Annotated in this window: 49 protein-coding genes and 1 pseudogene (1 of these 50 running past the window's edge); 19 read left to right on the forward strand and 31 right to left on the reverse strand. The window is 71.5% G+C overall.

From position 1 onward, the window contains the following. Positions 1-330: 330 nt before the first annotated feature. On the reverse strand, positions 331-1,338 hold the full coding sequence (locus ASC56_RS06105) for a stage II sporulation protein M (protein ID WP_055490199.1): 1,008 nt from the start codon (positions 1,336-1,338) through the stop codon (positions 331-333). Positions 1,339-1,457: 119 nt separating this feature from the next. Between ASC56_RS06105 and ASC56_RS06110 the strand changes: the two genes are divergently transcribed. After that, positions 1,458-2,447, forward strand: coding sequence for an RDD family protein (locus ASC56_RS06110; RefSeq protein ID WP_107309193.1), 990 nt, complete (start codon positions 1,458-1,460; stop codon positions 2,445-2,447). 141 nt (positions 2,448-2,588) lie between these two features. Here the strand turns inward: ASC56_RS06110 and ASC56_RS06115 are convergent, their stop codons facing one another. The 8 genes from ASC56_RS06115 to ASC56_RS06145 form a co-directional block, all read right to left on the reverse strand. Beyond that, positions 2,589-3,203, reverse strand: coding sequence for a hypothetical protein (locus ASC56_RS06115; protein ID WP_055490201.1), 615 nt, complete (start codon positions 3,201-3,203; stop codon positions 2,589-2,591). Between the two features lie 201 nt (positions 3,204-3,404). Further along, complete coding sequence (gene ahcY / locus ASC56_RS06120) at positions 3,405-4,862, reverse strand: adenosylhomocysteinase (protein WP_055490202.1); 1,458 nt, start codon at positions 4,860-4,862, stop codon at positions 3,405-3,407. Positions 4,863-5,182: 320 nt separating this feature from the next. Continuing rightward, positions 5,183-6,160, reverse strand: a complete 978-nt coding sequence (locus tag ASC56_RS06125; protein WP_055490203.1) for a cation diffusion facilitator family transporter — start codon at positions 6,158-6,160, stop codon at positions 5,183-5,185. 164 nt (positions 6,161-6,324) lie between these two features. After that, positions 6,325-7,476, reverse strand: a complete 1,152-nt coding sequence (gene manA / locus ASC56_RS06130; RefSeq protein WP_055490204.1) for a mannose-6-phosphate isomerase, class I — start codon at positions 7,474-7,476, stop codon at positions 6,325-6,327. A 63-nt stretch (positions 7,477-7,539) separates the two neighbouring features. Further along, positions 7,540-8,667 carry an SIS domain-containing protein gene (locus ASC56_RS06135; RefSeq protein WP_055490205.1) on the reverse strand — a complete coding sequence of 376 codons (1,128 nt, stop codon included), beginning with the start codon at positions 8,665-8,667 and terminating at the stop codon, positions 7,540-7,542. 28 nt (positions 8,668-8,695) lie between these two features. After that, a complete protein-coding gene (locus ASC56_RS37605) occupies positions 8,696-8,866 on the reverse strand; it encodes a Trm112 family protein (RefSeq protein ID WP_079102319.1) in 171 nt (56 codons plus the stop codon). Between the two features lie 150 nt (positions 8,867-9,016). Beyond that, complete coding sequence (locus tag ASC56_RS06140; protein ID WP_055490206.1) at positions 9,017-10,381, reverse strand: phosphomannomutase/phosphoglucomutase; 1,365 nt, start codon at positions 10,379-10,381, stop codon at positions 9,017-9,019. A gap of 112 nt (positions 10,382-10,493) precedes the next feature. After that, complete coding sequence (locus tag ASC56_RS06145) at positions 10,494-10,871, reverse strand: DUF3499 domain-containing protein (RefSeq protein WP_055490207.1); 378 nt, start codon at positions 10,869-10,871, stop codon at positions 10,494-10,496. A gap of 390 nt (positions 10,872-11,261) precedes the next feature. Between ASC56_RS06145 and ASC56_RS06150 the strand changes: the two genes are divergently transcribed. Beyond that, the gene (locus tag ASC56_RS06150; protein ID WP_055490208.1) at positions 11,262-11,711 is read left to right on the forward strand and encodes a metallopeptidase family protein; all 450 of its coding nucleotides are present in this window, start codon (positions 11,262-11,264) and stop codon (positions 11,709-11,711) included. Between the two features lie 22 nt (positions 11,712-11,733). Here the strand turns inward: ASC56_RS06150 and ASC56_RS06155 are convergent, their stop codons facing one another. The 3 genes from ASC56_RS06155 to ASC56_RS06165 form a co-directional block, all read right to left on the reverse strand. Beyond that, on the reverse strand, positions 11,734-13,281 hold the full coding sequence (locus ASC56_RS06155; protein WP_055490209.1) for a DUF5719 family protein: 1,548 nt from the start codon (positions 13,279-13,281) through the stop codon (positions 11,734-11,736). Next, positions 13,278-16,934 (reverse strand): glycosyltransferase family 2 protein, encoded by a 3,657-nt coding sequence (locus tag ASC56_RS06160; RefSeq protein ID WP_079102321.1) that lies wholly within the window; start codon positions 16,932-16,934, stop codon positions 13,278-13,280. Before ASC56_RS06160 ends, ASC56_RS06155 begins: the two co-directional genes overlap by 4 nt. 273 nt (positions 16,935-17,207) lie before the next feature. Then, entirely contained in the window at positions 17,208-17,471 is a 264-nt protein-coding gene (locus ASC56_RS06165) for a WhiB family transcriptional regulator (protein ID WP_003975777.1), read from the reverse strand. 703 nt (positions 17,472-18,174) lie between these two features. Between ASC56_RS06165 and ASC56_RS06170 the strand changes: the two genes are divergently transcribed. From ASC56_RS06170 to ASC56_RS06185, 4 genes are all read left to right on the forward strand, one after another. Continuing rightward, complete coding sequence (locus tag ASC56_RS06170) at positions 18,175-18,681, forward strand: cysteine dioxygenase family protein (RefSeq protein WP_055490210.1); 507 nt, start codon at positions 18,175-18,177, stop codon at positions 18,679-18,681. A 123-nt stretch (positions 18,682-18,804) separates the two neighbouring features. Then, positions 18,805-19,764, forward strand: coding sequence for a 2-phospho-L-lactate transferase (gene cofD, locus ASC56_RS06175; RefSeq protein WP_055490211.1), 960 nt, complete (start codon positions 18,805-18,807; stop codon positions 19,762-19,764). 464 nt (positions 19,765-20,228) lie between these two features. Further along, positions 20,229-21,560 (forward strand): coenzyme F420-0:L-glutamate ligase, encoded by a 1,332-nt coding sequence (locus ASC56_RS06180; protein WP_055490617.1) that lies wholly within the window; start codon positions 20,229-20,231, stop codon positions 21,558-21,560. Between the two features lie 124 nt (positions 21,561-21,684). Next, on the forward strand, positions 21,685-22,686 hold the full coding sequence (locus ASC56_RS06185) for a DNA-3-methyladenine glycosylase (protein WP_055490212.1): 1,002 nt from the start codon (positions 21,685-21,687) through the stop codon (positions 22,684-22,686). A gap of 133 nt (positions 22,687-22,819) precedes the next feature. On the opposite strand, the gene ASC56_RS06190 is transcribed toward ASC56_RS06185, so the two are convergent. Both ASC56_RS06190 and ASC56_RS43055 read right to left on the reverse strand, forming a co-directional pair. Then, positions 22,820-23,902 carry an NDP-sugar synthase gene (locus ASC56_RS06190; RefSeq protein WP_055490213.1) on the reverse strand — a complete coding sequence of 361 codons (1,083 nt, stop codon included), beginning with the start codon at positions 23,900-23,902 and terminating at the stop codon, positions 22,820-22,822. A gap of 413 nt (positions 23,903-24,315) precedes the next feature. Then, positions 24,316-24,476: pseudogene (locus ASC56_RS43055) on the reverse strand (N-acetylmuramoyl-L-alanine amidase); the annotation flags it as partial. Positions 24,477-24,513: 37 nt separating this feature from the next. On the opposite strand from ASC56_RS43055, the gene ASC56_RS06195 reads away from it, so the two are divergent. From ASC56_RS06195 to ASC56_RS06210, 4 genes are all read left to right on the forward strand, one after another. Beyond that, positions 24,514-25,269, forward strand: a complete 756-nt coding sequence (locus ASC56_RS06195) for a TIGR03089 family protein (protein WP_055490214.1) — start codon at positions 24,514-24,516, stop codon at positions 25,267-25,269. A gap of 207 nt (positions 25,270-25,476) precedes the next feature. Beyond that, the gene (locus ASC56_RS06200; protein WP_055490215.1) at positions 25,477-26,736 is read left to right on the forward strand and encodes an LCP family protein; all 1,260 of its coding nucleotides are present in this window, start codon (positions 25,477-25,479) and stop codon (positions 26,734-26,736) included. A 239-nt stretch (positions 26,737-26,975) separates the two neighbouring features. Continuing rightward, the gene (locus tag ASC56_RS06205; protein ID WP_055490216.1) at positions 26,976-28,721 is read left to right on the forward strand and encodes an LCP family protein; all 1,746 of its coding nucleotides are present in this window, start codon (positions 26,976-26,978) and stop codon (positions 28,719-28,721) included. A 216-nt stretch (positions 28,722-28,937) separates the two neighbouring features. Then, positions 28,938-30,620 carry an LCP family protein gene (locus ASC56_RS06210; RefSeq protein ID WP_055490217.1) on the forward strand — a complete coding sequence of 561 codons (1,683 nt, stop codon included), beginning with the start codon at positions 28,938-28,940 and terminating at the stop codon, positions 30,618-30,620. A 66-nt stretch (positions 30,621-30,686) separates the two neighbouring features. Here the strand turns inward: ASC56_RS06210 and ASC56_RS06215 are convergent, their stop codons facing one another. After that, positions 30,687-31,715 carry a glycosyltransferase family 2 protein gene (locus ASC56_RS06215; RefSeq protein ID WP_055490218.1) on the reverse strand — a complete coding sequence of 343 codons (1,029 nt, stop codon included), beginning with the start codon at positions 31,713-31,715 and terminating at the stop codon, positions 30,687-30,689. Positions 31,716-31,813: 98 nt separating this feature from the next. On the opposite strand from ASC56_RS06215, the gene ASC56_RS06220 reads away from it, so the two are divergent. Then, positions 31,814-33,322 carry an LCP family protein gene (locus tag ASC56_RS06220; protein ID WP_079102322.1) on the forward strand — a complete coding sequence of 503 codons (1,509 nt, stop codon included), beginning with the start codon at positions 31,814-31,816 and terminating at the stop codon, positions 33,320-33,322. A 107-nt stretch (positions 33,323-33,429) separates the two neighbouring features. On the opposite strand, the gene ASC56_RS06225 is transcribed toward ASC56_RS06220, so the two are convergent. Next, positions 33,430-34,002, reverse strand: coding sequence for an acyl-CoA thioesterase (locus ASC56_RS06225; protein WP_055490619.1), 573 nt, complete (start codon positions 34,000-34,002; stop codon positions 33,430-33,432). Positions 34,003-34,122: 120 nt separating this feature from the next. On the opposite strand from ASC56_RS06225, the gene ASC56_RS06230 reads away from it, so the two are divergent. Further along, positions 34,123-35,403 carry an LCP family protein gene (locus ASC56_RS06230; RefSeq protein ID WP_055490219.1) on the forward strand — a complete coding sequence of 427 codons (1,281 nt, stop codon included), beginning with the start codon at positions 34,123-34,125 and terminating at the stop codon, positions 35,401-35,403. 90 nt (positions 35,404-35,493) lie between these two features. Here ASC56_RS06230 and ASC56_RS06235 read toward each other — a convergent pair whose 3' ends face one another. Continuing rightward, on the reverse strand, positions 35,494-35,859 hold the full coding sequence (locus ASC56_RS06235; RefSeq protein WP_055490220.1) for a VOC family protein: 366 nt from the start codon (positions 35,857-35,859) through the stop codon (positions 35,494-35,496). 131 nt (positions 35,860-35,990) lie between these two features. Here ASC56_RS06235 and ASC56_RS06240 point away from each other — a divergent pair, with 131 nt between their 5' ends. Further along, the gene (locus tag ASC56_RS06240) at positions 35,991-36,491 is read left to right on the forward strand and encodes a CGNR zinc finger domain-containing protein (protein ID WP_055490221.1); all 501 of its coding nucleotides are present in this window, start codon (positions 35,991-35,993) and stop codon (positions 36,489-36,491) included. Between the two features lie 129 nt (positions 36,492-36,620). Here ASC56_RS06240 and ASC56_RS06245 read toward each other — a convergent pair whose 3' ends face one another. Next, complete coding sequence (locus ASC56_RS06245; RefSeq protein WP_055490222.1) at positions 36,621-37,964, reverse strand: UDP-glucose/GDP-mannose dehydrogenase family protein; 1,344 nt, start codon at positions 37,962-37,964, stop codon at positions 36,621-36,623. 178 nt (positions 37,965-38,142) lie between these two features. On the opposite strand from ASC56_RS06245, the gene ASC56_RS06250 reads away from it, so the two are divergent. Then, complete coding sequence (locus tag ASC56_RS06250) at positions 38,143-39,300, forward strand: acyl-CoA dehydrogenase (RefSeq protein WP_055490223.1); 1,158 nt, start codon at positions 38,143-38,145, stop codon at positions 39,298-39,300. A 92-nt stretch (positions 39,301-39,392) separates the two neighbouring features. On the opposite strand, the gene ASC56_RS06255 is transcribed toward ASC56_RS06250, so the two are convergent. From ASC56_RS06255 to ASC56_RS06265, 3 genes are read right to left on the reverse strand one after another with little or no spacing between them, the layout of a single operon-like run. Continuing rightward, positions 39,393-40,571 (reverse strand): dipeptidase, encoded by a 1,179-nt coding sequence (locus tag ASC56_RS06255; RefSeq protein ID WP_055490620.1) that lies wholly within the window; start codon positions 40,569-40,571, stop codon positions 39,393-39,395. A 5-nt stretch (positions 40,572-40,576) separates the two neighbouring features. After that, positions 40,577-41,107, reverse strand: coding sequence for a 5-(carboxyamino)imidazole ribonucleotide mutase (gene purE, locus ASC56_RS06260; protein ID WP_079102323.1), 531 nt, complete (start codon positions 41,105-41,107; stop codon positions 40,577-40,579). Next, complete coding sequence (locus ASC56_RS06265) at positions 41,104-42,243, reverse strand: 5-(carboxyamino)imidazole ribonucleotide synthase (protein WP_055490225.1); 1,140 nt, start codon at positions 42,241-42,243, stop codon at positions 41,104-41,106. Before ASC56_RS06265 ends, purE begins: the two co-directional genes overlap by 4 nt. A gap of 211 nt (positions 42,244-42,454) precedes the next feature. Between ASC56_RS06265 and ASC56_RS06270 the strand changes: the two genes are divergently transcribed. Then, positions 42,455-42,997 (forward strand): GtrA family protein, encoded by a 543-nt coding sequence (locus ASC56_RS06270; protein ID WP_055490621.1) that lies wholly within the window; start codon positions 42,455-42,457, stop codon positions 42,995-42,997. 52 nt (positions 42,998-43,049) lie between these two features. Here the strand turns inward: ASC56_RS06270 and ASC56_RS39450 are convergent, their stop codons facing one another. From ASC56_RS39450 to ASC56_RS06280, 3 genes are all read right to left on the reverse strand, one after another. After that, entirely contained in the window at positions 43,050-43,235 is a 186-nt protein-coding gene (locus ASC56_RS39450) for a hypothetical protein (RefSeq protein ID WP_159039599.1), read from the reverse strand. 141 nt (positions 43,236-43,376) lie between these two features. Beyond that, on the reverse strand, positions 43,377-44,654 hold the full coding sequence (locus ASC56_RS06275) for an ATP-binding protein (RefSeq protein WP_055490226.1): 1,278 nt from the start codon (positions 44,652-44,654) through the stop codon (positions 43,377-43,379). A gap of 207 nt (positions 44,655-44,861) precedes the next feature. Continuing rightward, a complete protein-coding gene (locus ASC56_RS06280; RefSeq protein ID WP_055490227.1) occupies positions 44,862-45,539 on the reverse strand; it encodes a response regulator transcription factor in 678 nt (225 codons plus the stop codon). A 570-nt stretch (positions 45,540-46,109) separates the two neighbouring features. Between ASC56_RS06280 and ASC56_RS06285 the strand changes: the two genes are divergently transcribed. After that, positions 46,110-47,639 carry a peptide MFS transporter gene (locus ASC56_RS06285; RefSeq protein ID WP_055490228.1) on the forward strand — a complete coding sequence of 510 codons (1,530 nt, stop codon included), beginning with the start codon at positions 46,110-46,112 and terminating at the stop codon, positions 47,637-47,639. A 57-nt stretch (positions 47,640-47,696) separates the two neighbouring features. Beyond that, the gene (locus ASC56_RS40505) at positions 47,697-47,852 is read left to right on the forward strand and encodes a hypothetical protein (RefSeq protein WP_159039600.1); all 156 of its coding nucleotides are present in this window, start codon (positions 47,697-47,699) and stop codon (positions 47,850-47,852) included. On the opposite strand, the gene ASC56_RS06290 is transcribed toward ASC56_RS40505, so the two are convergent. From ASC56_RS06290 to ASC56_RS06315, 6 genes are all read right to left on the reverse strand, one after another. Next, positions 47,824-49,152 (reverse strand): hypothetical protein, encoded by a 1,329-nt coding sequence (locus tag ASC56_RS06290; protein WP_055490622.1) that lies wholly within the window; start codon positions 49,150-49,152, stop codon positions 47,824-47,826. The two genes, ASC56_RS40505 and ASC56_RS06290, sit on opposite strands and share 29 nt — an antisense overlap. A 68-nt stretch (positions 49,153-49,220) precedes the next feature. After that, on the reverse strand, positions 49,221-50,315 hold the full coding sequence (locus ASC56_RS06295; RefSeq protein WP_055490229.1) for a hypothetical protein: 1,095 nt from the start codon (positions 50,313-50,315) through the stop codon (positions 49,221-49,223). Further along, a complete protein-coding gene (locus tag ASC56_RS06300; protein ID WP_055490230.1) occupies positions 50,312-51,247 on the reverse strand; it encodes a hypothetical protein in 936 nt (311 codons plus the stop codon). Before ASC56_RS06300 ends, ASC56_RS06295 begins: the two co-directional genes overlap by 4 nt. Positions 51,248-51,289: 42 nt before the next feature. Then, positions 51,290-51,973, reverse strand: coding sequence for an LPXTG cell wall anchor domain-containing protein (locus tag ASC56_RS06305; RefSeq protein ID WP_055490231.1), 684 nt, complete (start codon positions 51,971-51,973; stop codon positions 51,290-51,292). 169 nt (positions 51,974-52,142) lie between these two features. Then, entirely contained in the window at positions 52,143-52,685 is a 543-nt protein-coding gene (locus ASC56_RS06310; RefSeq protein ID WP_055490232.1) for an ATP-binding protein, read from the reverse strand. A 255-nt stretch (positions 52,686-52,940) separates the two neighbouring features. Further along, positions 52,941-53,309, reverse strand: coding sequence for an STAS domain-containing protein (locus ASC56_RS06315; protein ID WP_055490623.1), 369 nt, complete (start codon positions 53,307-53,309; stop codon positions 52,941-52,943). A 248-nt stretch (positions 53,310-53,557) separates the two neighbouring features. Between ASC56_RS06315 and ASC56_RS06320 the strand changes: the two genes are divergently transcribed. Continuing rightward, a complete protein-coding gene (locus ASC56_RS06320; RefSeq protein ID WP_055490624.1) occupies positions 53,558-54,466 on the forward strand; it encodes an RNA polymerase sigma factor SigF in 909 nt (302 codons plus the stop codon). 310 nt (positions 54,467-54,776) lie between these two features. Next, positions 54,777-56,324 carry an RICIN domain-containing protein gene (locus tag ASC56_RS06325; RefSeq protein ID WP_055490233.1) on the forward strand — a complete coding sequence of 516 codons (1,548 nt, stop codon included), beginning with the start codon at positions 54,777-54,779 and terminating at the stop codon, positions 56,322-56,324. A gap of 18 nt (positions 56,325-56,342) precedes the next feature. On the opposite strand, the gene hutI is transcribed toward ASC56_RS06325, so the two are convergent. Continuing rightward, positions 56,343-57,224, reverse strand: the 3' portion of a protein-coding gene (hutI, locus tag ASC56_RS06330; RefSeq protein ID WP_055490234.1) for an imidazolonepropionase. Its footprint extends 294 nt past the window's final position; the window shows 882 of its 1,176 coding nt (coding positions 295-1,176); its start codon lies off the right edge, out of view; it ends in the stop codon at positions 56,343-56,345.

The following is a 57,224-nucleotide window of genomic DNA, read 5'->3' on the forward strand; positions in this document are numbered from 1 at the left end:
GTTTCCGACTCTATCAGACCTTCTCGATCCGATTTCCTCGGTGCTTTCCAGGTTCCCGCTCTCGCGTTTCCCTTTCCGGCGCTCCCGACTTTATCAGAGATTTCAGAGCCGATTGATCGGCGTCGATTTCTCATACATCGGGATGGGCTTCGCGGAATCGATGTTCCGGAAGCAAGCAGATCGCTCAATGTCCCAGGGTGGACACGTCCACCTCCAGGCAACTGTTCGAATCTACCTCCCCACTCGGTCCGTGTCAACAGCTCTCGTGGGGCGAAGAGGAGACTAGCAGGTCAACGCCGCGTGACGCACATCCGGCAGGGCTGCTGGACATCACGCCGCCGTCGGAACCGTCGCGCTGCGCTCATCGGCCTCCACATCACCCGTGTCGCCGGCCCGAGCCGCTCGTCCGCCCAGGACATGGACGTAGGTGAGGAAGGCCAGCTCGGCGACGATCCCGATCGCTATGCGGGCCCAGGTCGGAAGGCCGGACGGCGTCACGAAGCCCTCGATGGCGCCCGAGACGAACAGGACCAGCGCGAGGCCGATCGCCATGCCCAGGGCTGCCCGGCCCTCCTCGGCCAGCGCGGTACGGCGGGAACGGGGCCCCGGGTCGATGAGGGTCCAACCGAGTCGCAGACCCGTCCCGGCGGCCACGAAGACGGCCGTCAGCTCCAGGAGGCCGTGCGGGAGGACCAGGCCCAGGAAGGCGTCGAGCCGGCCGGCCGACGACATCAGGCCGATGCCCACCCCGAGGTTCAGCATGTTCTCGAAGAGGATCCAGAGGACCGGGAGGCCCAGGAAGATGCCGAGGACCAGGCACATCGCGGCGGCCTGGGCGTTGTTCGTCCACACCTGGGCGGCGAAGGCGGCGGCGGGATGGCTTGAGTAGTACGTCTCGTACTCACCGCCGGGCCGCGTCAGGTTGCGTAGCTCGCCTGGGGCCGCGATCGAGGACTGGACCTCCGGATGGGTGCCGATCCACCACCCCAGGAGCGCCGCCACGACCGTGGAGAACAGTGCCGTGGGGATCCACCAGCGACGCGAACGGTAGACCGCGGCGGGGAACCCGTATGCGAGGAAGCGTGTGACATCGCGCCACGAGGCGCGGCGCGTGCCCGTCACGGCGCTGCGCGCGCGTGCCACCAGCTGGCTGAGCCGGCCCGTCAGCTGGGGATCCGGCGCACTGGACTGGATCACCGAGAGGTGGGTGGCGGTGCGCTGGTAGAGGGTGACGAGTTCGTCCGCCTCGGCTCCGGTGAGGCGGCGCCGGCGGCGCAGCAGGGCCTCCAGGCGGTCCCACTCGGCGCGGTGGGTGGACACGAACACGTCGAGGTCCATGGGATGGCTGCTCCTCGTCCTCTCGTACTGCGTGTCAGCTTGTCGTACTGCGGCGCGATGTGCCCTCAGCTTGGCAGACTGTCGTATCCCGGGGGTGGGTCAGGGGAAGGACGGCAGACGTGAGTGAGCTAGTGACGGGTGAGGCGGTGGCGCTCGAGCTGCGCCCCGCGAGGCTGCCGAGCCGGACGCTGGCGGTGTTGCTCGATCTGGCGGTGACCATCGCGGTCTACGTCATCGTGATGATCGCCCTGTTGGCGTCCACATCCGGACTGGACGACGCCGCGCGGGTCGCGGTGTCGATCGCGGCCTTCCTGCTCGTGCTGGTGGGGGGCCCGATCGCGGTGGAGACGCTCAGCCACGGCCGTTCGCTGGGGAAGCTGGCCTGTGGGCTGCGGGTGGTGCGGGACGACGGGGGGCCGATCCGGTTCCGGCACGCGTTGGTCCGGGGCGCGGTCGGTGTGGTGGAGATCCTGATGACGTTCGGGGTCGTGGCGTGCGTCGCCTCCCTGGTGTCGGCGCGCGGCCGACGGCTCGGTGACGTGTTCGCGGGCACGCTGGTCGTACGGGAGCGGGTGCCCGCGGGGCGCGCGGCCTTCGTGCCTCCGCCGCCGCCCTGGCTCGCGGGCCGGTTCTCCGAGTTGGATCTTTCGGCGGTTCCTGACGGGCTGTGGCTCGCGATCCGCCAGTACCTGACGCGCATGCAGCAGCTGGATCCTCAGGTGGGCCGGACGCTGGCGGAACGTCTCGCCGCGGACCTCGCGGCGCGTACGGGGGCGCCGGCGCCGCACGGTGTTCCGCCGGCCGCGTATCTGGCGGCCGTGGTGCAGGAGCGACGGGCCCGTGAGACGCGGCGGGCTTTCGGCGGCGGCGAGGGTGGAGCCGTGGGCGTGAGCCCGGAAGCTCAGTGGATCCCGGCCGGTCCGGCCCCGACGCCCCAGCACGCTCCCGCCCCGTCGGCCGAGGTGGGTCCTTGGTCGGTTCCCGGCCCGGACGCAGCGGGCGAGACGGCCGGGCGGCCCGGTCGGTCGCAGACGTACGGCCGGCCCGAGGCGTCGGTGCCGGACGAGCCGTCGGAGCGGCCGTCCACCGGGTTTGCGCCGCCCGCCTAGCCAGGGCGCTTCTGACGGAGACGGTGCCCGCCCGGCTGACGGGAACCGATGACCGCTGCATCGGTCGGCCTTGGAGCGGTCGGACTCGTGCGACCCCGATGCGGACGCGGTCCGTCTCCGTGCCGGCCTTCGGCCGGGACGTCAGGTGAACACCGACGGCGGCGAATCGAGGTGCTCCAGCTCGATGCCGGGTGCCGCGAGCACCACGTCGCCGGAGATGTGGACGGTGTGCCGCTCCCCCGTGTCCAGGGCCGTGACCTGGTACTCGTCCACGATCAGGGGGGCGTTGTCAGTGGCGTGTGCTTCTCTTGCGATCAGGGCCCAGGACTGGTCCACGGTGCGGGGGGCGAGGACCGGATCGGTGAAGGCGACGAGGCGTACGCGCGTCGCGGAGGACGAGGGGGTGAGGCGCAGGAGACGAGCGGTGGCGACGAGGAACGCCGGGGACGTGCCGGTGAAGGCGTGGGCGCGGACAGTGCCTTCGATGGCATGGGTGCCGGTGGGGTCGGTGCGGACCCAGGTGACGCCGTCGAGGGCGGCCCCCCGTACCTGCCAGCCCCCGGCGTGCAGTTCGAGGCGGATGGGACGGCCGAGGTCGTCGAGGGCGAGGTCGACGGAGCCTGCGTGGTCGCCGGAAGGGGTGGTCAGCTGGGAGACGTAGCGCCAGCCGGAGGGGCCGGGCGCACAGTGGAAGTGTTCTTCGGCGAGGAGAGTGTGGTCGTGCGGGTCGTGAAGCGAATATCGGCCGCGGGGCATGAGGGTCCTGGGTCGTGAGGGCTGGTCGGGCCAGTCTGCCTGGTCCGGCCAAAGGGGCAGGCCCCCGGCACGGGGGTGCGGGGGCCTGCCTCGGGACCTGCTGCCGGGGGCGCGGAGTGCACGGACGTGCTCACACCGTGCGCGTCGGGCTCGCGTACGCCCACAGCCTGTGGCGTACGCGCACCCGGGCGCCGTAGGTGATCAGTAGCGGTAGTGGTCCGACTTGAACGGGCCCTCGACGTCGACGCCGATGTACGCCGCCTGCTCGGGGCGCAGCTTGGTGAGCTTCACGCCGAGCGCGTCCAGGTGGAGGCGGGCGACCTTCTCGTCGAGGTGCTTGGGGAGCGTGTACACGCCGGTGGGGTACTCGTCGGGCTTGGTGAACAGCTCGATCTGGGCCAGCGTCTGGTCCGCGAAGGAGTTGGACATCACGAACGACGGGTGACCGGTGGCGTTGCCCAGGTTCAGCAGGCGGCCCTCGGAGAGGATGATGATCTTCTTGCCGTCGGGGAAGGTCCAGGTGTGGACCTGCGGCTTGACCTCGTCCTTGACGATGCCGGGGATCTTGGCGAGACCGGCCATGTCGATCTCGTTGTCGAAGTGACCGATGTTCCCGACGATCGCCTGGTGCTTCATCTTGGCCATGTCGTCGGCCATGATGATGTCCCGGTTGCCGGTCGTGGTGATGAAGATGTCGGCCTTGTCGACGACCTCGTCGAGGGTCGTGACCTGGTAGCCGTCCATGGCCGCCTGCAGCGCGCAGATCGGGTCGATCTCGGTGACGATCACGCGGGCGCCCTGTCCGCGCAGGGACTCCGCGCAGCCCTTGCCCACGTCGCCGTAGCCGCAGACGACCGCGGTCTTGCCGCCGATGAGGACGTCGGTGGCGCGGTTGATGCCGTCGACCAGGGAGTGGCGGCAGCCGTACTTGTTGTCGAACTTCGACTTGGTGACGGCGTCGTTGACGTTGATCGCCGGGAACAGGAGGGTGCCCTCACGCTGCATCTCGTACAGGCGGTGGACGCCGGTCGTGGTCTCCTCGGTCACGCCGCGGATCTCGGACGCCAGCTGGGTCCACTTCTGGGGGTTCTCGCCCAGGGTGCGGTGGAGCAGTTGGAGGATGACGCGGTGCTCGTCGGACTCGGCGGTGTCCACCGAGGGGACCTTGCCGTCCTTCTCGTACTCGACGCCCTTGTGGACGAGGAGGGTGGCGTCACCGCCGTCGTCCAGGATCATGTTCGGGCCGCCGGTGGGGCTGTCCGGCCAGGTCAGCGCCTGCTCCGTGCACCACCAGTACTCCTCCAGGGTCTCGCCCTTCCAGGCGAAGACGGGGACGCCCTGGGGGTTGTCCGGCGTGCCGTCCGGGCCGACGGCGATGGCGGCCGCCGCGTGGTCCTGGGTGGAGAAGATGTTGCAGGACGCCCAGCGGACCTGCGCGCCCAGGGCCACCAGGGTCTCGATGAGCACGGCGGTCTGGACGGTCATGTGCAGGGAGCCGGTGACACGGGCGCCGGCCAGGGGCTGAGCCTCGGCGTACTCCTCGCGGAGCGCCATCAGACCGGGCATCTCGTGCTCGGCGAGGGTGATCTCCTTGCGGCCGAACTCGGCCAGGGAGAGGTCGGCGACCTTGAAGTCCTGTCGGTTCTCGACAGTCGTCATTACGGGCTGCTCCTCGGGATCGGGTCGAGGTGGGTAGGGCTGGTCTGCGCGGCGGCGGGCACAGGCGTGCCCGAAAGGGGACACAGGCATGCCACCGTGCGCGCAGCGCAGTCCGTCGGAGGCCCTCTCTCCCTCGGTCGGCCCGCACGGGGCCGCCCGACCGCCATCAGCAGCGACGTCTGGCTCCCTCCCAAGCTACACCGGAGGACCCGGCCGTCCCCAGTCCGCCCGCGGACAGATCACGCCGATCACGGGAGACGGCCGGAATTGCACCAGGGCGCCCATGGGCGGGCTGTCGACGCCGCCCTCCGGGGCGGGATTCAGTGACCGGTCGTCCGCGGCGGGCCTCCCGGCGTCGCCTCGGGGTCCGGACCCTTCGCCGCCTCGGCCTCGCTGTAGATGTCCGGTTCCAGGTAGATGACGCGGGCGATCGGGACGGCGGCGCGGATGCGGGCCTCGGCGGCGTTGATCGCGGAGGCGACCTGTGCGGCCGTGTCGTCGTGCCGGACGGCGATCTTGGCGGCGACCAGCAGTTCCTCGGGGCCGAGGTGAAGCGTGCGCATGTGGATGATGCCGGGGACGCTCTCGCCGTCGACGATGGCCGCCTCGATCTTCTTGACCTCCTCGGCGCCCGCGGCCTCACCGAGGAGCAGGGACTTGGTCTCGGCGGCGAGGACGAGCGCGATCAGGACGAGGAGCACACCGATGCAGACGGTGCCGATGCCGTCCCAGACACCGTCTGAGGTGAGGACCGCGAGGCCGACGCCGCCGAGAGCCAGGACCAGACCGATGAGCGCGCCGAAGTCCTCCAGGAGGACGACCGGCAGCTCGGGGGCCTTGGCACGGCGGACGAACTGCGCCCAGGACAGCTTGCCGCGCAGTTGGTTGGACTCCTTGATGGCGGTGCGGAAGGAGAAGCCCTCGGCGACGACCGCGAAGACGAGCACGCCCACCGGCCAGTACCAGTGCTCCAGTTCGTGCGGGTGCCGGATCTTCTCGTAGCCCTCGTAGATGGCGAACATGCCGCCGACCGAGAAGAGGACGATCGAGACGAGGAAGGCGTAGATGAAGCGCTCGCGGCCGTAGCCGAACGGGTGCTGCGGGGTCGCCTGGCGCTGGGACCGCTTGCCGCCGATCAGCAGCAGGAACTGGTTGCCGGAGTCGGCGAGCGAGTGGACGCCCTCGGCGAGCATCGACGACGAGCCGCTGAAGGCGAACGCCACGAACTTCGCCGCCGCGATCGCGAGGTTGGCGCCGAGTGCCGCCACGATCGCCCTGGTGCCGCCTGACGCGCTCATGTGTTCGCGTTGTCCTTTCGTACGCCGTTCCCGGACCCGGTCGTATGCCTTCCGGCGACGGCCGGGCCTTTGCCCGTCCTTTGCCGGTGGGCCATTGTTGCAGCCCGGTCGGACGACGGCGCGGCGGGCCTGGCAGCGGTCCGCCGCGCTCCGGAGGGGCGGGGTCAGGCGGCGACCGTGGCCCGGAAGACCGTGCCGGGGCCGGACACTTCGGCCTTGTCGTCGGCCGGTACGAAGACCGACTCACCGGGGCCGAGCACATGCTCCCCCGCGCGTACGGAACCCGCAGTGCACAGCAGGATCTGCGGGGTCGCGCGCGTGAGGTCCTGCGGGGCGGCGCCCTCCGGGAGGACGTACCGGGACAGGCGGAACTCGTCGATGGGGGTCTCGTAGACCTCCTCGCCGTCGGGCGCGGCCTCCGGGCGCAGGACGCCGGGGTCGCTCGCCTCGAAGCGGACGATGCGCAGCAGTTCGGGCACGTCGACGTGCTTGGGGGTCAGGCCGCAGCGCAGGACGTTGTCGGAGTTGGCCATGATCTCGACGCCGAGGCCGTTCAGATAGGCGTGCGGGACGCCGGCGCCCAGGAAGAGGGCCTCGCCGGGCTGCAGTTGGACGTGGTTGAGCAGCATGGCCGCGATCACGCCCGGGTCGCCGGGGTAGTGGTGGGCGATGTCGGCGTACGGCGCGTAGGAGCCGCCGAGGCGGTCGCAGGCGGCCGCGGCCTCGGTGACCGTGCGGGCCATGCCCTCGGGGTCGGCGGTCAGGACGGCGGTGAGGACCTCGCGCAGGGCGGCCTCTTCGGGGCGGGCGTGCAGCAGGTCGACGTACGGCTTGAGGGAGTCGACGTCGAGACCCGCGAGCAGTTCGGCCGCGGCGTCGGGCGCACGGAAGCCGCACAGGCCGTCGAACTCGGTGAGGGCGCAGATCAGTTCGGGCTTGTGGTTGGCGTCCTTGTAGTTGCGGTGTGGCGCGTCGATCGGGATGCCGCGCTGCTCCTCGTCCTCGTAGCCCTCCTTGGCCTGCTCCAGGTCGGGGTGCACCTGGAGGGAGAGCGGGGCGCCGGCGGCGAGGATCTTCAGCAGGAAGGGCAGCCGGGGCCCGAACCGGGCGACCGTGGCGTCGCCCAGCTCTTGTTCCGGTGCCTCGTCGATCACCTCGTTGAGGGGGCCGCGCGCGGTGCGCGACGGTGCGCCCGGGTGGGCGCCCATCCACATCTCCGCCTGCGGCTCACCGGTCGGTTCCACGCCGAGGAGCTCGGGAATGGCGGTGGTCGAACCCCAGGCATAGGGGCGGATGGTGTTGTCGAGGCGATCCATGGGTGTCTTTTCTCCGTACTTACGCTGCTCGGCGGGCCGCCGAGCAGTAGGCCTGAGCCAAGATCAGGCCCCCGAAGCGAGCGCCACGTAAACAGCGGCGAAATCCGTGATGGCGATCAGTTCCGCGAGGGTCTCCAGTTCGCCGCCGTCCTCCGGTTCGAGTTCGCTGATCGCCGTGTCGTGGCTGAGGGCCAGGTCGCGTGCGGCGGGGGCCGCGCTCAGGCCGCCGATCGGGCGGTCGCGCAGGAGGACCACGCGCGCGTGGAGGGCCTGTGCCTCCTCGACGCGGTCACGGAAGAAGTCGTCGGGGTCGGCTCCGGCGGCGAGTGCGCCGGACAGCAGGACGCTGTGCGAGGCGAGCGCCTCGGGCAACTGCGCGGTGAGCGCTGGGCGTCCGGCCAGCTCGGCGAGCGCGGCGGCGAAACGGCGCCCGGCCGGCGCGGCGGAGACGCCCTCCGTCCAGATCACCGGGAGCGACTCGGCGAGCTCGGCGGCGAGGTTCTTGGCGGGGTTGCTGTAGGTCGCGATCGCCGGCCCGCAGCGCTCGGCGACCTGGTCGAGGCGGTCGGCGACCCTCTCCAGGGCGTCGGGCGGCGCGGAGAGCAGCCCGGTGCGGTCCAGGAGGGCGAGCAGCGGGGTGAGCAGGGCCCACAGGACACCGGGCGCGGCCGCGGTGAGGGGCTCCTCCTGGTCGTACGGGGCGGTGGCCATCGGCACGAACAGGCCGTGCGCGCCGGCCACCGCGTCCGTGACCGGGGAGCGATCGGGGGCCACGGCGACGACGGTGCAGCCGCGGCGGTAGGCCTGGTCCACCAGGAGCGACAGGCCCGGTTCGGTTCCGTCCGGTGTCGCGATCAGCAGCAGGTCGACCGGGCCCGCCCAGCCGGGCAGCTCCCAGCGCAGGGCGCCGGCGGCCGGGGCGACACCGGTCGGGTGGATGCGGGTGACCGGGCAGGCGGCGCCCGCGAGGGTGTCGAGCAGTTCGGCGACGCCCACGGAGGCGGTGCCGGGGCCCGCGATGAGGACGGCGCGCGGGCGGCCGTCGGGCTTCAGGTCGTTGATCCCCGCCTCGGCCGCGTGTCGCACGGCGGTGCGGACCCGGGCGCCTGCCTCGGCGGCGCCCCGCAGCAGTGCGCGACGGTCTGCGCGCGCCAGCCCCTCGGGGTCGTCGAGCAGCGATTCGTCCAGCATGGGCGGCAGCCTCCGATCGCCGGGTCCGTTACGCGGGGCGGCGGGCCTCGTCGACGAGCAGGACCGGGATGCCGTCCCGGACCGGGTAGGCGAGGCCGCAGTCCTGGCCCGTGCAGACCAGCTCGCTCTCCTCCTCCTTGAGCGGGGCGTGGCACGCCGGGCAGGCGAGGATCTCGAGGAGGCCGGCTTCGAGCGGCATGGCGGGTCCCTTCGGAGCGGGTGCGCTTGGCCTGGTCAGAGTACCGCTGCGGTGGGCGGCACGCGGGGGTTGGGCAGGGTCCGGCTCCCCCTCCTCGCCCCGCCCGCGAGCCTCACGGGCTCGCGGGGAGGAGGAGCCGTGCCCGCGCGGTCAGCCGCGGATGATCTCCAGGGCCTCGTCACGGATCTTCGCCATGGTCGCCTCCTCCTTCGCCTCCGCGTTCAGGCGGAGCAGCGGCTCCGTGTTGGAGGGGCGGACGTTGAACCACCAGTCGGCGGACGAGACGGTCAGACCGTCCAGCTCGTCCAGTTCGACACCCTCGCGGCCCTCGTACACCGCCTTGATCGCGGCGAGGCGGCCCTTCTGGTCGTCGACCGTGGAGTTGATCTCGCCGGAGCCCACATAGCGGTCGTACTCGGCGACCAGCTGCGACAGCGGGCCCTCCTGGCCGCCCAGGGCGGCCAGGACGTGGAGCGCGGCCAGCATGCCCGTGTCGGCGTTCCAGAAGTCCTTGAAGTAGTAGTGCGCGGAGTGCTCACCGCCGAAGATCGCGCCGGTACGCGCCATCTCGGCCTTGATGAAGGAGTGGCCCACGCGCGTGCGCGCCGGGGTGCCGCCGTGCTCCCGTACGACCTCGGGCACCGACCACGACGTGATCAGGTTGTGGATGATCGTGCCCTTGCCGCCGTGCTTGGCGAGCTCACGCGCGGCGACCAGCGCCGTGATCGCGGACGGCGAGACCGGGTCGCCGTGCTCGTCGACGACGAAGCAGCGGTCGGCGTCGCCGTCGAAGGCGATGCCGATGTCGGCGCGCTCCTCGCGCACCCGCCTCTGCAGGTCGACGATGTTCTTCGGGTCGAGCGGGTTGGCCTCGTGGTTCGGGAACGTGCCGTCCAGCTCGAAGTACATGGGGACGAGGTCGATCGGCAGCCCGGCGAACACGGTCGGCACCGTGTGCCCGCCCATGCCGTTGCCCGCGTCGACGACGACCTTCAGGGGGCGGATGGAGGTCAGGTCGACGAGGGAGCGCAGGTGCGCGGCGTAGTCGTCCAGCGTGTCCCGCCGTGTGATCGTTCCCGGCGTCGCAACCGGCTCCGGCGCGCCCGAGTCCAGCCACTGCTCGGCCAGCACGCGGATCTCGACGAGACCCGTGTCCTGGCCGACCGGGGCGGCGCCCTTCCGGCACATCTTGATGCCGTTGTACTGCGCCGGGTTGTGCGAGGCGGTGAACATCGCGCCCGGCAGGTCGAACGCGCCCGAGGCGTAGTACAGCTGGTCCGTCGAACACAGGCCGATCTCGGTGACGTCGACGCCGCGTTCGGCGGCGCCGCGTGCGAAGGCACGCGACAGGCCAGGGGACGAGGGCCGCATGTCATGGCCGATCACGATCGCGTCCGCGCCGGTCACCTGTGCGAAGGCCGCACCGAAGAGTTCGGCGAGCGGCTCGTCCCACTGGTCCGGGACCACCCCGCGTACGTCGTACGCCTTCACGATCTGCGACAGATCAGCAGCCACGGCCAACCCTCCTGAGGTCTCAACGAATGACCCCAAACTACCTGCTGGGACTCAGGCCCGGAGGCCGCTCCCGGGGGTCGGCCGGACAGTTCCCACGGAGTTCATACCGGGCTCAGGTGTCCGGCGAGCGCAGCACCCGCAGATGACCGCGGCGGGCGACCTCCATCGGGTCCGCCGTACGAGCGCTGCCGCCGCCCGCCTCCGCCGCCCGCTGCTGGGGGCGGGCCGCCTCGCGCACCGCGTTGGCGAGTGCTTCGAGGTCGTCGCCGCTGGGGCGGGCGGGGGCCGAGCCGTCCAGGAGCCGCACGACCTCCCAGCCGCGCGGCGCGGTCAGGCGCTCGGAGTGCTCGGCGCACAGGTCGTAGCAGTGGGGTTCGGCGTAGGTGGCGAGCGGGCCGAGGACCGCGGTCGAATCCGCGTAGACGTACGTCAGCGTCGCGACGGCGGGTCGGCCGCAAGCGGTGCGCGAACAGCGACGTACAGGGCTCACGACGTTGGACGGTACCGCACTCTTGAGCGGGCCGCGACGACTCTCCCCCAGGTCACTCCACCGTGTCGTGCTGTGAAACGCCCCACAGGCCCCTCCGGGCGCGCCTCACTGACCTGCGGGGACACCCTCTGCGGAAATACCGGGACGCGCTGGAAGCGGTCACCACTCGGTACAAACCTCGTCAAATTTCTCGAGCACGGCGGTCTCGGAGAGATAAGGAATCGAGCCCAAGCTTGGCTGGAATGGTCATCCGGCGACATGCCCTACCGCCTCGGCATACATCCGACCGCTCCTGCGGCGGCGAGCCGGCTGGACATGGCGCGGCGCGGCGGGCGTACGCCCGCGTGGACCGGGGCGCGGGACCCCACCGAGGACTAGGCTTCGTCAGTGATGGACACCCCCGTACCGCCCCGCGCCGCCGCACCCGGGCCCCGCCGCCGTGACCGCCACGGCAGAGGCATGCGCGGCCCCGTCGCACCGCCCCAGGTGCCGCTCGCCGCCAGCCGCGCCGAGGTGTTCGCGGATCTGGTGCAGGACTCCGTGGAGCGTCTGGAGCGGCGCTGGCCGCAGCTCGCCGACATCGATTTCCTGGTGCTCGAGGTGCCGCGTCTCGACGGCCCCGGCGCGACCTGGAGCGACGAGGCGGTACCGCTGGGAGGCACGATCCCGGCCCAGGACGGCCGCCGGGCGCGCGTGGTCGTCTACCGCCGCCCGGTCGAGATCCGCACGAAGGGCCGCGACGAGCGGGCCGCCCTGGTCCATGAGGTGGTCGTGGAGCAGGTGGCGGAACTGCTGGGGCTGACCCCGGAGACGGTGGATCCGCGCTACGGCGAGGACTGACCCCCGAGAGCCCCGGGGGCCATTACTTCTTCAGCAGCACCGAGAGGTCCTGGTTCGCTTCCGGCACCGCCACCGTGCCCCGGTCGTCCGGCAGGGTCTGCACCGTGAACGCCGGTACGCCCTCGGTGGTCGTCTCAAGGGTCCGGGCGGCGTAGACCGGTCCTCCGGAGACGGGCTCCACGGTGAGCGCGTAGGTGCCCTTGAGGCCGCTCGGCACGGGTGCGTCCACGTCCTGTGTCGTACCGCCCTTGAGCGTGTACTCCTTGGTCACCGCCGTGCCGCCCTCGCTGCCTGCGGACGCGGTGACCTTCACCGTGGCCGAGCCGCCGGGGGCGCTCAGCGCCAGCGTGGTGCCCTTGGCGGTGTTGCCGGCGACCGACGCGCGCGTGCCGACCGGCGCGGTGGCCGGAATGAAGGCCGTCTCCTGCTTGTCGCCCTTGCCGCGGACCACCCGCAGGGCGGCGACCACGGGGACCGGGGTGCCGCTGGGCGTCAGCACCAGGGAGCCCGCCTCGCCGCGCGTGACGTCACCGAGGTCGACGGCGGTGGTCATGCCGGACTTCACGTGCAGCGTCTCGTTCCCGGCCGGGGTGATCAGGCCGGAGGGCGAGGAGAGGCGCACCTTCAGGTCGGCGTCGGCGTCACCCGGGACGAAGGCGACCAGGCGGACGTCCGTGGCGTCCTTGGGGATGCCGGGCATCACCAGGGAGCCCGCGGGGTCCGTGGAGGCGGCCAGCCAGTCGCCGCCCAGCTTGTCGTCGAGGGCCTGCACGGCTGCGGCGACCCGTCCGCTGCGGGCGCTGACGTGGACCGTGAGGTCGGCCTCCCGCGCGCTGGTGAGCGTGGACAGCAGGATGGGCTCGCTGGAGTGCGGCTGGACGGTGATGCCCTCGCCGACCGTCGACTTGAGGTTGCCGTCCTTGCCGTACATCTCGATGTCGACGGTCGCTGCGGAGTCGTCCGGGTTGGTCAGGTGCACGTAGTCGGTGCGGGAGCCGGCGGTGCCGGCACCCGGGAACCAGAACTGGGTGTCCGGGGCGGTGCAGTTGGTGCCGAGCAGACCACGGCCGCTGCCCGCGGCGATCTGGGTCGTCTCCTGGACCGTCCAGCCTGGGGCGAACCGGCCCGTGGCGGTGCCGATCAGGGCGGGCAGGTCGGCGCCGGATCCGGCCCCGGTGACCGGCGTGCCGGGCTCCTTGGGCGTCACCGTCGGCGCGTTGGACTGCTTCTTGTCCTTGGTGCCCTTGCCGCTCTTGCCGGAACCGGAACCGGTCGCGGAGCCGGAGCCCGTCTGCGAGCCGTCCGCCGACTGCGCGGACGCGGCGGTCAGTTCGGCCTTGCCGCTGCCGCTCGCGCCCTGCGCGACGGGCGTGAAGGACGTGTACGAGGTCTCGGCGATGTCGGAGGTGCTGGGCTCGGGGCACAGCAGCCGGGTCTGCTCCACGGGCAGCCGGGCCGCCGTCTTCGCGGTGCCGCCGCCGGAGGCGGCCGGGGCGGTGAGCGCCGCGAATCCGGTGACGGCGGCGAGCGCGGTCGCGCCGGCGATCAGGGACAGGGTCGTGCGGTTCACTGCTGGCTCCCGTCGGGGCGCTCACTGTCGGTGCCGTGTGCCGGGTCGTACGGCGTGGCGTAGCCCTGGGTGTACGTCGGGTCGTAGTGCGCCGTGTTCCCGTAGCCGTACGGGTCGTACTGGGCGCCCTGGTAGGGGTCGGCCTGGTAGGGATGCTGCTCGTACGTGCCCGGCGCGTACTGCTGGGCGCCCGGGTACTGCTCGCCGCCGTACGTGCCGTACTCCGTGCTCGCGTAGGCCGCCGTGTCCCACTCGTCGTACGACTGCTGCTGCGGGATCGCGGCGGGGGCGGGGACTTCCTCCGCCGGAAGTGGGGTCTCGGCTTCCTGCCCGGCCTCCTCCGCCTCGGCCTGGGCGCGCAGACGGCGGGCGCGGCGGCCGTCGCCGGTGATGTCCTGCGCGGGCACCGACCGCTGCTCGGGGAGGTCGTCGTCGACGTCCCGGCGGCGGCCGGGCAGGGCGAGCACCACGAGTACCACGGCGAGCGATCCCTGCGCCCACAGCCAGGCGGTGTGGCCCAGCGGTGGGTCGTACGTGACGTCCAACCTGCCGCCGGATGCGGGCAGTTCGAAGCCCTGGGCCCAGCCGTCGACCGTGGTCCGGGTGAGCGGTCGGCCGTCCAGGGTGGCGGTCCAGCCCGCCGCGGCCGTGTCGGCGATCCGCAGCACACGGCCCGCGCCCCCCGAGGGGATGGTGGTGTGGATGTCGACGGGTCCCGCCGCGACGGGCTGCGGTGCGGCCGAGCCGGTGACGATCGCGGCGCGGGAGACCTGCCGGTCCAACCGCCACAGGGCGCTGCCGTCCTGCTGGCTGAGCCGGGTCAGGCCGGGTGTGGCGTCCAGGACGCGGCCGATGTCGCGGGGCGCGCCCTTGCGGACGAGGACGTAGCGTACGGCGAAGCCGCCGAGTTCGTCGGCCTGGTCGGCGCCGGAGCCCGCCACGAGATTGGCGACGACCTTGTCCAGCGTCCTGTTGCCGCCGTCCGCGGCGAGTTCGCCGTCGCCGAGGCGGGCTCCGGAGCCGCGGACCAGGGTGTAGCCCACGCGCGCGGTGGAGTTGCCGTCCAGGACGAGGGTGCGGGCCTGGTCGCTGGTGCCGCCTTCCTCGGCGACGAACGCGGGCACCTGTACCGGGTCGCGGCGCTCCACGGGCCCGTCGGCACCGCGGACCATCCATCCGGCCGCGATGAGCAGCGGTCCGGCCGCGGCGGCGAACGCGATGAGTGCGGCGACCGGCTGGCGCCAGCCGAAGCTCTGCTCGGCCACGCGCGTGTGCGCGCCGTCCGCGCCGATCGCGGCGGCGGCCAGCAGCGCGAGGCCGTAGACGAGGGTCGCGGGTCCGGCCCAGGTGGAGCCGTTGGACAAGGCCGCGAGGACGAGCGCCACCAGGGCGACCGCCCACGCCGTCCAGATGCCCCCCTGGCGCTCGCTGCGCAGCAGGGCGGCCAGCGCGGCGAGGACGACACCGAGGAGCATCAGCCCGCTGACGGTGCCGGGGCCGCCCGGGCTCGCCCCGAGCAGGTCGGAGGCCGAGGCCGCGCTCTTGCCGTAGGCGAGACCCGCCTCCTTGAAGAAGCCGAAGGGCAGTAGTGACAGGGACCAGGGGGCGAGCACCAGCAGCGGCGTGCCGACCTGGACGAGGAAGCGCAGTCCGTAGGCGACGATGTCCGTCCTGCGCACCGCGAGCAACGCCAGGCCGAGGACGACGGCGATGGGCCACACGATCGGTGTGAACGCGGTGGTGATCGTCAGCAGGAGGGCGTACGCCCAGCTCGCGCGCCAGCTGCCGCGGGCGCCGGACGCGTGGGCGAGTCCGCCGGCCGCTATGGCCGCGCGCGCGATGAGCGGCAGCAGGACCGCGAGGACCGCCGTGCCGATGTGGCCGCCGGCGAGGGCGCCGGTGGCGGCGGGCAGGAACGCGTACGCGACGGACGCCCATGCGCGCAGCAGCCGCGACTCGACCAGCGGACGCGAGGCGAAGTACGCGGTGAACCCGGCCAGCGGCACCGAGCAGACGAGCAGCACCGTGACCGCGAGCCCGGTCGAGCCGAACAGGATGCTCGCGAGGAGGGCGACGAGCGCGATGTAGGGCGGCGCGGGCTGCGTGCCGCCCGCGCCCACCGGATGCCAGGCGTCTAGATACCGCGACCACAACTCGGAGGAGTCGGCGGGCGCGGGCAGCAGCGCGCCGCCCGCGAGCGCGCCACCGCCGAGCAGGGCGCGGCAGGCGATGAGCGAGAAGAGCAGGAGGACGACGAAGAGCACCGGTCCGGGCTTGCGGGCGATGCGCTTGAGCCGGGCGAACTGTTCGACCTCCAGGAAGTCGGCGTCGTCGCCGCCGGGTCCGGACTCCACGGCGCCGCCGTGCCGACCCGCCGAGGAGACCTCGGGGTCGGAGCGGCCCACCAGGTTGCTCGCGACCTGTTCGACGGTGGCCCGGATGGTCGCTCCGGGCGGCGGGAACAGCGGGCGCAGCTCGTCCTTGTCGACCTGCGGACGGCCGCGCCTGCGTCGGCCGGCGATGATCCGCTCGGGCCGCAGCAGTGTGCCCAGCAGACCGCGTATCTCGTCGACGGCCTGTCCGGGGACCTTGCCGACGAGATACGCCACCGTGCGCAGCAGGGTGCCGAACACCAGGCGGACCAGGACCCAGGGCAGCTGTGCGGTGGTGGCGTTGACGAGGAGGGTGTAGACGGCGCCCGCCTTGTCGACCTTGTGCGGGGAGGCCGCGGTGCGGCCCACGCAGTCGACGCTGCGGCGCTCGCGGGAGGCCGCCTCGGCGTGTCGTACGACCGCTTCGGGGGCGACGAGGACGCGGTGTCCCGCGGCCTGGGCACGCCAGCACAGATCGACGTCGTCACGCATCAGGGGCAGGTGCCGGTCGAACCCGCCCAGCTGCTCGAAGACATCGCGGCGGATCAGCATGCCTGCCGTGGACACGGACAGCACCGGGCGGACGTGGTCGTGCTGGCCCTGGTCCTGTTCGCGGCGGTCCAGGCCGGTCCAGCGGCGGCCGGAGTTGGCGATGGTCACGCCGACCTCCAGAAGCTGCCTGCGGTCGTACCAGCCGCGGAGCTTGGGGCCGACGACCGCGATCTCGCGGCCCAGTTCGTGTTCGTTCTCCACGACGCGCAGCAGCTGGGCGAGGGCGTCCGGTTCGGGGGCGCAGTCGTCGTGCAGGAGCCACAGCCACTGCACCGGCTCGCCGTACGGCAGCTCCGGCAGGTCGTACGCGTCGTCGCGCCAGGTGCGGGTGACGGGGTCCCAGCCGCTCGGGCGCTTGAGATAGGGCAGGTCGTCCGGGGTCAGCACGGCCGCGCCGCGGTCGGCCTCCTCCACGGCCTGGCCGAAACCGGTGCGCCGCGCGAGGTGCAGGACACGGTCGGCACCGAGGGCCTCGCTGAGCAGCTGCGCGGATTCGTCCGCGCTGCCGGTGTCGGCCGCCACGGCGTTCTGCACGGGACGCTCCTGGCCGAGCAGCCCGGCGAGCGCGTCGGGCAGCCAGCGGGCGCCGTCGTGGGCCACGAGCACCGCGGTGACCACGTGACGCGGAAACTCGGGCGGGCGGGCCGGGTCGAACGGCGCGGGGCGGGTCGGGTCGAACGGCGTCGCGCCGGCGCCGTGTTGGACCGCTGAATGACTGTGCACGGACATCGAGGTACGGGCCCCGGTTCGATGGACTGCGGTGGACGCCTGTGCCCCGAGGGGGCAGCGGAGCGTCTCGGACGGAGGCCCACACTAACGGGTGGACAAGATCACGGCCCGCCGCCTGTGGACAACCCACCCGCGCCGGGCCGTTCGTTACGTAGGGATGTGCGCCTTTTCGTCGTTCGCCGGACAGGCCGGCCGCCACGCACGCGTGCGACTGCTTTGCAACGTCCTGGAAGACTCTTTCGCCCTGGGGGACACTCTTCGAACAGCGGGCTCTCAGACGGCGGCCTTCTTGAGGCGGCGGCGCTCACGCTCGGACAGACCGCCCCAGATGCCGAACCGCTCGTCGTTGGCGAGCGCGTATTCGAGGCACTCCGAGCGGACCTCACAGGCGAGGCAGACCTTCTTGGCCTCGCGGGTGGAGCCGCCCTTCTCGGGAAAGAAGGACTCGGGGTCGGTCTGGGCGCACAGCGCGCGCTCCTGCCAGCCGAGTTCCTCGTCCGCGTCGTCGACCAGCAGTTGCTGCACCAGCTCGGTCATGTGCGCCCCTCGTCAGTCTTTCGCGTCCCCGTGATGTAGCCGTTACCGATTTCGGCTGAACGACACGAGTGAAATTACAAGTGTGCCGATCCGGGCCAGTCAAGCCGAGATCTGCTATTGAGCCCCTTATTCACTCTGCGGAACCAAGGCTATGCGGAAAGTGTTCAAATCGGCATAAACCCTGACACTCAGATGGGGTCCCAACAGGCGCCCGACCCTTCACAGGGGAGGACGCCCAGACGTTCGGTCTCGTTCCGACGCGACCGGCGAAGCGAACCGGATCACAGTCGGATCACGAGATCGCAACGGCGTTCGCGGGCCCGGTGGTGCGCTCCATGTGTCCCCGACTCCCGGTGAACAAACCTTTCATCTGTCAGATCAACCGGATGAGGTGAAACACCGCTCACATCCCGGATCTCAAGTTGACAGCGAAGGTATGAACCGATGTGCTAGTGGGCATGCTCGCGAACTTGGCACTCACCCCGACCCGCCCCGCCGGGTCCCACGGTGCTGCCCGCGCTCGCTGTAGCTGTTGCTGTTCCGGCTGTTGAGCCTGCCCCAGCGCTCCGGCCGCTTCTGAGTCCACGCGACTCGGCTGTTGCTCCTGTGCCCGTACCCGGGCGACCGCCACGCCCGTGACCCGGGCGGACGACACGCGACACCCAGCCACCCCCCACTCTCCCGCCGAGGAACCACCGCACCCATGAACAGCGACAGCGACCTCCAGATCGCCGGCGACATCCTCGAAGTACCGCACCTGCTCCAGCCGCCGCGCGAGCACCCGGCCACCGTGGCCGAGTTCGCCGGGCTCGCCCGTTCCATCGCCGCCGACCGCGCCCGGTGGGCGCGTCTCGTGCGGTACGACGCGACCTCCCGCTGGTACCACCGGCTGCTCACCGGCCCCGGCTACGAGGTGTGGCTGCTGTCCTGGGTGCCCGGGCAGGGCAGCGGGCTGCACGACCACGGGCGCTCGTCCGGCGTACTGACCGTCTTGCAGGGCGCACTGACCGAGCGCACGGAGCGCGCCACCCGCGCGCTGGGAGCGGGAACGCAACGGGTGTTCGCGCCGGGATATGTGCACGAAGTGGTGAACGACGCCCTGGAGCCGGCAGTGAGCCTGCACGTCTACTTCCCGGGGCTGACCGCGATGCCCATGCACGCCAGGGCGTGCGCAGCGGAGCACGGAACGGTGGACACCGTCACCGCCTGACGTCCCGGGCACATGGGTGACCCGCATCGGCGAGGTCCCGGCCCGCACGCGCCGCCCACGCGGGGCGGCGGGCCGCCCCGACCCGCACTCGCGTTGTCGTACCCGCCTGCAAGACTGGCCCTCATGCGCATTGTGGTTCTGGCAGGCGGCATCGGCGGTGCCCGGTTTCTGAGTGGACTGAAGCGGGCCGTGCCCGACGCTGACATCACGGTCATCGGCAACACCGGGGACGACATCCACCTCTTCGGGCTGAAGGTCTGTCCGGACCTCGACACGGTGATGTACACGCTCGGCGGCGGCATCAACGAGGAACAGGGCTGGGGCCGGGCCGACGAGACCTTCCATCTCAAGGAGGAGCTCACGGCGTACGGCGTCGGGCCGGACTGGTTCGGGCTCGGCGACCGCGACTTCGCCACGCACATCGTGCGGACGCAGATGCTGGGCGCGGGCTATCCGCTCAGTGCGGTCACCGAGGCGCTGTGCGACCGCTGGAAGCCGGGGGTCAGGCTCATCCCCATGTCGGACGACCGGATCGAGACGCATGTCGCCGTGGAGCTGGAGGGCGAGCGCAAGGCGATCCACTTCCAGGAGTACTGGGTGCGGCTGCGGGCATCGGTCCCGGCGGAGGCGGTCGTGCCCGTCGGAGCCGAGCAGGCGAAGCCGGCGCCGGGCGTCCTGGAGGCCATCGCCGAGGCGGACGTCGTGCTCTTCCCGCCGTCCAACCCGGTGGTGTCCGTGGGCACGATCCTCGCCGTGCCGGGCATCCGCGAGGCCATCGCGGACGCCGGGGTGCCGGTGGTGGGCCTCTCCCCCATCGTGGGTGACGCGCCCGTACGCGGGATGGCCGACAAGGTGCTCGCGGCGGTGGGTGTGGAGTCCACGGCCGCGGCGGTCGCCGAGCACTACGGCTCGGGGCTGCTGGACGGCTGGCTCGTCGACACCGCAGACACGGCGGCCGTGGAGCGCGTCGAGGCCGCGGGCATCCGCTGCCGCGCGGTGCCGCTGATGATGACGGATCCGGAGGCGACGGCTCAGATGGCCCGCGAGGCGCTGGCGCTGGCGGAGGAGGTGCGGGCGTCGTGAGCGGACTTCGCCCGGAGGAAGGCCCGGCGGCCGACGCCGGGCGCGGCACGTCCCACGAGCGGGCGCCGGAGCCGGATGGGGCGGCAGGAAGGCCCGGTGACCGGCTCCCGGCCGACCACCGCCTCCCGACCGGCGACCGGCTCCCGACCGACCACCGCATCCCGACCGGTGACCGGCTCCCGACCGACCACCGCATCCCGACCGGTGACCGGCTCCCGACCGACCACCGCCTTCCGGCCGGTGACCGACTCCCGGCCGACCACGGACACCCGGCCGGTGACCGACCCCCGACCGACCACCGCATCCCGACCGACCACCGACCCCCGACCGGTGACCGACTCTCGACCGACCACCGCGTCCCGACTGGTGACCGCCACCCAACCGACCACCAACCCCCGAACGGTGACCGACTCCCGACCGACCAGCGGCTGTCCACCGACCGCCGGCTCCCTGCCGACCGTGCGATGGCCGGGTACGAGCGCGCGGATGCTCCCCTTACGCCTGCCGGCTACCGGGTCTGGGCCCTGCCCGGCCTTCCCGAGGTGCGCGAGGGCGACGATCTCGCCAAGCTGATCGCCGCCTGCGAGCCCGGGCTCATCGACGGGGACGTGCTGCTCGTCACCTCGAAGATCGTGTCCAAGGCCGAGGGGCGGCTGGTCCCGGCGGACGACCGGGAGACCGCCATCGACGCCGAGACCGTGCGGGTCGTCGCCCGGCGCGGACCGCTCAGGATCGTCGAGAACCGGCACGGGCTCGTCATGGCCGCCGCCGGGGTCGACGCCTCCAACACCCCCGCGGGGACCGTGCTGTTGCTGCCCGAGGACCCCGACGCCTCCGCGCGGGCCGTCCGGCACGGGCTGCGGGACGCGCTCGGCGTCGACGTCGGTGTGATCATCACGGACACGTTCGGGCGGCCGTGGCGCACCGGTCTCACCGACGTCGCGATCGGAGCCGCGGGCGTGCGCGTCCTCGACGACCTGCGCGGCGGCACGGACGCGCACGGCAACCCGCTCAGCGCGACGGTCGTCGCCACCGCCGACGAACTGGCCGCGGCGGGCGACCTGGTCAAGGGCAAGGCCGCCGGGCTGCCCGTCGCCGTCGTACGCGGGCTGCCGCACGTGGTGGCCGGGGACGACGGCGAGGGGGCGCGGGCCATGGTCCGCGGCGCCCGCGACGACATGTTCCGGCTCGGCACCTCCGAGGCGGTACGGGAGGCGGTGACCCAGCGCCGTACGGTACGGGTGTTCACCGACGAACCGGTCGACCCCGGCGCCGTACGCCGCGCGGTGGCCGCCGCGGTGACCGCGCCCGCGCCGCACCACACGACGCCGTGGCGGTTCGTGCTCCTGGAGTCCGAGGAGTCGAGGACCCGGCTGCTGGACGCGATGCGCGACGCCTGGGTCGCCGATCTGCGGCGGGACGGCAAGACCGAGGAGTCGATCGCGAAACGGGTCCGGCGCGGGGACGTGCTGCGCAACGCGCCCTGCCTCGTCGTGCCCTGCATGGTCATGGACGGGTCCCATACATACGGTGACGCGAGGCGGGACGCGGCGGAGCGGGAGATGTTCGTGGTCGCCACCGGGGCCGGCGTGCAGAACCTCCTCGTCGCGCTGGCCGGGGAGCGGCTGGGCTCGGCGTGGGTGTCATCGACGATGTTCTGCCGGGACGTCGTGCGCGAGGTGCTGGGGCTGCCGGGGAACTGGGAGCCGATGGGGGCGGTGGCCGTGGGGCATCCGGCCGAGGAGCCCGGGCCCCGGCCCGGGCGGGACGCGGAGGCCTTCATCGAAGTGCGGTGAGCGCCCTGGACGCCGGGGCGCCGTGCCCCGGCCCCGGTGCCCTCCGTGTGCGGACCGTCGCCCCCGCGCGGCGCCCCGCCCTCTACTCTCGTAGGACATCCCCGACATCATCAGGACCTCATCCGTGGCCGGACGCTTCCCTCCCCGCCCCACCACCACGACCTTGCGCGGTGGGGATGTCGTCGTGCCCGCAGGTGTCCCCCGGCAGGCCGCGGCACCCGGACGGCGGCGGACCTGGACCCCGCCGGGACCGCTGAACCTCGGGCTGGTGCTGGGGCCGCTGCGGCGCGGGCCCGCGGATCCCACGTTCCGGACGACACCGGACGGGTCGGTGTGGCGGGCCAGCCGTACGCCGACGGGGCCGGGCACCCTGCGGGTCGCGCTGCGGGGCGGGGTCGCCGAGGCCGAGGCCTGGGGTCCGGGGGCCGAGTGGCTGCTGGAACAACTGCCCGAGCTGCTGGGCGTGTTGGACGATCCCGACGCGTTCGAGCCGCGGCACCGCCTGGTCGCGCTGGCGCAGCGCCGAAGGCCGGGGCTCCGGTTGACGCGGACGGGGCTGGTCCTAGAGTCGCTGATCCCGTCGATCCTGGAGCAGAAGGTCACCACGGACGAGGCGTACCGGGCGTGGCGGCTGCTCGTGCGGAGATTCGGGGAGCCGGCGCCGGGACCCGCGCCGGGGCGGATGCAGGTGATGCCGGCGCCGCGGACGTGGGCGCTGATTCCCTCGTGGGAGTGGCACAAGTCCGGGGTCGACGACAAGCGCGCGTCGACGATCCTGCGCGCCGTGCGGGTCGCCGCGCGGCTGGAGCAGGCGACGGGGATGGAACCGGAGGCGGCGCAGGCGCGGCTGGAGGTGGTGCCCGGGATCGGACCCTGGACCTCCGCCGAGGTCGTGCAGCGCAGTCATGGGGCGGCCGACGCGGTGACCGTGGGGGATCTGCATCTGCCGGGGATCGTGGGGTATGCGCTGGCCGGGGACCGGAACGCGGACGACTCCGTGATGCTGTCGCTGCTGGAGCCCTACGCGGGGCAGCGGCACCGGGCGGCGCGGTTGATCCTGTTGAGCGGGTCCGCGCCGCCGCGGCGCGCTCCGCGCATGCGGCTGGGGAACATCGAGCGGTTGTAGGAGACGCCGCCGGTGCCCCGTCAGGGGACGCCAGGTGCCCTTTCACGGGCGCCGGGTGCCCCTTCACGCGACGCCGGGTGCCCCTTGGGTGCGTGGGCACCCGGCGTGAGAGTGGGTCTCGCCGACCCGGTTCCTACTGGTCCGACGAGAAGCGGACCGCGCCCGCCGGGATCCTGGCGTCGCACCAGACCCGGACTCCGTCGCGGAGTTCGTTGTCCGCGCCGACCACCGCACCGTCGCCGACGACCGCGCCCGTCAGGATCGAGCGTTCACCGATGCGGGAGCGTGCGCCGATCAGGGAGTCGGTGATGACCGCGCCGGGCTCCACGACCGCGCCGGAGAGCAGCGTGCTGCCGGAGATCCGGGCGCCCTCGCCGACGAACGCGCCCTCTCCCACCACCGTGCCGCCCGTCAGCTTCGCGTCCGTGGCGACCGATGCCGTCGGCAGGACGAGGCGGTCGCCGCAGCGGCCGGGCACCGCGGGGGACGGCGCGCGTCCCAGGACCAGGTCCGCCGAGCCGCGCACGAAGGCCGCCGGGGTGCCCAGGTCCAGCCAGTACGTCGAGTCCACCATGCCCTGCAGATGGGCTCCGGCCGCCAGGAGGTCCGGGAAGGTCTCCCGCTCCACCGAGACCGGGCGGCCCACCGGGATGGTGTCGATCACCGAGCGGCGGAAGACGTACGCCCCGGCGTTGATCTGGTCGGTGACGATCTCCTCGGGCGTCTGCGGCTTCTCCAGGAACGCCGTCACCCGGCCGGTCTCGTCCGTGGGGACCAGGCCGTACGCCCTCGGGTCCGTCACCTTGGTGAGGTGGAGGGAGACGTCGGCACCCGTCGACTCGTGGGTGCGCACGAGGGCACGGATGTCCAGCCCTGTGAGGATGTCCCCGTTGAAGATGAGGACGGGCTCGTCGGGGCCCGAGTGGAGGCGGCTCGCCACGTTGCGGATGGCGCCGCCCGTACCGAGCGGCTCCTCCTCCGTCACGTACTCCAGACGGAGGCCGAGGGCCGAGCCGTCGCCGAAGTACGGCTCGAAGACCTCCGCCAGATAGGAGGTGGCGAGCACGATGTGCTCCACCCCCGCCGCCTTCGCCCGCGCGAGCTGGTGTGTGAGGAAGGGCACCCCGGCCGCGGGGACCATGGGCTTCGGGGTGTGCACCGTGAGCGGGCGCAGTCGGGTGCCTCTGCCGCCGACCAGGAGGATCGCTTCTGTCACCTGTCGTCTCTGCTTCCTGCCGGGACCGGCCGAACTGTCAATCGGCGGGCCAGTGTACGCAGACCGTGTTATGAGGACCGCTAAAGGCGTTATGAGGATCGTGAGAGGCGCCTTCGATGACAGTGGGATGTCCTTCGACGGCTGGGTGGGGATCCCCCCGCACACCTTCGTGCGGTGACTCGTACGGCGTCATGCGGGTCGTCGTGCGGTGTGATGCCGATCACCGTACGACGACATGGGGGTGGTTCGCGTGACTTCGTCCGGTGAACCCCCTCCTCAGCGACCCTGCAACCGGGCCGCGGCGGAGCGGACCGACCCGAGTCTGCCATGCCGTACAGCCGCCTCCCCCGGGCAGTCCACCCGCGGACTCCAGGTATGTTCTGCCGCGCGGATCCACGCCGTAGTGGCCGGGTCGCGCCCATCACGGGCTTCTCCACGCCCCCGGCGCGGCCTAGATGTTTCCGCACTTGTCGACGACGAAGTTGTAGGTGATGTCACGCCGGCCGCTGCTCACGACGTGGTAGCGGTAGATACCACGGATGACGGAAGGGGCCTGCGCGCAGCGGTACTTGTTGGTCCGCCGCAGCAGCCTCCCGCGTACGCTTGCGCGCGTGAACGCCACCGACCGCACCCCTGCCGACCTGCTGCGTTCCGCGCTCGCCGCGGACCCCACGCGCCCCCTGGTGACCTTCTACGACGACGCCACCGGCGAACGCGTCGAACTCTCCGTGGCCACCTTCGCCAATTGGGTGGCCAAGACCGCCAACCTCCTCCAGGGCGACCTCGCCGCCGAGCCCGGCGACCGGGTCGCCCTGCTGCTGCCCGCGCACTGGCAGACGGCGGTGTGGCTGCTCGCATGTTCGTCCGTGGGCGTCGTCGCGGACCTCGGCGGCGACGCGGGCACCGCCGACCTGGTCGTCAGCGGGCCCGACACCCTGGACGCGGCGCGCGCCTGCTCCGGGGAGCGCGTCGCCCTCGCCCTGCGCCCCCTCGGCGGCCGCTTCCCGCAGACCCCGGACGGATTCGTCGACTACGCGGTCGAGGTGCCGACCCAGGGCGACCGCTTCCAGCCGTACGCGCCCGTCGACCCGGAGGAAGCGGCGCTGATCGTCGCCGGGGCGGAGCACACGGGGGCGGAGGTGGTGGAGCGGGCCCGCGCGGCCGCGCCCGCCCTCGGCCTGACGGGGCCCGGTTCGCGATTGCTGTCCGGGTTGCCGTACGACACATGGGAGGGGGTGAGCGCCGGTCTGTACGCGCCCTTGGCCACGGGGGGCTCGGTGGTGCTCTGCCGTCATCTGGAGCAGCTCGGTGAGGACGCGCTCGCCAAGCGGATCGAGAGTGAGCGGGTGACGGCCACGGCTCGCTGAGAAGCCGCCGGGGGCGGGCGGCCCCTCGGCTGCGGCTGTTCGTGGCTTGTCGCGCGTTCCCCGCGGCCCCGAGAGCGCGCCCCTGCCGGGCGCGCCGCCCCTCCCGTCCCCCGTTCGGACCAGTACCAGCCGCCTCCGGCCCCCGGCGCGGGCCATGGTCGTAAGAGCCCGACACGCTCGTACGCCGCAAGGGGGTGGACCCAGGCAGTGACCACCGCAGGCGACCCGCGTCCCCACGGCCCCGACCTCGGTGCCACCCCCACCGGTCCCGGGCTCAGACGTCATCGGCACCGGCGCTGGGCGCGCCGCTGTGCGCTCGGACTCGCCGTGCTCGTGCTCGGGGCCGCCGGGGCCGGGTGGGCCGCGTACGAGAAGCTGAACGGGAACATCACGGCGGACAACGACGCCGCCTCCGAACTCGCGCGGTACGAGAAGGAGCGACCCACGGCGCTCGTGCGCGACGCACAGAACATCCTGATCATCGGGTCGGACTCACGGTCGGGTCAGGGCAACGGCCAGTACGGGCGGGATTCCGGCACCGAGCGGTCCGACACCACGATCCTGCTGCACCTCGGGGCCAACCGGCACAGCGCCACCGCCGTCTCCCTCCCCCGCGACCTCATGGTGAACGTGCCGGCCTGTCACCGGCCGGACGGCAGCCGCACCCGGCCGGGACTCACGATGTTCAACTACGCCTTCGCGGCGGGGGGTTCCGCCTGCACGATCCGGACCGTGGAGAAGCTGACGAACGTCCGCATCGACCACCACATGGTCGTCGACTTCCGCGGGTTCAAGAAGATGGTCGACGCGCTGGACGGCGTCCAGGTGTGCCTGAAGCAGCCGATCGACGACCAGGCCGCCAAGCTGAAGCTGCCCGCGGGCAGGGTGACGCTCGACGGCGAACAGGCGCTCGGCTACGTACGCGCCCGCGAGAGCCTCGGCGACGGCAGCGACACCGAGCGAATGGAGCGCCAGCAGCGCTTTCTCGGCGCGCTGGTCAGCAAGGTGCGCAGCAATGACGTCCTGCTGAATCCGGTCAAGTTGTATCCCGTGCTGGACGCGGCCACCTCGTCCCTCACCACGGACCCCGCTCTGGCGAGCCTGCGCGGACTCTACGAACTCGTGCGGGGCCTGCGCAACCTTCCCACCGAACATGTGCAGTTCCTGACGGTCCCGCGCACGCCGTACCCGAACAACACCAATCGCGACCAACTCGTGCAACCCGCAGCGGAGAAACTCTTCACGCGGCTGCGCATGGACCAGCCTGTCGAGGTCACCAAGGAAGTTCCGGCCGAATCGGCGACAAAACCGAGCGCCCCGGCGCCCGACGGCGGTGACGGCGTGGAGTCGCACGGCGACGGAAAGTCCGATGGAATGCGGCCCGTTGAGCCCGGGGCACCCGAGCGGAGTCCCGAACCGCCGCCCACTTTCCGCGGGAACACGGCCGCACAGGACGTCTGCGGGTAAAGCCCGCGCCAAGTCGGGGAACACCTGACCTAAGAACTCTCTGAGATATAGGGCGGATTGCCCAGTTGTAGGGGAGTGGAATTTGTCACCGCCGTCGCTTGACGCTGAACTGGGCGGATAGTGTGAGCGATCTGGTGCCACGCCCATGAGGTCCGCCCTGGGGCACGCACTGGTTGCATAGACCCGAGCGCCTCAAGGGGGAAGGCGCCGCGTGGCCCCGACGGAGGATTCGGACAACCGTGGACGCGCAAGGCCGTGGGCGGGCGGACAACATCGACCCCGCAGACCAGTGGGTACTCAACCCGGACACTGGCGAATACGAACTGCGACTGGCCCCTTCCACACCGCAGCCGGCCGTGCCGAGACCGCGGCGGGGGGCTCCCGCCGGCAGCGCGCAGGAGGGCACGCGCAAGGCGCCAGGTCCGCGGGGTCCGGCTCCGGAGGAAGCGGCACCGGTCCCGGACACCCTCCCGGGGCAGCGCCGCCGGGGCGCGCCCGAGGAACCGCCGGGCAGGCGCCGGGGACGTACGAAGCCCAAGAAGGGCAAGACGAAGAAGATACTGTTGTGGACCGGCGGCGGCATGGCGTTCGTGCTGGTCGCGGTCTCCGCGGCCGCCTACCTCTACATCCAGCACCTCAACGACAACATCACGTCGGTCTCGGACGACGGCGCGAGTACGGGTGGCTTCCAGAAGGACAAGCCGATCAACATACTGCTGATCGGCACCGACAGGCGCATCGGCAAGGGCAACACGGGCTATGGCGACGCCGGCAGCGTCGGCCACGCGGACACCGACATCCTTCTGCACGTGTCACGGGACCGCTCGAACGCGACGGCGCTCAGCATCCCGCGCGACCTGATCGTCGACGTCCCGGACTGCCCGACGAAGCAGGCCGACGGCACCACCAAGGTCATCCCCGGCACGCCGAAGACCCGATTCAACACGAGCCTCGGCCAGGACGGCCGTACGCCGAGCTGCACCATGCGCACGGTCACCGAGCTGACCGGCATCACGCCGGACGACTTCATGGTCGCCGACTTCAACGCGGTCAAGACGCTGACGTCGGCTGTCGGCGGCGTCGAGGTCTGTCTGGGCAAGGACATCAACGACCGGGACTCGCACCTGAAGCTGTCGAAGGGCACGCACACCATCGAGGGCGAGCAGGCGCTGGCCTTCGTGCGCACCCGGCACTCCGTGGGCTTCGGCGGCGACCTCAGCCGTATTCAGCTCCAGCAGCAGTTCCTCAGCGCGCTGATGCGCAAGCTGAAGTCGAACTCCACCCTCACCGACCCGACCAAGATGCTGGACGTGGCGGAGGCGGCCACCAAGGCGCTGACCGTCGACTCGAAGATCGACAGCATCGGCAAGCTCAAGGATCTCGGGCTGGAGCTGGGCAAGCTCAACCCCAAGAACCTGACGTTCACGACGGTGCCGGTGCTGGACAACCCGGCGGACGGTGGGGTCAAGAAGACGGTGGTCCTCAACCCGTCGACGGCCCCGCAGGTCTTCGAAGCGATCAAGGGCGACGTCTCCTTCACCGCGGTCAAGCAGAAGAAGCAGCAGGAGAAGGCCGCCGTGGCGGACCGCCTCAAGGGCTCCCGCTCTGCCGCCTCGGACATCCGCGTCGACATCTACAACGGCGGCGCACCGGGAGGCAGCGCGCAGGAGACTCTCAGCTGGCTGCAGATCAAGCAGGGCGTCCTCAAGGCCAGCCAGCTGGGCAACGCCGGCGTCCGACTCGGCAACACGACCCTGGAGTACTCTGCGGACCAGGCCGACCAGGCACGCAAGCTGGCGGACATCATGGGGTTGCCGGCGTCGGCGATGAAGCCGGGCAAGAGCGAGAAGAACGCCCAGGGCCTGCCCGCGATGGTGCTGACCCTCGGCAAGGACTTCAAGGGAGCCGGAGTTCCCCTGACGACACCTGCCAAGGCGCCGGACGTCCCGAAGAACACGGCGGACAAGGTTCAGTGCGCCAAGTGACCTGAGCCGCCCGTCACGCGTCCTACAGGACGCACCGCGCCCGGTGGGTGTACATCCCACCGGGCGCGTCGAGCGTCCAACTGGACGCGGAACACATTCGGTTGGGCGCGCGGGCCGCGCTCCGCCGCAGGGCGATGGTTCCGGAGGCGCGACAAGGCGTCCTCCCGGACCTCGGCACGGACCCGTTCGACGGGTGCAGGGTGGGGAGGCAGGTACTTGGGGCAGAGCAGTGTGCGTGGAGAGGGGGCGGGACCACGTGTCCGGCGGGCCGGTGAACTGGGCTGGGACGACAGTCTTTACGAACAGAACGGCGATGACGTTCGGGACGCCGACGCGGGTCCGCCGTCCGAGCCGGGCGGAGACGGCCGCGACGGTGGCGGAGCCGGCCACGGCGGCGGGGCCGAGGAGCGCCCGCGCCGCAGACGCCGCGCCCTGCGCTGGTCGGCGACGGTCCTGGCGGTCGTCATACTCGGCACCGCCGGTGCGGGATACCTCTACTACCAGCACCTGAACGACAACCTGAAGAAGGACGACCTCAACATCGGGGACGCCAAGGACCGGGCGGCCCAGTCGAAGCCGAACGCGGCGGGCCAGACCCCGCTGAACATCCTTCTCATCGGGTCGGACGCGCGGGACTCCGCGGAGAACCAGAAGCTCGGCGGCGCAAGGGACACCTTCGGGGGGCCGCCGAACGCCGACGTGCAGATGCTGGTGCACGTCTCGGCGGACCGCACCAACATGTCGGTGGTCAGCGTGCCGCGCGACACCCTGCTGCAGATCCCCAAGTGCACCGACCCGAAGACCGGGCGCGTCTACCACGCGTCGACGCAGGCGATGGCGAACGACTCGCTGCGCCGCGGCGGCCCCGGCTGCACGGTCGCCACCTGGGAGAAGCTCACCGACATCCACATCGACCACTTCATGATGGTCGACTTCGCGGGCGTGGTGTCGATGGCGGACGCCATCGGCGGCGTCCCGGTGTGCGTGGACAGGAACATCTACTCGCACACCTCCTCCGGGCACGGCTCGGGGCTGAAGCTGAATGCGGGCACCACCTACGTCAAGGGCGAGCAGGCGCTGCAGTGGCTGCGCACGCGGTACGGGTTCGAGGACGGCAGCGACATCGCCCGGACGAAGGCCCAGCACCAGTACATGAGCTCGATGGTCCGCCAACTGCGCGCCAACGCCACCCTGAGCAACCCGGACAAGCTGCGCAAGCTCGCCGAGACGGCCACGGCGGCGCTCACCGTCGACACGGAGCTCGGCACGGTCGCCAAGCTCTACGACCTGAGCACCGAGCTGAAGAAGGTGCCCACGGACCGCATCACGATGACGACGATGCCGTACGTGTACTCCGGTGAGCGCGTGCTGCCCAAGCAGGGTGACGCGGAGCAGCTGTTCCGTCTGGTGCGCGCGGACATCGCGCTGGACGGCAAGGACACGACGAACAAGAAGCCCACGCCCCAGGCGACGGCGGCGGCCCCGACGGACAGCGACGACAAGATCGCTGTGCAGGTGCAGAACGGCACCCGCACGTCCACGCTGGCGCCGGCGAGCGGCCGGGCGGGCACGGTGGCCCAGTTCCTCGTCGGCAAGGGCTTCACCGAGGCCAGGGCCGACTCCTCGACGGTGCTGAGCGAGGACAGGACGGTGATCCGCTACCCGAGCGCGGATCTGAAGGGGGACGCCGAACGGGTCGCCAAGGCCCTGGGCCTGCCGGCCGGTTCGGTGCGGAAGTCCACGGACGTCTCGGGGGTCACCCTCGTGGTGGGCGCCGACTGGCGGTCGGGCACCGACTACAAGGCGCCGAAGCAGGACAACGCGACCCCGACGACCGCGAACGTACTCAACGGCGCGGACAAGAAGTGCATGCAGGTGGATCCGAGCTTCACCTGGTGACCGTACGCGTCGGGGCCCTCTCCACCCGGAGAGGGCCCCGACCTCCTCGTGGACGCGTCGGAGCTGTCAGTCGGCGGCGACGACCGCCGGCCGCCGTGACGCGATGACCTTCTTCGCCAGCGACCTCGGGCTGGTCAGGAAGCCCCAGCCCCACGCCATGTGCATGGTCGCGAGGGCGACCGGGATCCGCAGACGCGCCTTCGGCGGCAGGCCCTTGCCCGCGGGGACCGAACCCAGGACGATCGCCGCGAGATACCCGCCGGGGATCACCAGACCCCACGGGGTCAGCACGGCGCCCACCACGACGCCCGCCGCGATCGCGCAGACCGCGGCCGGCGGGGCGAGGTAGCGCAGGTTGATGGAGCCCTCGTGGTAGCGGGCGACGACGTGCCGCCAGCGCCCGTAGTCCTTGTACTGCTTGGCCAGAGCGCGCACCGACGGCCTGGGACGGTAGGACACCCTCAGCTCCGGCGAGAACCAGATCAGGCCGCCCGCCTCCCGGATCCGGAAGTTGAGCTCCCAGTCCTGGGCGCGTATGAACTCCTCGTTGTAGCCGCCCTGCTGCTCCAGGGCCTCGCGGCGGAACACGCCGAGGTAGACCGTCTCCGCCGGACCGGCCTCGCCGCCCGTGTGGAAGGCGGCGTTGCCGACCCCGATCTTCGAGGTCATGGCGGCGGCGACGGCGTGCTCCCAGTCGTTCTCGCCCTCGGCGTGCATGATGCCGCCGACGTTCTGCGCGCCGGTCTCCTCCAGGAGGCGTACGGCGGTCGCGATGTAGTTCGGCGAGAGCATGCCGTGGCCGTCGACGCGGACCACGATCGGGTGGCGGGACGCCTTGATCGCGGCGTTGAGCGCGGCGGGCGTGCGGCCCGTCGGGTTCGGCACCGTGTGCACGCGCGGGTCCTCGCGCACCAGCTCGGCCGCGATCTCGTCCGTGCGGTCCGTGGACGGACCGAGGGCGATCACGACCTCCATCTCACCGGCGTAGTCCTGGGCCAGGATCGCTTGGACGGCTCCCCGCAGATGCCGCTCCTCGTCGAGGACGGGCATGATCACGGACACGGCGGGGAGCTGCACGTCGGGCTTGGCGTTCATAGGGGGCTCACGTTACCGCGAACGGGGGACACCGATGCGCGCCGCCCGGGTGCCGCCGAGGGGCACGGATCGTATCGGCCTACGGTGCTCGCGGATCCATGCCCAGCCCCACGGAGGTCTCCCCCGTGCCCACGCCGACCCGCCCGCCCGCACGCCGTCAGCCGGCCCGCCGTTCCCCCGCCCGGCGGCCGCCCGTGCGACGGAAGAAGCCGGGCTGGGCCGGGCGGGCGATCACCGCGGTCTCCGTGGTGGTCCTCGCCTCGGCCGGCATCGGGCACGCGGTGCTCACCAGCCTCGACGAGGGCATCGCCCGGGTCGACCCCTTCAAGGACATGAAGGACCGCCCCGCGGCGGGCCACGGCATGAACGTCCTGCTGGTCGGCACCGACGGCCGCGACAGGATCACCGAGGCGGAGCGGCGGAGGTTCCGCCTGGGCGGCGCCCCCTGCCACTGCACGGACACGATCATGATCGTGCACATCTCCGCGGACTGGAATCGGGCGACCGTGGTCAGCCTGCCGCGTGACTCGTACGCGGAGGTGCCGGCGCACAGCGACCCGACGAGCGGGCGGCAGCACGGCACCCATCCGATCAGGCTGAACGCGGCGTACGCGGAGGGCGGACCGAACCTGACCGTGCGCACGGTCGAGAACATGACCCGCCTCAAGATCGACCACTATCTGGAGGTCGACTTCGTCAGCTTCATGAGGACGGTGGACGTGCTCGGCGGTGTCCGGGTGTGCACCACGCAGCCGCTCAAGGACGCGTACACCGGGCTCGACCTGACCGCGGGCACGCATCAGCTGGGCGGCGGGCAGGCGCTGCAGTACGTACGGTCCCGGCATGTGGACGGGGCCTCCGACCTGGGCCGGATGCAGCGGCAGCAGAAGTTCGTGGCGGCGCTGATCGACCGGGCGACGTCCTCGGGGGTGCTGCTGAACCCGCTGAAGGTCCGGGACATGGCCCGGTCCGTGCTCGGGTCGGTGCGTGCGGACCAGGGCTTCGGGACGGACCAGCTGCTCGACCTGGGCCGCGGCATGCGGAACTTCTCGCCCCGCTCCTCCGAGTTCACGACCGTGCCGATCGGGCAGATGACCTACGAGGTCAAGGGCCTCGGCTCGACGGTGAAATGGGACGAGGCGAAGGCACAGGCGCTCTTCCAGGCCCTGCGCGACGACAAGCCGCTCGCCCCGCCCCGGCCGAAGGAGAAGGGCCCGGCCGCGGCGCGCGTGGACGCGGACCCCCAGCAGATCCGGGTGCAGGTCGAGAACGGGACGGCCACGGAGGGACTCGGCAGACGGGTTGACGACGGTCTCGCGTCCACCGGGTTCCGCACGACGCGGCGGCCGGTGAACGCGGCGGACCGGTCGGTGCGGCGCACGGTCGTGTTCTACGACCCACGCTGGGAGCGCTCGGCGAAGGCACTCGCGGTGGCCCTGCCGGGCAGCGAACTACGCGCCGCGCCGGGCCAGGGGCCGACGCTGAGGGTGATCGCGGGCACCGACTTCCGTGAGGTGCACCGGGTGAAGGCGGCCCAGCCGCAGGCACCGCCGGGGCCGGGGTCACAGCAGGCCGTGGTGACCGGGGACCAGGTGGTGTGCCCGTAGTTCCTTCATGTGATCAGTGGGCGTAGGCGATCAGGGATCTCACATCGGAACGACTCGTCCAGGGTGTGACGCACCCGGCACATCGCTGGCCGTGCAATCCGCGCGCCTCAGTCCTGGTAGCCCTCCGCCGCCCTCTTCTCCCGCAGTTCCCTGATCGCGCGGCGGCGCGCCAGGCGGTGGGTGCGGCGGATCTGGGCCTCCTGGTAGCGGCGCTTGTCGCGCTCCGTCTCCGGGATGATGGGCGGCACCGCCCGCGGCTTGCCGTCGGCGTCGACCGCGGCGAAGACGAGGTACGCGGAGCCGACCTGGGTGGCGGGCGTGGACTCGTTCCAGCGCTCGGCCAGAACCCGGACGCCGACCTCCATCGAGGTGCGCCCGGTCCAGTTGACCTGGGCCTTCACATGGACGAGGTCGCCGACCCTGACCGGCTCCAGGAACACCATCTCGTCCATGGACGCGGTGACGGCCGGGCCGCCGGAGTGCCGGCCCGCCACGGCGCCCGCGGCGTCGTCGACGAGCTTCATGATCACACCGCCGTGCACCGTGCCCAGCAGGTTGGTGTCGTTGTGGGTCATGATGTGGCTGAGGGTGGTCCGGGACGCGGAGGTGGGCTTCCCGGGGAGATCACCCGCAATTTCGCCCAGAATTTCTGATTCCGGAGCAGGGGCCTGGTCTGTCATGCCCTCCACCCTATGCCGGGGGCGCTCTCCGGGGATTTTGTGTCAGCTTCGCAACAGCCCTGCTCCCGTTCCTCGTCATCCCTTGTGGGGGACACAGTCGGACCCTGCACACTGGGGCCCATGAACGATTGGCCCGAGGGATGGTCCGACGACAGCCGCGGCAACCGCTACGGACGCGGCAGCACCAGCGCGCAGCCCGAGGGCGCGCGCGTGATGCGCCAGGTCCGGCGCGGGCCCGGCGGTCCGCGCGGCCCTCAGGCCGCACCGCCGTACGGTGGGGTGCCCCAGCAGCCGACGTACGTGGACGGGCAGGGGTACGACGACTACGACAGCGGCTACAACACGGGCCAGGTCTACGGAGCGCCCGGAGGCGGCCCGCAGGGACCGGGTGGTGCGGGACCGTACGGCCCGCGCTCCGCGCCGAACTGGCGCCGCAGACTCAAGTGGACCGCGATCACGCTGGTCACCGTGCTGGTGGTGACGTCCGTGGCCACGTACTTCTGGGCCGACTCCAAGCTCCACCGCGATGTCGACCTGTCCAAGGTCATCGACCGCCCGGCCGCGGGCAAGGGCACGAACTACCTGATCGTCGGCTCCGACAGCCGCGCCGGCCTGTCGGCGGCGGACAAGCAGAAGCTGCACACGGGGTCCGCCGAGGGCAAGCGCACGGACACGATGATGATCCTGCACACCGGCGACAACGGGCCCACGCTGATATCGCTGCCCCGTGACTCCGACGTGGAGATCCCGAGCTACCAAGGCTCCACGTCCGGCAAGGTCTACCAGAGCCGGGGCCGCCGCACGAAGCTGAACGCCGCGTACTCGGAGGACGGCCCCGAGCTGCTGGTCCGCACGATCGAGTACAACACCGGGCTGCACATCGACCACTACGCGGAGATCGGGTTCGCCGGCTTCGCGAACATCGTGGACGCGGTCGGCGGTGTCACGCTGACCATCGACAAGGGCTTCAAGGACAAGTACTCGGGCGCCGACTTCAAGGCGGGCACCCAGACGCTGAACGGCAACCAGGCCCTGGCCTTCGTCCGCACCCGGCACGCCTTCGCCACGAGCGACCTCCAGCGCACCAAGAACCAGCAGAAGTTCCTGTCGGCGCTGGCCCACCAGGTGGCGACGCCGTCGACCGTCCTCAACCCGTTCACGCTCTACCCGACGATGAGCGCGGGCCTGGACTCCCTGACCGTCGACAAGGGCATGAGCCTGTGGGACCTGGCCGACATGTTCTGGTCGATGAAGGACGTCAGCGGCGGCAACGGCAAGTCCATGAACATGCCGATCTCCGGCTCGACCGGCGGCGGCAACCTGCTGTGGGACAAGAGCAAGGTCAAGACGCTGACGGACGAGCTGAAGAACGACCAGACGGTGACGGTGTCCGGGAACTGAGCCCCGGACGTCCGCATACCGGACAGGGCCCCGCCGCAGCCTAGGTTCTAGTGGCGGGGCCCTTCACGTGCCCCGGACGCCCCGGGAGGGTCAGGCGGCGCAGGCGCAGAGGCAGAACGGATGCCCCGCGGGGTCCGCGTACACCCGGAAGGAGCGCGAGCGGTCCTCCGCGTCCAGCGGCCTGGCACCGAGCGCGAGGACGCCCTGCTCGGCCGCGTCGAGATCGTCGACCACGAGGTCCAGGTGGAACTGCTGCGAGTCGTCGGGTGCCGGCCACTTCGGCGGTACGTGCCCGGGCGAGGCCTGGAACGCCAGCGACCGACCGCCGGGCACCTTGAGGTCCACCCACTCGCCGTCGCCCTCCACCGTGCCGCCGAGCACCTCGGCGTAGAACCCGGCGAGTGCGCGGGGGTCGGGACAGTCCAGGACGACGACGTCCAGCTTGGCGAGAGCCATGACTTCCTCCTCGGAGTCTGAGTTACCTGTAAGGCCGAGTAACCGGTAACCGTTACCCCATGCTCCCGTCCTGGGAGTAACGTCGCAAGCGATATCCCGAGAGATAACGTCACGGGCATGAGGTCGCAGACATGACGGACAGAGCCCCCGCTCCCGGTGGCCTCGCCCTGGTGGAGGCCCTGGTGAACACCGTGGACCTGGAGTCGGGACGTGACCGCCTGGACACCCCGGAGGGACGCGCCCGGTTCGGTGTCACGGAGAGGGACCTGGCGGGCGCCCGGGAGCTGCGGGAGTCCCTGCGCGCCGCCTGCCTGGCGCACGCGGGCCATCCCCCGCACCGAGAGGTGACGCCCCTGGGCGAGCTGCTGGCGCGGGCACCGCTGCTGGTGGCCATCGACGAGCGGGACGGCTCGGCATCCCTCGCCCCCGTCGACGGGGGACCCCTGCTGTCCCGCGTGGCGGCGGCCGTCGCCGAGGCGCTGACGGCGGGCACCTGGCTGCGGCTCAAGGCCTGTGAACTGCCCGACTGCCACTGGGCGTACTACGACCGCAGCCCGGCCGGGAAGGGCCGCTGGTGCTCGATGTCGGTATGTGGAGCGCGCGCCAAGATGCGACGGTACCGGGCGAAGTAGCCGTACGACGCGCACAGTTGGGCACTTGCCGCTCGCCTGTCACAGCGGTGGTGCAGAATGCCACTGGACGCCGGTCCGGCCGACTGAGCCTCGGCCGGACCGGCGTCACTCGATGCCCCGTGCCAGGGCCTACGCGGTGGGACGGCCCATCGCCCGGTAGGTCCACCCCGCCCGGCGCCACAGCTCCGGGTCGAGCGCGTTGCGGCCGTCGAGGACCACACGGGAGGCGACGGCCTCGCCCAGCTCCGCCGGGTCCAGCTCCCGGAACTCACGCCACTCGGTGAGGTGCAGCACCACGTCGGCGCCCCGGACCGCCGCGAGGGCGGTGTCGGCGTACCCCAGCGTCGGGAAGATCCGTCGGGCGTTCGCCATGCCCTTGGGGTCGTAGACGGTGACCTGGCCGCCCTGGAGGTGGATCTGGCCCGCCACGTTCAGCGCGGGCGAGTCGCGTACGTCGTCGGAGTCCGGCTTGAAGCTCGCGCCGAGCACCGCGACCCGCTTGCCGAGGAACGAGCCGCCGCCCAGCGCCTCGCGCGCCATCTCGACCATCTGGCCGCGGCGGCGCATGTTGATGGAGTCGATCTCGCGCAGGAAGGTCAGCGCCTGGTCGGCGCCCAGCTCACCGGCGCGCGCCATGAACGCCCGGATGTCCTTCGGCAGACAGCCGCCGCCGAAGCCGATGCCGGCCCGCAGGAACTTCTTGCCGATCCGGTCGTCGTAGCCGATGGCCTCGGCCAGCTTGGCCACGTCCCCACCGGCGGCCTCACAGACCTCCGCCATCGCGTTGATGAAGGAGATCTTGGTGGCGAGGAAGGAGTTCGCCGAGGTCTTCACCAGCTCGGCGGTCGGGAAGTCGGTGACGACGAAGGGCGTGCCCTCGGCGACCGGGGTCGCGTACACCTCGCGCAGCAGCTTCTCGGCCCGCTCGCCGCGCACTCCGACGACGATCCGGTCGGGGCGCAGCGTGTCCTCGACGGCGAAGCCCTCGCGCAGGAACTCCGGGTTCCAGGCCAGCTCGGCGTCCTCGCCGACGGGCGCGTGCTCGGCGAGATAGGCGGCCAGCCGGTCCGCGGAACCCACCGGCACGGTGGACTTGCCGACGACGAGTGCGGGGGCCTTCAGATGCGGCGCGAGGGAGGCGATCGCCGCGTCGACGTACGACATGTCGCAGGCGTACTCGCCGTGCTTCTGCGGGGTGTTCACGCAGACGAAGTGGACGTCACCGAAGTCGGCCAGCTCCGCCCAGTCCATGGTGAAGCGCAGCCGCCCGCTGGAGCCCTCGATGCCCGCGACGTGCTTGCGCAGCAGCTCCTCGAGACCCGGCTCGTACATCGGGACCTCGCCCCGCTGCAGCATCTCGATCTTCTCGGGCACGACGTCGAGCCCCAGCACCTCGAACCCGAGCTCGGCCATGGCCGCGGCGTGTGTGGCGCCGAGATAGCCGGTGCCGATCACGGTGATCTTGAGGCTCATGGGGTGCTCCAGGAGGGACGGCGGTGAATCGGTGCCCGAGCATAGCCGGGGCCCTTGGCGGGCAGGTTTCCCGCTGTCGTCAAGCTCACGTATCACTCGCGTGGGCGGACCCCTAAAATTTGGGTTACTTAACGGTAATTAGCGTCGGCACAGCAGTGTCTTTGGAGCGTGAGAGACCTTGGCCGGATCGGCTGACTTCGACCTGTACCGCCCGTCCGAGGAGCACGACATGCTCCGTGACGCCATCCGCTCGCTGGCCGAGGCGAAGATCGCGCCGTACGCCGCCGCGGTGGACGAGGAGGCCCGCTTCCCGCAGGAGGCCCTGGAGGCCCTCGTCGCGAACGACCTGCACGCGGTGCACGTCCCCGAGGAGTACGACGGCGCGGGCGCCGACGCGCTCGCCACGGTCATCGTGATCGAGGAGGTGGCCCGCGTGTGCGTGTCCTCCTCCCTGATCCCGGCGGTGAACAAGCTCGGCTCGCTGCCGGTGATCCTCTCCGGCTCCGAGGAGCTGAAGAAGAGGTACCTGGCGCCGCTGGCCAAGGGCGACGCGATGTTCTCCTACTGCCTGTCCGAGCCGGAGGCGGGCTCCGACGCGGCCGGCATGAAGACCAAGGCGGTCCGCGACGGCGACCACTGGGTCCTCAACGGCGTGAAGCGCTGGATCACCAACGCGGGCGTCTCCGAGTACTACACGGTCATGGCGGTGACCGACCCGGCCAAGCGCTCCAAGGGGATATCGGCCTTCGTCGTCGAGAAGTCGGACCCGGGTGTCTCCTTCGGCGCCCCGGAGAAGAAGCTCGGCATCAAGGGCTCCCCCACCCGCGAGGTCTACTTCGACAACGTGCGCATCCCGGCCGACCGCATGATCGGCGAGGAGGGCACCGGCTTCGCCACGGCGATGCGCACCCTCGACCACACCCGCATCACCATCGCCGCCCAGGCCCTCGGCGTCGCCCAGGGCGCCTTCGACTACGCCAAGAACTACGTCCGGGAGCGCAAGCAGTTCGGCAAGCCGATCGCCGACTTCCAGGGCATCCAGTTCATGCTGGCCGACATGGCGATGAAGATCGAGGCGGCCCGTCAGCTGACGTACACGGCAGCCGCCAAGTCCGAGCGGGGCGACAGCGACCTGACCTTCCAGGGCGCCGCGGCCAAGTGCTTCGCCTCGGACGTGGCGATGGAGGTCACCACGGACGCCGTCCAGCTCCTCGGCGGGTACGGCTACACCCGTGACTACCCGGTCGAGCGCATGATGCGCGACGCGAAGATCACGCAGATCTATGAAGGCACGAATCAGGTCCAGCGGATCGTGATGGCCAGGAACCTTCCCTAGCAAGGTTGCCCTTGACCGCGGCAACGCCACGGCCCCTGGCATGACGCCGGGGGCCGTTCGCGCTTGCCGTCGGTGCCCTTCGGTGTGGGGGCTCAGCCGTCCAGCTGTTGCAGCGTGGCGTTCGACGGGCCCCGTCGCGTCCGGAGGTCGCGGGCCACGTCCTCGGCCGCGCCCAGCACCCGTACCGCGTTCTGCCAGGTCAGCTTGGCCAGATCGGACTTCGACCAGCCGCGGTCCAGCAGCTCCGCGATCAGGTTCGGGTAGCCGGAGACGTCCCCCAGGCCGTCGGGGGTGAAGGCGGTGCCGTCGTAGTCGCCGCCTATGCCCAGGTGGTCGATGCCCGCCACCTCGCGCATGTGGTCCAGATGGTCGGCGACCGTCGCGACCGTGGCGACCGGGCGCGGGTTCCGCTCCTCGAAGGCGCGGTGGACCTTCATCGCCTCGGGGGTCGTGTCGAGGTGGTGGAAGCCGTGGGCGCGCATGTTCTCGTCCGCCGCGACCGTCCAGTCGACGGCCGGCTGGAGCACGAACTTGGGCACGAACGTCACCATCGCCACACCACCGTTGGCGGGCAGGCGTTCGAGGACGTCGTCCGGGATGTTGCGCGGGTGGTCGCACACCGCCCGGGCCGAGGAGTGGGAGAAGATCACCGGCGCCACGGTGGTGTCCAGCGCGTCCCGCATCGTCGTCGCGGCCACATGGGAGAGGTCGACGAGCATGCCGAGGCGGTTCATCTCGCGCACGACCTCACGGCCGAAGTCCGTCAGGCCGCCGGCCACCGGCTCGTCGGTCGCCGAGTCCGCCCACGCCACGTTGTCGTTGTGGGTGAGCGTCATGTAGCGCACGCCCAGCTCGTACAACCCCCGCAGAGTGCCGAGGGAGTTCGCGATCGAGTGACCACCCTCCGCGCCCATGAGGGAGGCGATGCGGCCGTCGGCGCGCGCCGCCTCCATGTCGGCTGCGGTCAGCGCCCGTTGCAGATCCGCCGGATGACGGGCGATCAACTGACTGACGCAGTCGATCTGTTCGAGCGTCGCGGAGACCGGGTCGGGCAGATCGCTGCGCACGTACACCGACCAGAACTGCGCGCCGACGCCGCCCTCGCGCAGCCTCGGCAGATCGGTGTGCAGATGCGCGTTCTGATGGGCGGAGATGTCGCGGGCGTCCAGGTCGTAGCGGACCTGCTCGCGCAGTGCCCAGGGCAGGTCGTTGTGCCCGTCGACGACCGGGAAGGCGCGCAGCAGCTCCCGGGCTTCGTCCAGCGAGGTCATCCAGGTCACTTCCCCGAGTTGAAACCGAAGCCCGCCGCCGATCCCTCGACCTTGGAACGCAGCCGCTTGCCCTTCTCGGCGGCCTGGTCGTTGAGGTCCTGCTGGAACTCCCGCATCCTGCCGAGGATCTCCTCGTCGTGCGCGGCCAGGATGCGGGCCGCGAGCAGACCGGCGTTGCGGGCACCGCCCACCGAGACCGTCGCCACCGGCACACCGGCCGGCATCTGCACGATCGACAGCAGCGAGTCCATACCGTCGAGGTACTTCAGCGGGACCGGGACGCCGATGACCGGCAGCGGGGTGACGGAGGCGAGCATGCCGGGCAGGTGCGCGGCACCGCCGGCGCCCGCGATGATCACCTTCAGACCACGGTCCGCGGCCTGCTCGCCGTACGTGATCATCTCGCGCGGCATGCGGTGCGCGGAGACGACGTCGACCTCGTACGCGATCTCGAACTCGTCGAGGGCCTTGGCGGCGGCCTCCATGACCGGCCAGTCGGAGTCCGACCCCATGACGATGCCAACAACAGGGCTCATTCGGTGATGGTGCCTCTCAGATAGCCGGCAGCGTGACGGGCGCGTTCCAGCACGTCGTCGAGGTCGTCGCCGTAGGTGTTGACATGGCCGACCTTGCGGCCGGGCTTCACGTCCTTGCCGTACATGTGGATCTTGAGCTGCGGGTCACGGGCCATGCAGTGCAGATACGCGGAGTACATGTCCGGGTAGTCCCCGCCGAGGACGTTCACCATGACCGTCCACTTCGCGCGCGGGCGCGGGTCGCCCAGCGGGAGGTCGAGGACCGCCCGCACATGGTTGGCGAACTGCGACGTGATCGCGCCGTCCTGGGTCCAGTGGCCCGAGTTGTGCGGGCGCATCGCCAGCTCGTTGACGAGGACGCGTCCGTCGCGGGTCTGGAACAGCTCGACGGCCAGGTGACCGACGACGCCGAGCTCCTTGGCGATCCTCAAGGCCAGCTCCTCGGCCTTGAGCGCCAGCTCCTCGTCGAGGTCGGGGGCGGGTGCGATCACGGTGTCACAGACCCCGTTGACCTGCTGGGACTCGACGACGGGGTACGCGACGGCCTGGCCGTGCGGCGACCGTACGACGTTGGCGGCCAGCTCCCGTACGAAGTCGACCTTCTCCTCCGCGAGGACGGGAACGCCGGCGCGGAACGGCTCGGCTGCCTCCTCGACCGACCGGACGACCCACACGCCCTTGCCGTCATAGCCACCGCGGACGGTCTTGAGGACCACCGGGAAGCCGTCGCCCTCGGCCGCGAAGGCGGCGACGTCCTCCGGGCCGCTCACGATCCTGTGCCGCGGGCACGGCACGCCGATCGCGTCGAGCTTCGCGCGCATCACGCCCTTGTCCTGGGCGTGCACGAGCGCGTCCGGGCCGGGACGCACGGGGATGCCGTCCGCCTCCAGGGCCCGCAGGTGCTCGGTGGGCACGTGCTCGTGATCGAAGGTGATCACGTCACAGCCCTGCGCGAAGGCCCGCAGCGTCTCCAGGTCGCGGTAGTCGCCGATGACGACGTCACCTACGACCTGCGCCGCGGAGTCCTGAGGGGTGTCACTGAGGAGCTTGAACCTGATGCCGAGCGGGATGCCTGCCTCGTGGGTCATACGAGCGAGCTGGCCCCCGCCGACCATGCCGACTACCGGGAATGTCACGTACCTAGGGTATCGGCCACGCCATGGCGGCCGGTTTCCGTCCCCCTAGGGGCTTTCTTTCCGTCCTCATGTAGTCGGCCGTGGGCGCCGCCCACGGCCGCTGGTTAGCATGGCGGGGTTGCCGGAACCGCTCGGCGCGCTCTGCCGACCGGCTGATGCGACCGGCTACGACCGATACGAGACGATCGACCCGACGGGGGCTGGCGACACGATGGGCAGTGGTTCCACGGGCCTGAAGGACAAGCCCCAGGGCGCGACGCGCCAACGGTTGGACCGGATCGTTCGCGAGATCGCCAAGTTCGGCGCGGTCGGCGGGGCGGGTCTGCTGGTCAACCTCCTCGTGTTCAACCTGGTGCGCCATGCCACCGGGCTCCAGGTGGTCCGTGCCAGCGTCATCGCCACCGTCGTCGCGATCGCCTTCAACTACATCGGGTTCCGGTACTTCACCTACCGGGACCGGGACAAGGGCGGCCGCACCCGGGAGATGATGCTGTTCCTGGTGTTCAGCGCCGCGGGCCTGGTCATCGAGAACGGTGTGCTCTACGTGGCGACGTACGGCTTCGGCTGGGACAGCCCGCTGCAGAGCAACGTCTTCAAGTTCCTCGGCATCGGTCTCGGGACGCTGTTCCGCTTCTGGTCCTACCGCACGTGGGTCTTCCGGGCGCTGCCGGCCGGGGAGGCCGTGGCGGGCGCGGAGTCGATACTCGCGGAGGCGGAGAAGCAGCGCCGCCGCGGCCAGCGCGTCGACCGCTGACGCGTCCGTCTCACCCACTCACGTCTCGTCCGTCCATCAGGATCAGGCGGGCTTACGCCTCGGTCACCACCCGGACTCGCGCCTCGGCCACCATCCGGACTCGCGCCTCGGCCACCATCCGGACTCGCGCCTCGGCCACCACCCGGACTCGCGCCTCGGCCACCACCCGGACTCGCGCCTCGGCCACCACCCGGACTCGCGCCTCGGCCACCACCCGGACTCGCGCTTCGCTCGTCATCCGGGCTTGAGCCTGGGGGTCCCGTCCGGCGCTGCGGATTCGCTGCGTCCGCTGCGGATTCCCGTCACTCCCCGCCTGGGTCGCCGTCTGCTCCGGAGTCTCCCCGTCCCCGTGCCACCGGGCATCCCCCCGCGGCCCGGCCTACCTGACCGTCCGCTCCGTCTCCTCCCCCGGTGGCGGCGCCTTCAGCGGGGTGCGGGACAGGAACAGGCCGAAGACCGGTGGTTTGGCCTGGAGCATCTCCAGGCGGCCGCCGTCGGCCTCCGCGAGGTCGCGCGCGACCGCCAGCCCGATGCCCGTGGAGTTACGGCCGCTGATCGTGCGCTCGAAGATGCGGGAGCCCAGCTCCGGCGGCACACCCGGGCCCTCGTCGGTGACCTCCACGACCGCCTGGTTGCCGGTGACACGGGTGCGCAGCGCGACCGTGCCGCCACCGTGCATGAGGGAGTTCTCGATCAGGGCGGCGAGTACCTGGGCGACCGCACCCGGCGTGCCCACGGCCCGCAGATGCCGTTTGCCGGAGCTGACGATCGCACGCCCCGCGCTGCGGTACGCGGGCCGCCACTCGGCGAGCTGCTGCTGGATGACCTCGTCGAGGTCGAAGGAGACGGCGGAGCCGGTCCGCGGGTCGCGGGCGTTCGTGAGCAGCCGTTCCACGACATCCGTGAGCCGCTCCACCTGCGTCAGCGCGATGGTCGCCTCCTCCTTCACCGTGTCCGGGTCGTCCGTGAGGGTGATCTCCTCCAGACGCATCGACAGAGCCGTGAGGGGGGTACGCAACTGGTGGGAGGCGTCGGCGGCCAGGCGCCGCTCGGCCGTCAGCATGCGCGCGATCCTCTCGGCGGACGCGTCCAGGACGTCGGCGACCCGGTCCAGCTCCGGAACGCCGTACCGCCTGTGGCGCGGCCGGGGGTCGCCGGAGCCGAGGCGCTCCGCGGTCTCGGCGAGATCGGTGAGGGGGGAGGCGAGACGGTTGGCCTGGCGTACCGCGAGCAGCACCGCGGCGATGATGGCGAGCAGGGCGACCAGGGCGATGACCAGCAGCGTCCGGCCGACCTCGCGGGTGACGGTGGAACGAGGCTCCTCGACGCGGACCGTGTCGCCCTCCTCGCCCTGGGTCGTGGAGTGGATGACGTCGCCGACGGGCTTGGTGCCGACCTTGAGGGAGGGCCGGCCGGGAATGTCGATCACCGCGTACCTGTCGCCGGTGACCTGGTCCTTCAAGATCGCGTCGGTGACCTTGCCGTCGCCGAGGAGCCGGCTGTCCACGATGCTGGCGAGCCGCAGCGCCTCGGAGTCGACGCGCTCCTGGGCGCTCCTGCTGATCGTCCTCGTCTCGACGATCACGAGGGAGACGCCGAAGACGGCGATCACCACGAGCACGACGGCGAGGGTGGACTGGATGAGACGACGACGCACGGAGGCCTCCGGCGGGGGACAGATACGACGACCAGTGTGCCTCGGTGCTCCGCCGGACCGGCGGAGGGTGGCCTCCGCCTCAGGGCACCCGGCGTCGTCGGTGGGCGGGCCGAGGGTCGCGCCCTGTCCCTCGGCCTGAACGGCTTCGTCCAAGAGCCGAACGGGCCGGCCCTGTCCCGGCGCGGCCTCGGACGCAGGTCAGCTCGGTCAGCTCTTCTCGAAGCGGAAGCCCACTCCCCGTACCGTCGCGATGTACCGCGGATTCGCCGCGTCGTCGCCCAGCTTCTTGCGCAGCCAGGAGATGTGCATGTCCAGGGTCTTCGTGGACGACCACCACGTGGTGTCCCAGACCTCGCGCATCAGCTGGTCACGTGTGACCACCCGGCCGGCGTCCCGGACCAGGACCCGCAGCAGGTCGAACTCCTTGGCGGTGAGCTGAAGCTCCTCGTCGCCCATCCAGGCGCGGTGCGACTCGACGTCGATGCGCACACCGTGCGTGGCGGGCGGCTGCGCGGGCTCGGTGGAACCGCGCCGCAGCAACGCCCGGACACGGGCGAGCAGTTCGGCGAGCCGGAAGGGCTTGGTGACGTAGTCGTCGGCGCCCGCGTCGAGGCCTACGACGGTGTCCACCTCGTCGGCGCGCGCGGTAAGGATCAGGATCGGCACGGTGTGGCCGTCGGCGCGCAGCCGGCGGGCCACCTCCAGGCCGTCCATGCCGGGCAGCCCGAGGTCCAGCACGACCAGGTCGACACCGCCCTGCATTCCGGCGTCCAGCGCGGTGGGTCCGTCCTCACGCACTTCGACCTCGTAACCCTCCCGGCGCAGGGCACGGGCCAGCGGCTCCGAGATGGACGCGTCGTCCTCGGCGAGCAGTACACGGGTCATGGGGGTGATGGTAGTCCGCCCACGACAAGAGCAACGGTGTGATCGCGGGTGTGATCGGCGGAGGCGGATTCTTACCTTGCGCTGTCATGATCGATCGGTGACGCCGTCGGTCACCGTACGGAGTCACGCCTTCACCTGGCGGGCGCCATCCAGGTGAACACCTTCGAATAGGTGTCCATGGTTCCTACATCACCTGTGATTCAGCTCTCATGTCCTTCCATAGGCGGCGGTGCCATGTCGTATGGTGACCAGAACGCCTGTAGCACCAGCGGGGACCTTTGGCGGGCACATGACGCTGAAGGTCTCTTTTGTGTGCGGGCTGGTTATGGCCAGCCTTGAAAGGAATGACCTGTGGCCGGGCCCTGGGCGCATCGACGCGCGTAGAGGGCGTGGATCCCGGTGGTCGCCGTCCCCCGCTCCGCGATCCGGAGCGGACTCCCCGTGGGCGTGGGGTGGACGAGCGATCTGCCGGTGCCGGCCGCCCCCACCGGGCGCGCGACTCCCCAGCCCTCGGCTCCGCCCGAGCGGGGAACCCCCACCGCCGCACGCCCCGACCAGCAAGGAACGACCATGGCGTCCAGCCTGACGAAGGACTCGGTCCACCCGGGCACCCCCGGGTCCGAGAAGACCTTCTTCGGCCACCCCCGCGGACTGGCCACTCTCTTCATGACCGAGATGTGGGAGCGCTTCAGCTTCTACGGCATGAGGGCTCTGCTCGTCGTCTATCTGCTCTCCGGCGGACCCGACGCCAAGAAGGGCAGCATGGGCGGTGGCCTCGGCATGGACCTGGCCACCACGACGGCGATCTACTCCATCTACCTGTCGATGGTGTATCTGCTCGCCCTGCCCGGCGGCTGGCTCGGCGACCGCATCTGGGGTCCCCGCAAGACCGTGACCATCGCGGCCGTGACGATCATGGCGGGTCACGTGGTGCTGGCGCTGCCCGGCGGCCAGGCCCCCTTCTTCGCCGGTCTCGCCCTGGTGGCGCTCGGTTCCGGCCTTCTGAAGGCCAACATCTCCACCATGGTCGGCCACCTCTACAAGGGTCCGGAGGACCCGCGCCGTGACGGTGGCTTCACGATCTTCTACATGGGCATCAACATGGGTGCCTTCTTCGCTCCGCTGGTCATCGGCACCGTCGGCCAGAAGGTCAGCTGGCACCTCGGCTTCGGCCTGGCGGCCGTGGGTATGGCCATCGGTCTGGCGGCGTTCCTCATCGGCACCCGGAACCTGAGCCCGAAGAGCAGTGAGATCCCGAAGCCGCTGGCGGCCGAGGAGCGCGCCGCCTGGCTGCGCAAGGGGCTGATCTGGCTGGCGATCGCGGCGGTGTTCTACGGCGTCGTGGGCCTGACCGGGCACTTCACCCTGAACTGGGCGATGGTCCCGCTGACCGTCGTCGGTCTGCTCATCCCGGCCGGCGTCCTCGTGCGCATCAAGCGGGACAAGGAGCTGTCGGCCACCGAGCAGTCCAAGATGACCGGCTACATCTGGTTCTTCGTGGCCGCGGCCGTCTTCTGGATGATCTACGACCAGGGCGGTTCCACGGTCCAGGCGTTCGGTGAGACCAAGGCCTCCGGTGCGCTGCTCGGCTTCAGCTTCCCCTCCTCCTGGTACCAGTCGCTGAACCCGGTGTTCATCATGGCGCTGGCGCCGGTCTTCGCCTGGTTCTGGGTGTGGCTGAACCGCCGGGACAAGGAGCCGAGCACGGTCGTCAAGTTCGCGGCCGGTCTGTTCTTCATCGGCGTCTCGTTCTTCTTCTTCCTGCTGCCGCTGGGCATGGCGTCCAACGGCTCGCTGGTCAGCCCGATGTGGCTGGTGGGCATCTACCTGATCCAGACGGTCGGTGAGCTGTGCGTCTCGCCGGTCGGTCTCTCGGTGACGACGAAGATGGCCCCCGCGAAGTACGCCTCCCAGATGATGGGTGTCTGGTTCCTCGCGGTCACCGCGGGCGACTCGGTCACCGGTCTGCTGTCCATCGGCGGCGTCGACCTGAGCGGGACCGGAGCCGTGGCCCTGGAGGCGGTCCTCGCGACCCTGGCCGCCTTCGCGGTGTACATGTACCGCAGGCAGGTCAAGGCACTGATGGGCGACGTTCACTGACGTCCCCCGAGGGCTCATGAGAAAGGGCCGCCGCACCTGGGTGCGGCGGCCCTTCGCGTGCCGGCAGGTCAGGACTTCGTCTCGACGCTCCACGACCGGGTGGAGCCGCTCGAGCCGCTGAAGCCGCACATGATCGTGGACTTCTCCCCCGGCTTCTGCACCGCCGGGGTCCATCTGGAGCCCTTCAGCGCATACGGCGGGGCAGGAACGTGAACACCGCGCCGCCCAGCAGGATCGCCGTCCCGGCCACCAGGCCCAGGGCCTTGAGGGCACCGTGGTCGTCCGCGCCCGTCTGGGCCAGGCCGCCCGATGTGCCGGAGGACGTGGAGGAGCCGCCGGACGACCCCGAGGACGTCGAGGAGCCGCCGGACGACCCGCCCGGCTGCTGCGAGGTGTCCAGGGTCAGCGACACCTGGGTCCTCGTCGGCGTGCATGTCGTGGTCGTACCGAGGGCCTTGATGGTCAGCACGCCGGGCGACAGCGTGGACCGCCCGCTCGCGCCCGGCTTGTAGGCGCCCGTCAGGTCCGGGATCTCGATCGGGTCGCCCGACTTGATGTCCTTGGCGTTCGTGGGCCCCTCGACATGCACCGTGCCCTTGTCCGCGCCGCCCAGCACGACCTCCATCGACGGCTTCACCGAACCCTTCGGGATGTCCGCCGGGCTGTTCATCACCGACTTCTTGAACCGCACGGTGAGATCGAAACTCCCGCCGTTCCCGCGGGCGTCGATCTGCACGGGCGACGTGGCGCTCTTGTCACCGATGGGCGTCTTGCAGGCGTAGGGGACCTGGACCTCCTTGCCCGTGAAGTCCGTCTGCCCACCGCCGGTGCCGCCACCGGTGCCGGAGCCGCCACCGGTGCCGCCGGTCTGGCTCGCGCTCGCCGTCGGGGCGGACGAGGAGGACCCGGTGGGCAGGCCCGTCGGCAGACCCGTGGGCACGCTCGTGGGCAGGGTCGGGACGACCGTCGGCAGCCCGCCCGTGGTACCGCCCGAACCGCCGCCGCCCTCCGTCACCTTGATGGTCGCGGCCGGTCGCACCGTCTCCTTCGGCGCGCACTTGGTGTCCGTGGAGAGGGGCTTGCTGACGTTGATGTCGTACGCGTCCGGTGTCAGCGTCACCTCGCCGGGCGCGGTCAGCCTCAGTGTGCCCCTCATGTCGGACAGCTTCATGTCGCTGTTCTTGGGGATCGGGGGGTTCGACCGGGGCCCCTCCATCGTGATGTCCGCGGTCTGCGCCCCGCCCGCCTTCAGGTTCCCCGTCGGCTTGACCGTGTCCTTCTGCAGATCGAGCACGTCGGGGTTCCTGGACGCCGCCTGCACGAACTTCCAGGTGATCGTGACGTCATCACCGACCTTCGCCGCGGCCGGTGCCGTGATCTCCACCTTCGTGGTGCCCTCGACCGGGGGCAGCCCGGAGATCGAGGGCGGGATGCACTCGGTCCGGTACGGCACCTCGGCGGCCTGGGCCGGTGCGGCGGCCACGCCGAGCAGGATGCCCGCGCCGCCCAGCATCAGTGCCACCCCGGCCGCGCCCGCTCTCCTGCTTCCGCCCCCTGCCGCAAGACCTCTCCGTCGCGTTCTCACGTGTTTCCCTTCGTCGGGGCCGTCGGACTCTTCTCCTGCGGTGCGGAGTTCTCCTGCGGTGCGGAGGGCCGGCCGTTCACCGCGGTCCCCGGATCGGTGTCCGGGGTGAACCACGGCAGGGCCGAAGCGGTGCGGGTTCCGGGCGCGGGCGAGGAAGCGCCCGTCCTCGGGACGCGCAGGGTGAGTGCGGGCAGCCGCAGGCCGCGGTGACGTGCGGGCCGCCGCGCCGGAACGCGCGGGCGCACCCGGTCCACGACCGCCATGCCGATACGGAACACGGCGGCCGGTGCGACCAGGCAGACCAGGATCCAGAAGACGGTCACGCCCCAGGGACGGCCGACGCCCCACGGCTGTTCGGCGAGGACCCTGCCGCCGTACTCCAGCGAGACGGTGTAGTCGCCATGGGCGCCCGCGGACAGCTCCACCGGCAGCTTGATCTCCGCCTTCCCGCCGGGCGCGATCGTGCCGCGCCACTGCTGCTCGTCCCACTGCGGGGCGAACACCCCGTGGGAGGTACCGACCCGGAAGACGGGGTCCCTGACCGGCGACGCGCCGACATTGCCGACGGTGAACACGAGCGTGCGGGACGGCGGTGCCCCGAACCAGGTCAGCAGCCCGCTGGAGCCGTCGAGGCGGGTGTCCGTCAGCACCGACAGGCGTCCGGCGGCGGACTCGGCGGGCAGGGGCTCCACGGCGTGCCCGGCGACCTGGAAGACCGCGTCGGCGTCCGCCTTCGCCCCGGTGACGGTGGCGACGTGCACCACACAGGGGCACGGCACGGGCGGTTCGGTCACCGGCAGCTTCCCGCGGAACGTCCCGCGCGCGTCCGTCGTGACGGCCCGTCCGTCGGCGTTGGCGCAGGAGTTGGTGCCGCCGATCACGCCCCGGGAGGGCAGGGACCGCCCGCAGATCAGGATCATCAGCAGCGTCTTCGGCCGCCAGCCGCTGCCGGTGACGGTGATCGAGCCGCCCGTCCCCGCCTGGGACGCGGACAGCTCGACGGCCGGCCGGCCCGCGCCCCAGGCGGGTGGCGCCAAGGGCGCCAGGAGGAGCGCGAACAGCGCCACCAGCGCCGGGATACGCCCCTTCACCTCACCGCTCCCGTCAACTCGGCCTCCGGACGCGTGCGGTCGTCCGCCGCCCCGGCCGACGGTGGGCGCCCGCGACGTCGTACGACCACGGTGGCGCCCACGGCCGTGAGCGCTACGGCTCCGATGCCGCCCACCACCCACCGGGGCACGAACCGCGCCTGCGCGGACGCGGAACCGTGCGCCCCGCCCGCCGCCGTGACCGTGAGCCGCACGTCGACCGCGTCGAGCGCCGGGTGGCCCGGCCACGGCTCGCCGAGCCGGACCCGGCGACCCGGCGGCAGGTGGAGGGGCAGCGTGCGCGGGCCGCGGTCGAGGACCCGGCCGAGGACCCCGTCGGCGCGCACCGCGAGCGTGGGGGTCAGCACGGTGGTGCCCCGGTTGACCAGCTCGTACGAGATCCGCCCGCCGCGCACGGCCAGGTGCTCCACGGTCAGCGCGGACAACGCGGGTCCCGTGACCCGGAGTTGGACGCGCACGTTCAGGGAGCGCCCGCCGGTGCTCGCCACGATCGCGGCGGGGTGGTCACCGGGCGCGGCGTCGGCGGGCACCGTCACGGCGAAGGGCACATCGGCGCGGGTGCGGGCGGGCACCGTCACCGAGACCGTACGCGCCGCGGTACGCCGTCCGCCCGTCGTGCGGGCGAAGCCGATCCACGCTCCGGTGTCCGCCGGGTTCTTCCGTACCGTGAAGCCGCCGTCCGCGTCGGCGCCGCCCAGCCGGACGGTCAGCGGCCTGCCGCCCGGGTTGAGCAAGGACACCGCGTCCTCCAGGACCGTCCCGGGCCCACCCTCCGCGTAGACGTACGGTCGCCCGCCCGCGCCGCCCGTCGCGGGGGCGAGGGACCAGCCGCCGTCGGCGACCGCGGTGGGCGCGGCGGCCAGCAGACCCAGGGCGGCGAAGGGGAGACAGAGGAGGGGGCGGAGGCAGGGCATCGGCGGCTCCTGGCTGCGGCTGGTGCGGGATCCGGATGCGCCTCAGGGGCGTACCGCCTGGTTCCGGCGCGTCAGCCACAGCACCCCGGCCGCTCCGGCGAGCAGGACGGTGCCGCCCAGGGTGCCGAGGGCGATCGCGGAGTCCTCGGGCCCGGTCTGCGGGAGCTGTCCGCCCGAGGCCGTGCCGCCCTGGGTGGAGCCGGAGGTACCGCCGCCCTCGGCCGTGACGTCGAGAGTCAGTGACGGACCGGGGCTGTTGGTGGGCGTGCACGTGGTCGTCGTACCGAGCGCCTTGATGGTCAGCACGCCCGCGGTGAAGGTGACCCTGCCGGTCTTCTTGGGCGTGTACGTACCGCTCAAGTCGTTGATCTTGATGGGGGTGTTGGCGGGGATCGCCGCGTCGTTGGCCGGGCCCGTCACCGCCAGGGTGCCGTTGTCGGCGCCGCCCAGCACGATGGTGGCGCTCGGGTTCATCGCGCCCTTGCCCAGTTCGACCGGACTGGAGGAGACGCCCTTCTGCCAGGACATGGTGATCCTGTATCCGCTGCCGCTCTTGACGCCCTTGATGTCGATGGGCGAGACGGCGCTCTTGTCGCCGATCGGCGTCTTGCAGTGGTAGTCGACGTCGACGACCGCGGCCCGGGCCGCGGGGGCGGCCAGCAGTACCGCCGTGCCGACCAGGGCAGCGGCGGACGCGAGCGCGGCGCTTCGTGTGTGGTACGACACGGTCCCCTCATTCCTGACGGCACATCAGATCGGCCGTCAAGGTACGCCCGGGGTCCTGCGGAGGGAAGACACAGTGCGCGCCGGATCTGTGGCGATCCGACGCGCGGGACGTGATGGGTGTGGTGACGTACGAAGGAGGGTTCGCACCGGAGGTGACCGAAGGCGAGCGTTACGCGGGGGCGCCGAGCTCCGCCCACACCGTCTTGCCGCCGGCCCCGGGGGTCCGCACGACCCCCCAGTCCAGACAGAGCCGCTGCACGATGAACATCCCGTGCCCGCCGGGGCGCCCGGCGCGGTGCGGGGTGCGCGGTGCGGGCTGGCCCGCGCCCTTGTCGGAGACCTCGATGCGCAGCACCTTGTTGTCGCACCTGATCCACAGTTCCTGAGGGCCGTCGGCGTGCAGACACGCGTTGGTGACGAGCTCGGAGACGACGAGCAGCACGTCCTCGGCGGCGGCCCGCTGGTCGGCGGTGGCGGCGGGCAGCCAGCCCCACGCGTACAGCGCCTGGCGGGTGAAGTCGCGGGCGAGCGGGACCACGCCGCTCTCGCCGTCGAAGCTCAGCCTGCGGACCTGCCGGCCGGAGGAGGGTGCCTCCTCCCCGGACGCGCCGGACGAAGCGCCCTCGGCGGACGGACCCTGCGCGGACGCTCCGGAAGCGCCGCTGGGCTCGGGGCCGCGGTCGCCCGGCGAGTAGGGCCGGGGGGTGCTCATCAGCGCGTCACCTCACCGATTCACCAGTTCACGATTCAAAGACTCAGTACGTGGGTCGACGGCGTTTCCGTCGGTTGCTGCTCGTGCCGTTCTGTGGAGACCCTTGCCGTTGCCGCTGGAGGGCGGGATGCCGACCTGTTCAGGATGTCTCCTGCCCGAGCGAACCGCTGGAACACCCATGGATTCGGCCGGAACCTGTGACGCGCGTAACGCGCTGGTCACATAGGGGCACCTGGGACGGGCCCAGCGGCCGCCCTACTCGGCCAGGGCGGCGTCCAGACTCTCGTGGACGGTGAAGACGGCATCCGCCCCGGTGATCTCGAAGACCCGGGCCACCACCGGCAGCATTCCGGCCAGATGCACCCCGCCGCCCGCGGCCTCGGCCTTCAGCCGGGCGGCGAGCAGAACGTTCAGCCCGGTGGAGTCGCAGAACTCCAGCCGTGAGCAGTCCACGACCAGGCGTGCGCATCCCTTCTCGAGGCAGCCCTCGAGTGGTTCACGCAACAGATCGGCGGTGTGGTGATCCAGCTCACCCGCCGGGGTCACGACAGCGCTCGCGCCCTCCTGCCGCACCTCGACCAGAAGCCGGCCCGACTGTGCGCTGCCGACCGTCCCGCGGTCCATGCCGTCTCTCTCCCGACCGTCGTGGCTGTTGTGGATGCACTCGAACACTACGCCCTCCGCAGGGCTCTCGACACCCGAACAACCCTACTAATTCGGACCTTTCGCCACACAGCGCACTTGCGGTGGGCCGACGAAAGCGGGTAGGGCTAGTGGGGACACATTTCGAAACGGCCGGCCTTGGAGGCGCCGCACACCGCAGTGCACGTATCGGCATCGGCGGCCATATGCCGAGAACGATGGAGGACATCATGTCACCCCGGCTCGACGCATCGCAGACCCAGAGGGCGACGTCGGCATTCCCCCTGGAACACCCGGACCACCACAGCACCGACACTCTCGCCCCCCACGACGGTCTGGCCGGCCTTCCGGAGATCCCCCCGTACGACGAGGTGGGGCCGGTGGACGCACGGGCCCTGTCCAGGACGCTCTTCGAACGGCTGGAGTCGCTCGAAGAAGGCACGCACGAGTACGCGTACGTCCGCAACACACTGGTCGAACTGAACCTCGCCCTGGTGAAGTTCGCCGCCTCCCGCTTCCGCTCGCGCAGCGAGCCGATGGAGGACATCGTCCAGGTCGGCACGATCGGCCTGATCAAGGCCATCGACCGCTTCGAACTCGGTCGCGGAGTGGAGTTCCCCACGTTCGCGATGCCGACGATCGTCGGCGAGATCAAGCGCTTCTTCCGCGACACGTCCTGGTCCGTGCGCGTCCCGCGCAGGCTGCAGGAACTCCGCCTCGACCTGGCGAAGGCCGGGGACGAACTCGCACAGCAACTCGATCGCGCCCCGACGGTCGCCGAACTGGCGGAGCGCCTGGGCATCTCGAACGACGAGGTCGTCGAGGGCATGGCGGCGTCGAACGCCTATACGGCGAGCTCCCTCGACGCCCAGCCGGAGGAGGACGACTCCGAGGGCGCGCTCGCGGATCGCATCGGCTACGAGGACAACGGGCTCGAAGGCATCGAGTACGTCGAGTCGTTGAAGCCTATGATCGCCGAACTCCCCCCGCGCGACCGGAAGATCCTGTCGTTGCGCTTCGTCGCCAACATGACGCAGTCGGAGATCGGCGAGGAGCTGGGCATCTCCCAGATGCACGTGTCACGCCTGCTGTCCCGGACGCTGGTGCGCCTGCGGAAGGCGCTCACGGTCGAGGAGTGACGGGCGGAGCCCGCACACCGATCACCGCCCGCCCGGTGCGCGGCCGGACAACCCGGCCGCGCACCGGGCGAGTCGTGTCCGGACCCGCTGCCGCGCAGGCCTTGACACCGGCCGCCCCTCGGCTCCTTCACAGCCGCCCCTCGGCTCCCTCACAGCCGCCTCCCGGCCCACTCAGGGCCGGCGCCTCGGTTACCCGCGGGAACCCCTTTTCCCGCGATGTAACTTGCATCACTATGGTCACCCCATACCGGCCGGTCGGTCACGGGCACGCGTATGCCCGCCGGAACCAGGGGTGCGAGGAGGCAGGAGGATGGCCCGGGAGCGGAACGACGACGAGGTCGAGTCCGAGGGCGGAATGCACAGCGCGGTGTCCGACACCCGGCTCACCGAACTGCTGCGGACCGACACGCCCACCGCGTATCCGGCCCTGCGCGAGCTGCGCACCCGGCACCGCCCCGCGGTCCACACCTACGCGCGGCTGTGCACGGTCGACGAGACCGCGGCCCGGCAGCTCACCGCGCAGGCGTTCGCGCTCGCGGCCCGCGACACCGCACGGGGCAGCGATCCGCACGGCCCCTGGCGCCATCAACTCCTGCTGCTGACCGGGCGCGTGACCGCCGCCTGGGCCACGGACGAACGCGTCACCCGGCTCGACGCGGCCCTGCTCACGCAGCTGCGCTCGGCCGGATCCGAGGGATCCACCCCGCCGATGCTCGCCGCGTTCCAGGCGCTCCCGATCCGGGTGCAGGGCCTGGTCTGGTACGGCCTCGTCGAGCAGGAGCCGGCGGAGCGGACGGCCGGACTGCTGGGCCTGTCCCCGCAGGACGTGACGTACGGCATCGAACCCGCGTTCCAGGCGCTGCGCCAGTCGCTCCTGAGGACCCGGCTGGCCGCCTCCGGCAATCCCCGCTGCCAGGACTTCCGGCGGTTGATCGAGGAGTCGGTGCGCCCCGACACCCCCCGCTACAGCGCCGACCTGCACGCCCACATGGCGCACTGCGGGCACTGCGCCACCGCGTACGAGGAGCTGTCGCAGCTGCGCGACGCCCCACGCGCGGCACTGGCCGAGGGGCTGCTCCCCTGGGGCGGCACGGCGTACGTCATGGGTGACGCGGACGAGTCGGCCGCGGCCGGTACGTCCCGGCTGCCGGCCTGGTGGCCGTCACGGCGCCTGGCGCTGGCCGCGACGGCCGTGGGCGTGGCGCTGGCACCGCTGCTGGTCTATCTGCTCACCTCGGGCGGTTCCGGGCCCGCGCGGGCCGCGAGCGACGTCGTCACGCCGAAGCCGCAGCCCGTGGTGACGGTGACGGCGACGGTGTCGCTGACGCCGTCCCCCACACCCACCCCGTCGCCGACCACGCAGTCGCCGAGCCCGACGCCGACTCCCCCGCCCTCCCCGACGACGCGGTCACCGTCCCCGAGACCCAGGCCGAAGCCTCCGGCTCCGCACCCGCCGAACGGCACGTACGCCCAGGTGGTGAACGTCGCCTCGGGCCTGTGCCTGGACATCCGCGACGGCGTCATCGACAAGGGCACGGACGTCATCACGGCGCCCTGCACCTCGTCCGACACCCAGCGCTGGCGCGTGGACACCTCTCGCGACGTCCTGCAGTCGTCCGCCGACCCCGACTACTGCCTGGACAGCCGCGGCGCCACCTACCGGGGCGTCGGCATCTGGGAGTGTTCCTCGGTCGACGGCCCCAACGGCCAGAACCTGCGCTTCACGGTCGACTCCCGCGGCGTCATCCGCCCGGAGATCGCCCCGGACCACGCGGTGACCGCCTACGGCGGCGACACGGTGTTCCTGATCCCGGACCAGGGCGCCGACCAACAGCGGTGGCGGGCAGGCGCCTCCTAGTGCTGCGACCGGAAAGGTTCACCGGCTCGCCTTGCGGCCCCGCCGCCACACCTCCGACACCAGGGGCACCCCCGGCCGGTACGCCAGGTGGACATGGCTCGGGGCGTCGAGGATCGCCAGGTCCGCGTACGCGCCCGGGGTGAGGCGGCCGATGTCCGTGCGGCGCAGGGCCTGGGCCCCGCCCGCGGTGGCCGACCACACCGCCTCGTCAGGGGTCATGCCCATGTCCCGTACGGCGAGCGCGACGCAGAACGGCACGGAGGACGTGAAGGACGAACCCGGGTTGCAGTCCGTCGACAGAGCCACCGTCACGCCCGCGTCCAGAAGGCGCCGGGCGTCGGGCCACTCGGCACGCGTCGAGAACTCGGCGCCGGGCAGCAGCGTGGCGACCGTACGGCTGTGCGCGAGCGCGTCCACGTCGGCGTCCGTCAGATGCGTGCAGTGGTCGGCGCTGGCCGCGTCGAGTTCGACGGCGAGCTGTACGCCCGGGCCGTAGGACAGCTGGTTGGCGTGGATGCGCGGGTGCAGGCCCCTGGCCTTGCCCGCGGTCAGGATCGCGCGGGCCTGGTCGCCGTCGAAGGCGCCCTTCTCGCAGAAGACGTCGATCCACCGGGCGTACGGCGCACAGGCGTCGAGCATCTCCCCGGTGACCAGGGCCACGTACGCGGCGGGGTCGCCGGCGTAGTCCGGGGAGACGATGTGGGCGCCCAGATAGGTGACCTCCTCCGTGTGCGCAGAGGCGATGCGCAGGGCGCGGGCCTCGTCCTCGACCGTGAGGCCGTAGCCGGACTTGGTCTCGAAGGTGGTGGTGCCCTGGCGGAGGGCCTCGTCCAGATAGCGGACGAGGTTGGCCTCCAGCTCCGCGTCCGTCGCGGCCCGTGTCGCCGCCACGGTCGTGCG

This window comes from Streptomyces sp. TP-A0356 (assembly GCF_001417775.1).
GTDB lineage: Bacteria > Actinomycetota > Actinomycetes > Streptomycetales > Streptomycetaceae > Streptomyces.

Excerpts from the sequence above, each read along its gene's own strand:
- ASC56_RS06105 (WP_055490199.1), bottom strand. The coding sequence starts at position 1,338 with ATGGACCTCGACGTGTTCGTGTCCACCCACCGCGCCGAGTGGGACCGC.
- ASC56_RS06115 (WP_055490201.1), bottom strand. The coding sequence starts at position 3,203 with ATGCCCCGCGGCCGATATTCGCTTCACGACCCGCACGACCACACTCTC.
- ahcY (WP_055490202.1), bottom strand. The coding sequence starts at position 4,862 with ATGACGACTGTCGAGAACCGACAGGACTTCAAGGTCGCCGACCTCTCC.
- ASC56_RS06125 (WP_055490203.1), bottom strand. The coding sequence starts at position 6,160 with ATGAGCGCGTCAGGCGGCACCAGGGCGATCGTGGCGGCACTCGGCGCC.
- manA (WP_055490204.1), bottom strand. The coding sequence starts at position 7,476 with ATGGATCGCCTCGACAACACCATCCGCCCCTATGCCTGGGGTTCGACC.
- ASC56_RS06135 (WP_055490205.1), bottom strand. The coding sequence starts at position 8,667 with ATGCTGGACGAATCGCTGCTCGACGACCCCGAGGGGCTGGCGCGCGCA.
- ASC56_RS37605 (WP_079102319.1), bottom strand. The coding sequence starts at position 8,866 with ATGCCGCTCGAAGCCGGCCTCCTCGAGATCCTCGCCTGCCCGGCGTGC.
- ASC56_RS06150 (WP_055490208.1), top strand. The coding sequence starts at position 11,262 with ATGGACACCCCCGTACCGCCCCGCGCCGCCGCACCCGGGCCCCGCCGC.
- ASC56_RS06160 (WP_079102321.1), bottom strand. The coding sequence starts at position 16,934 with ATGTCCGTGCACAGTCATTCAGCGGTCCAACACGGCGCCGGCGCGACG.
- ASC56_RS06165 (WP_003975777.1), bottom strand. The coding sequence starts at position 17,471 with ATGACCGAGCTGGTGCAGCAACTGCTGGTCGACGACGCGGACGAGGAA.
- ASC56_RS06170 (WP_055490210.1), top strand. The coding sequence starts at position 18,175 with ATGAACAGCGACAGCGACCTCCAGATCGCCGGCGACATCCTCGAAGTA.
- cofD (WP_055490211.1), top strand. The coding sequence starts at position 18,805 with ATGCGCATTGTGGTTCTGGCAGGCGGCATCGGCGGTGCCCGGTTTCTG.
- ASC56_RS06180 (WP_055490617.1), top strand. The coding sequence starts at position 20,229 with ATGGCCGGGTACGAGCGCGCGGATGCTCCCCTTACGCCTGCCGGCTAC.
- ASC56_RS06215 (WP_055490218.1), bottom strand. The coding sequence starts at position 31,715 with ATGAACGCCAAGCCCGACGTGCAGCTCCCCGCCGTGTCCGTGATCATG.
- ASC56_RS06220 (WP_079102322.1), top strand. The coding sequence starts at position 31,814 with ATGCCCAGCCCCACGGAGGTCTCCCCCGTGCCCACGCCGACCCGCCCG.
- ASC56_RS06225 (WP_055490619.1), bottom strand. The coding sequence starts at position 34,002 with ATGACAGACCAGGCCCCTGCTCCGGAATCAGAAATTCTGGGCGAAATT.
- ASC56_RS06230 (WP_055490219.1), top strand. The coding sequence starts at position 34,123 with ATGAACGATTGGCCCGAGGGATGGTCCGACGACAGCCGCGGCAACCGC.
- ASC56_RS06235 (WP_055490220.1), bottom strand. The coding sequence starts at position 35,859 with ATGGCTCTCGCCAAGCTGGACGTCGTCGTCCTGGACTGTCCCGACCCC.
- ASC56_RS06240 (WP_055490221.1), top strand. The coding sequence starts at position 35,991 with ATGACGGACAGAGCCCCCGCTCCCGGTGGCCTCGCCCTGGTGGAGGCC.
- ASC56_RS06245 (WP_055490222.1), bottom strand. The coding sequence starts at position 37,964 with ATGAGCCTCAAGATCACCGTGATCGGCACCGGCTATCTCGGCGCCACA.
- ASC56_RS06255 (WP_055490620.1), bottom strand. The coding sequence starts at position 40,571 with ATGACCTCGCTGGACGAAGCCCGGGAGCTGCTGCGCGCCTTCCCGGTC.
- purE (WP_079102323.1), bottom strand. The coding sequence starts at position 41,107 with ATGAGCCCTGTTGTTGGCATCGTCATGGGGTCGGACTCCGACTGGCCG.
- ASC56_RS06270 (WP_055490621.1), top strand. The coding sequence starts at position 42,455 with ATGGGCAGTGGTTCCACGGGCCTGAAGGACAAGCCCCAGGGCGCGACG.
- ASC56_RS39450 (WP_159039599.1), bottom strand. The coding sequence starts at position 43,235 with ATGACGAGCGAAGCGCGAGTCCGGGTGGTGGCCGAGGCGCGAGTCCGG.
- ASC56_RS06280 (WP_055490227.1), bottom strand. The coding sequence starts at position 45,539 with ATGACCCGTGTACTGCTCGCCGAGGACGACGCGTCCATCTCGGAGCCG.
- ASC56_RS06285 (WP_055490228.1), top strand. The coding sequence starts at position 46,110 with ATGGCGTCCAGCCTGACGAAGGACTCGGTCCACCCGGGCACCCCCGGG.
- ASC56_RS06290 (WP_055490622.1), bottom strand. The coding sequence starts at position 49,152 with ATGCTGGGCGGCGCGGGCATCCTGCTCGGCGTGGCCGCCGCACCGGCC.
- ASC56_RS06300 (WP_055490230.1), bottom strand. The coding sequence starts at position 51,247 with ATGCCCTGCCTCCGCCCCCTCCTCTGTCTCCCCTTCGCCGCCCTGGGT.
- ASC56_RS06310 (WP_055490232.1), bottom strand. The coding sequence starts at position 52,685 with ATGAGCACCCCCCGGCCCTACTCGCCGGGCGACCGCGGCCCCGAGCCC.
- ASC56_RS06315 (WP_055490623.1), bottom strand. The coding sequence starts at position 53,309 with ATGGACCGCGGGACGGTCGGCAGCGCACAGTCGGGCCGGCTTCTGGTC.
- ASC56_RS06320 (WP_055490624.1), top strand. The coding sequence starts at position 53,558 with ATGTCACCCCGGCTCGACGCATCGCAGACCCAGAGGGCGACGTCGGCA.
- ASC56_RS06325 (WP_055490233.1), top strand. The coding sequence starts at position 54,777 with ATGGCCCGGGAGCGGAACGACGACGAGGTCGAGTCCGAGGGCGGAATG.